Raw genomic sequence first — 57671 nt, forward strand, 5'->3', positions numbered from 1 at the left:
TTGTCGATGTTCGGCGTATAGACAGCTCCCTCCTCGGGGAGCGGCGGGTGCGGCACGTTGCTCGCGACGCCGACGATGTCCGCGATGCCCGTGCCCGAGAAGAACGAGCCGGTCAACGTCAGCGCGTTCCCGGCGTCGTCCAGCGCCTTGGCCGGGATGATCGGGATCATCGCGTCGACCGAGAGCCCGTAGCCGTTGGCCGAGCGCAGCTCGCGCGGGGTCGCGGAGTGCTCGTTGACCCTGAGATGGCGGAACACGCCCGAGACGCCGATCGACAGCGGGTCGTGCAACATCCCGCCGGCGCCGAGCGTGTGGATTCCCTTCCAGCCGTTGACGCCGATGCGCAACCCCGCCTGCATGTCCGGCACCTCGGAGTCGCGCTGCGGCGGCTTGAGGACGGCAGCGGCGATCTCCACGTTGGCGGCGTCCGACTTGAAGTTGTGGCCGACGCGCAGCTGCGGCATCCTCCCGAAGACCTGGTTCATCACGGGGAAGAAGGACGTCGTGGCCGGGAAGAAGAACGGCTGCCACCCGAACAGGTGATAGCCCTGTCCAATCAGCAGATCGACGTAGTCCGACTCGACCTTGATGTGGGCCTGACGCAGGCGGAAGGTGCCGCTGCTCACCAGCGAGGCCTCGGAGACGGTGGGCGGCTGATTGCCGAAGAAGTCGAGCTCCAGCACGGCCGTGGTCTTGATCCCGGACACCTCGGGCGCGTTCACCCTGACGCCGAACCTGGAGTTCCGCGCCGTGAAGTGCGTGCGGCCGTGCGAGCCGGCGTAGGTGTCCTCGCGCTGGATGACCGTGGCCCCCACCGACTCCCCGAAGCTCTCGGTGGTGTCGTGCATGATGTCGAACTCCGCCATCCCGTAGATCGTGGCCTTCCACTTGGAGGTCACCGGAACAGGATCCTTGGAGGCCGGCTTGACGGCCTCCGCCGGCGGCGCCGCAGGCGCAGCCACGTCCGCAGGCGGCGTGGTCGGCGCCTGCGCGTCCGCAGGCGTGGCTGGCGCAGCGGCCTGCGGAGCGGCCGTGTCCGGCGCCGGCGGGGGAGCCTGGGCGTGCGCGACCGCCGCCACGAAGAAAATCGACGCACCGATTAGGTTCGCAACCTTCGATTGATTCATGTTCGAAGCCCCTGGGTTATCCATGGCGCCAGGAATCCCCTGCAAACGCCGCAGATGGTGAGTTCAACAAAGCTTCACGTCGCGCCGCGCAGATCGCGGCCCGGGCGCAGCAGCCGTCTCCCCGGCGGAGCGGCCGGGGTCGAGGCGTCAAACGGCGTTCGCGCCGCCTGCGCGATTCCTCAGGATGCGCGGCCCGCGTCGCAGAACGCGCGGGCGCGGGCGACGAGCTCGTCGCGCCGCCCGTCGCGCAGGAGCTTGAGATCCACGAGGTTGCCGCCGACGCCGACCGCCACCGCGCCCGCCGCGAAGAAGGCGCCCACGTTCTCCAGCGTCACGCCGCCCGTGGGCATGAGCGGGATATGGGGCAGAGGCGCCTTGAGCGCCTTGAGGTACGAGGCGCCGCCGAGGGCGTCGCACGGGAACACCTTCACGACGTCTCCGCCCGCGCGGTGCGCCGCCACGACCTCGGTGGGCGTGAGCGCGCCGGGAGCGTGGACGACGTTCATCGCGACGCACGCCCTCACCGTCGCCTCGTCGAGCGCAGGGCTGACCACGAAGCGCGCCCCGGCCTCGACACAGGCCTCGGCGGTGCGGGCGTCGAGCACCGTGCCCGCGCCCACGAGCGCCCGATCGCCGTGGCGCGCGGCGACCTCGCGCACGACCTCGACCGCGCCGGGAACGGTCATCGTGATCTCGAGCACGTCGATCCCCCCCTCGAGGAGGGCCTCGACCGCCTGCAGCGCCTCGTCGGCCGAGCCGGCGCGCACCACAGGGACGATGCGCCCGCGCGCGATCCACTCGAGCACCGATTGCTTGTTCATCGGTCCACCCGGGCCGTGCCCAGCTTCATCGCCTTGAGCACCTCGTCGAGGGTCGCCATCGTCGTGTCGCCGGGCGTCGTCATCGCGAGCGCCCCGTGCGCCGCGCCGCAATCGACCGCCCACTGCGGCCCCTTGCCCATCAGGAAGCCGTAGATGAGCCCCGAGGCGAACGAGTCGCCGCCGCCCACGCGATCGAAGATCTCCAGGTCCCTGCGCTCGGGCGCCTTGTAGAGCTGGCCGCCGTGGTACAGCACCGCGCTCCAGTCGTTGCGCGTCGCCGAGGTCGCCACGCGGAGCGTCGTCGCCACCGCCCGGATGTTCGGAAACACCCCGATGACGTGCTCGATCATGCTCTCGAACGCGCCGACGCGCAGGTTGGCGTGCCCCTCGCCGACGCCCTCGACCTCGAAGCCCAGGGCAGCCGTGAAATCCTCCTCGTTGCCCAGCATCACATCGACGTACGGCGCGAGCGCTCGATTGACCTCCTGCGCGCGGGCCTGACCGCCGATCGACTTCCAGAGCGACGGACGGTAGTTGAGATCGTAGGAGACGACGACGCCGTGCCGCCTGGCCGCCTCCATCGCCTCCTTCGCCACGGCAGGCGTGGTCTCGGAGAGCGCGGCGAAGATACCGCCGGTGTGGAACCACCGCGCCCCCTGGGCGCCGAAGATCGTATCCCAGTCGATCTCGCCGGGCTTGAGCTGAGACGCGGCCGTGTGGCCACGGTCCGAGAGGCCGACCGCCCCGCGGATGCCGAAGCCCCGCTCGGTGAAGTTCAGTCCGTTGCGCACGAGGCGCCCCACGCCGTCGTGCGTCGCCCAGCGAACGTGCGTGAGATCCACGCCGCCCTGCAGCATCAGATCTTCGAGCAGGCGGCCGACGGGGTTGTCCGCGAGGGCGGTCACGATGGCCGACCTGAGCCGGAAACAGCGGCGCATGCCGCGGGCGACGTTGTACTCGCCGCCCCCCTCCCAGGCCTGGAAGCTGCGGGCGGTGGAGATCCGCCCGTCGCCGGGATCGAGGCGCAGCATGACCTCGCCGAGGGACACGAGATCCCAGCGGCAGGTGGAAGGATCACGGAGCGTGAAGGACATGGATACCTTGCAGTGGATCAGGCCGCGTGGCGGACGAGCGTTTGGACAAGCAGGGTTCAAGGGGCCGCCGCCATCGCGGAGAGGCGATGCGGCGGGCCGATGGCGGTGATTACCGATCGCCTCCTGGCGCGCGGGACGACTCGACCTCCGCGGCGGACGGGCCTGTGTAGCCCTTGGCGGCGGCGCCCTTCCCCTCGACGATGGGTCGCCCATCGCGGTCGAACTTGACGAGCTCCGCCTTGGTCCCCGCGGCCGTCGGCCAGAGGTACCAGCGCGCGTCCATCCAGCCCACGTGGGCGGCGGGGCCCTCGACCGGCGCGCCCGTCGCTTTCAGCTGGGCCGGCCGCGTCGCCCGGTACTGGTCGACCGAGGTGTACGCAGGACGGTTGAGGGCGAATTGCAGCCCCGCGATGCTGGCGAGCATCACCAGGCCGCCGGCGACGATCGCCGCGTTCGGCACGCGCCGCTTCGGCGCGACCGGCTCGACGCGCGGCAGGATGAGGTGCAGCGCGAGCAGGCCGACGAGGTACAGCGTCCCCGCGAGCAGGAACGGCAGGGCGTACGAGCCCGTGGCCGTGAGCGCCCAGCCGACGAAGATCTGGAAGAGCGCCCCGCCGACGACGCCGAACGCGGTCATGACGCCGACCACCGTGGCCATCGCGGGGCGCGGGAGGGCATCCGAGACGAGCGTGTAGAGGTTGCTGCTCCAGCCCTGGTGCGCTGCCGCGGCGAGCGACAGGATCGCGACCGCGACGTAGATCGTGGGGATGCCCGCGACGCTCGGGACATCGACGAGGAGCCCGACGGACATGACGGGCACCGCGGAGAGCGCACACGCGAGCATCGCGAGCTTCCGCGCCGTGCCGACCGAGCGGCCGCTCGCGATGAGCCTGGAGGACAGCCATCCGCCGCCGATCGCGCCGCCGTCCGCCACGAGGAACACGACCGGGATGGCGTAGGCCATGAAGGTCGGCTTCAGGTTGAACTCGCTGACAAGGAACTTCGGTAGCCAGGTGAGGTAGAACCACCACGGCGCGTCGGTGAAGAACTTCGCCGCCGCGACCGCGTAGACGGGCCGCATCCCGAACACCTCGCCGACGCCGAGGGACTCAGTCGCCTCCTTCGGGTCGGAGCGGATGTGCGCGAGCTCCTCGGGCGACACCTTCGGGTGCTCCTCGGGCCGCCGGTAGAGGCGCGTCCAGAAGAAGATCCACACGACGCCGACGCCGCCCAGGATGAGGAAGCAGGTCCGCCATCCGTACGCCTCCGCGATGCGCACCGCCAGGAGCGGGGCCAGGATGGCGCCGACGTTCGAGCCGCAGTTGAACAGCCCGGTCGCGAGCGCCCTCTCCTTCTTGGGGAACCACTCGGCCACGGTGCGGACGGCGGCCGGGAAGTTGCCGGCCTCGCCGACCCCGAGCAGGAAGCGGATCCCGGCGAAGCCGGCGAAGCTGCCGACGATGGCGTGGCCGGCCGAGGCGATGTTCCAGAGCAGGAACGTCGCGCTGAGCCCCTTGCGCGGCCCGACGCGGTCGATCCAGCGACCGACGAACACCATGCCGAAGCCGTAGGAGAGCAGGAAGCTCACGTTGATGAGCGCGAGGTCCGTCGGCCCGAGGCGCAGCTCGTTCTCGAAGAACGGGATCAGCAGGGAGAACAGCTGCCGATCGAGGTAGTTGATCGTCGTCGCGAAGAAGAGGAGCGCGCAGATGGTCCAGCGCGTGCGGGACATGACGCCGGCGGTCGCCGGGGCCACGGGAGACGCTGCGGTCATTGGTTCACCCCGGAGGCGAGGAATCCACCATCGACTGTGATGCTCGTACCGGTGATGAAGCTCACCGCGTCAGAGCAGAGAAAGAGGGCCGCTCCGACCAGCTCCTGCGTGTCGCCGAAGCGGCCGAGGGGCGTGCGAGCGAGCAGCTCCTGCCCGCGCGGCGTGCCGTTGAGCAGGGCGCGGTTGAGGTCCGTCACGAACACGCCCGGCACGAGCGCGTTCGTCCGGATACCGTGCTTCGCCCACTCGGCGCCGAGGCTCCGCGTGAGCGCCAGCACCGCCGCCTTCGACGCCCCGTAGGCCGCGACCTCGTGGAACGCGACGAAGCTCGACAGCGAGGCGATGTTGACGATGCGGCCCCGGCCGCTGTCCTTCAACGGGCCATGGAAGGCCTGGCAGGCGCGCAGCATGCCGGTGACGTTCGTGTCGAGCAGGCTGCCCCACTCGGCCTCTCCGACCTCGGCGGTGGGCTTCCGGAAGGTCCGACCGGCGCAGTTGACGAGGATGTCGACGCCGCCGAACGCCTCGAGCACGCGGTCGCGCAGGGCGTCGAGCGTCGCGCGATCGCCGACGTCGCACGCCGCCTCGATCGAGCGGACGCCCCGCTCGCGGATCTCGGCGGCGACCGCCTGCACGCGGTCCGCGCGGGTGCCCGTGGCGACGGTGTGGGCGCCCGCCTCGGCGAGGCCGAGGGCGATCGCGCGCCCGATACCGGAGGTGCCACCGACCACGACGGCCGTGCGGCCCGAGATGTCGAAACGATTCGTCATGCTCCCAGCCAGTCCTTCGCGATGCCCCCGAGGAGCGCCTGCGCGTCGCGCTCGATCTGCGCGTCGGTCGGTGGGACGGGCATCGCCCCGTAGCGCCGGGTCAGCGCTGAAGCGATCGACCGCCGCGAGTGGCGCCACTTGTAGATCAGCTGATCGAGGACGCGCGCGTCGGAGTGCTGCGGCACGAAGGTCGGCCCGAGCATCTCCAGGCGCATCATCGTCGTCTCCTCGATGAGGCTCGGGTTGTTCATGAACCACCAGCAGCCGAACGGCAGGACGTTGGCGAACTTGCGCGCCACGACGCAGAGAGGGTGCGTGTTCTCGCGCGCGAGCGTCGTGACGAGGAAGCGCACGTCGGGGTTCTCCGCGGCGAGCCGCTCGAGCGGGGTCAGGTCGACCGTGCTCACCCCGTCGCCGGCCACGCCGAGGCGGGGGTTCACCGCGCGCCGGACGCCGATCATCATGGCGAACGGCAGCCCGTGATCGCGGCACGCGTCCAGCACCGCCCGGGGCGGCGCCGAGACCTCGTTGACCGAGATCGCCAGGTAGCGCGGCCGCATGCGGGCGATCCACCGCTCGAGCTCGGGCGCGAGATCGCTTGTGTGGATGAGCCGATCGAGGCGCAGCGCCGTGTAGAACCGAGGATCGGGAGAGACGCCCGAGTCCCAGATCGCGCGCTCCACCGGGTCGGTCGGATCGTTCGTCATCGCGAGCGCGCTCACGCCCGAGAGCCGCAGCACGTCCTCGAGGTGATCCTCGACCCGGCGCTCGGCGAAGAAAGCGCGGGCCTCGCGAAGATCCGGCGCGGCGGGGTCGAGCCCGAACGCGGCGAGCACCGTCGCGACGCCCGCCGTGGCCTCGGACAGCGGCGATCGGCGGACGAAGAGCGACGCCCACACGAGATCGGCCTGCGCCTTCTTGTCGAGCGCGAAGAACGCCTCGGGCGTGACCTTCGGCTCGGCGCGCAGGGCCTCGGCGACGAGGTAATGGTACGTGAGGAGCTCGTCGACGCCCCAGAGGTTCAGCGCGGGGAACTGGGGCGCGAAGAGGTGGGTGTGAAGATCGATGATGGGCGCGGCGTCGACGGCCGCGGCCACGCGCTCGGCGAGGGTCATCTCGGCACCTCGGGGATTCGGTCGTCCTTCGGATCGGCCCAGCGGTCGTTCGGCACGGTCGCGCACCAGGCCGGCCGCAGCGGGTCCTTGTCGTATGGATAAGAGCCCAGCCGGCGGTACTCCTCGGCGTAGTGAGCGAGCTTCTCGCGATCGAGGCGGACGCCCAGGCCGGGACCGGCGGGGACGCGGATACGGCCATTCCGGTACGGGAGCGGGCCTCCCTGGATCACGTCGTCGCGCAGGTGGTGATAGTGCGCGTCAGCGGCGAACGAGAGGTTCGGGATGACGGCGCCGAGGTGCAGCATCGTCGCGAGCTGCACGCCGAGCTCGCCCGAGGAGTGGACGGCGACGCCGAGGCCGAACGTCTCGCAGATCCCCGCCGCCTTCACGCACGGCCGGATGCCGCCCCAGAACGTCGTGTCGAGAAGGATGACGTCCACCGCCGTGTCGAGGACGTTCGCGGCGAGCTGCTCGAAGCCCACGACCACGGTGTTCGTCGCGAGCGGCATCCGCACCTTCTCGCGGGTGCGCCGCATCGCGTGGAGGCCGAAGACGGGGTCCTCGAGGTAGTCGTTGTTCAGGTCCTCGATCGCCTGCCCGAAGCGGATTCCCTGCTCCGTCGACCAGACCGCGTTCGGATCGAAGCGGACGCGATCCTTGCCCACGGCGGCGGCGACCGCGCGGTAACACTCGAGCTCGTAGTCCGGGTGGAACACGCCGCCCTTGAGCTTGTGCGAGGTGAACCCGTGCGTCTTCTTCAGCGCCTTCGCCTGCTCGACGAGCTGCGTTGGCGTCCGCACCTCGCCTGACCCGTCGGCGTTCGCGTAGCGGAAGAAGAGGTAGGACGCGAACGGCACCTCGTCCTGCAGCTTGCCGCCGAGGAGATCGTGGACCGGCACGCCGAAGGCCTGTCCGAGCAGGTCGAGGCACGCGAACTCCAGCGCGGCGAGGACCTGGGTGCGGTTGTTATAAAGAGAGGCCGTCGGGTTCGCGATCTTGAACCGCATCTCCTCGAGGCGGGCGGGATCGTGGCCGACGAGGTAGCCCTTCATCGCCCGGAACACGGCCTCGGCAGACTCGCCGCCGCCGCCCATCTCACCGAGGCCGATCAGCCCGTTATCCGCCTCGATCTCGACGATCGTGCGCACGAAGCGGCCCCAGTGACAGCCGTTGGCGTGACGCAGGGGCGCTTCTAGCGGCACGGTGACGGTGGTGGCGCGGATGTCGACGATTTTCATGCGGGACGGGACTCCAGGGGCCCCCAGCGGTCCAATGTGCCTCGACAAGGCATCCCAGCGGGCAGCGACATCTGCCTCGGCGCGCCGGGCTCGATCTTCTTCATGCAGAATGCGGGGAATGAATCGGTGAGGGGGTGAGTTCTCTATGTGCAGGCCTTGCCTGCGGGGAGGCCTGCCGTACGGCCCCGATGAATTCCCGGACGGTGCCCGAGTGATCACGCCTCGCGGTCGAATCTGGACGGAGAGCTCGATCTCGTCGACGACGCCGCAGGGGACCCCCGGGAGGGCGCGCCGAGGTCGCTGCCGCGCCGCGCTGTCACGCCGGAGCCACGCCGGGGTTCTTTTCTCGGTTCTCGCCGGTGAAGCGCGGGAGGTGGGCGCGGAGGTCGCCGCCCCCTCCGGCTTGCTGCCGGCGAGGAGACCCGCGAGAGGACGCCGGCAGGGTCGCCCCTCGGCCGCGCGACGAGCGCAGAAGCAGACGAGGCAGACGAGGCAGACGAGGCAGACGAGGCAGACGAGGCAGACGAAGTAAAATCGAGTTCGCGCGCCTCCCGTCGAACCCTCGCTTCATCATGTAGCGGCAGTTAGCAAGGCGAGGCACACTCAGGCGCTCCCTGAAGCAGGGCGCACGTCTCCGGGTCTCCGCGGTGATCCGCCGCATTTCTGCCCTTGCATGGCCATCCACGATGGCTGATAAAGGGAGACTGGTCGGGGTCGGGGGAGATGGGATTGGCTGAATGGCGTTCACACTCCGCTGCATCGACGTCTCGGACTGGAAGACCTTCGGGCTGCTCCAGCTCGTGATCGACACCATCCCGGATCCCATCTTCGTCAAGGATCGGCAACATCGCTGGATCGCCTGCAACCCGGGCTTCTGCAGGTTGATCGGGCAGCGCTACGACGATCTGATCGGCCGCAGCGACCCGGACTACTGGCCGAAGGAGCAGGCCGAGGTCTTCTGGAGCTACGACGACGCCGTCTTCAACTCGGGTGAGCCGAGCGAGAACGAGGAGAGCGCCACGGGCTCGGACGGGGTGGCGCGCACGATCTGGACCCGCAAGTTCCCCATGAAGAACGCGCAGGGGGAGGTGGTCGGCCTGTGCGGGCTCATCACGGACATCACCGACCTGAAGCAGCGGCACATGGAGGCCGAGCGGATGGCGGCCGAGAACCGGGAGCAGCGCGCCATCATCCAGATGCAGGCCGAGCTGCTCGATCGGGTGGCCATGCCGGTCATCCAGGTCTGGGAGGGGATCCTGCTCATCCCGCTGGTCGGCGAGATGAGCGATCGGCGCGCGGCCCAGGCGCTGGAGAGCCTGCTCGCGGCCATCGGGCAGCGGCGCGCGGAGTTCGTGATCCTCGACATCACCGGCGTGCCGGTGATCGACTCCGCCGTGGCGCGCCACCTGGTGCGCGCCGTGCAGGCGGCAGAGCTGCTCGGCTGCCGGAGCGTGATGGTGGGCATCGGCCCGGAGATCGCCAGGACGCTCGTAGGGCTGGGCATCGACTTCGGCCGGATCACCACGCAAGGCACGCTCCAGAGCGGGCTCGCCTACGCGATGAGCCGCCTCAGCACGCAGCGCGCGGCCGCCCGCTGAGCCCGGGGGCACGCCCCGCCAGCGCAGGCGTCGCCGGCGCACCCAGGGCGAGGCCGCCGCCGCGCCGGCTCATGGCGCCGGAGCGTCGAGCGCCCGGATGCGACGGACCGAGTCGGCCAGCGTGATGCCATCGGCCTCGGCCGTCTCCCAGTGGGTGACGACATAGGTGGGCTCGAGCAGCTCGTTCGCGGCGTCGATCCCCGCGAGGTGGGCCGGGCTCATGACGAACTCGTACATCGCGTCGGTCGAGGCCCACACGGCCAGCGTGCGCCCGGAGCCGCAGGACGGCGACGTGCCCAGCTGGAGGGCCAGGAGGCCGGGCTGCGACGCGAGCTGCGCCTGGATCGCCCCGAAGATCGGCACGTATCGCTCCATCACGGCGTCGCCCGGCCGTGGGACCCCGTACGTCGCGCTGACCGTGTACGACGACCCCTCCGGAGGCGGCCGGAGCTTCCCGGTCTCCGGATCGACGCCGGGCCCGCTCAGCGGCTCTGCCTCCAGATCGGCTTCGAGCACGCCCCCCGTGCACTCGGCGAGGGGAACGTCGGTGGTCTTCCCGCCGGAATCGGAGCTGCACCCCGCCAGGATCGCGCCGAGCGCCGCGATGACGGCGGCGGCGAGCGCGCCCGAGGATCGCGCGATCGTCGCGCTCGGCATCTGGTCGAATCCACGAGTCGTCATGGTCATGGTCCTCTCTGCTCTGTCCGTTGCCGGAGGCTCTGTCCGTTGTCGGGGGCTCAGTCAGCGCGCGAGACGATCCCGAAGACGAGGTCCGGGAACGTCCGCGCGAGGCGGCGTGAGTGGAAATTCGCCTTGCGACCCATGCTCCGCACCTGCACCGGGGTGCCGGGCGGCGGCGCGTCGCCGACGGTGACAGCCCATGTGAGGCTCTCGCCGGTGCGCACGGCGACATAGGTGTACGAGCCGGCCGGGAGTCGCTCCTCGACAAGGCCGGCGATGGGCGCGCGGTCGGCGGCGTCGCGGGAGAGCTGGCCGAGCGGGTTCCCGGCCGCCGCGTCGAGCGGCCCGGCGGCCACAGAGGGCCTGTCGAGCCGCCACGCGAGCACGACGAAGAGCGCCGCGAAGACCGTGAGGCCGAGGAGCGGCTTCACGAGCCGGCGCCGGGCGGATCGCGGCGCGGACCTCCGCGCCGCGCGGGCCGAGGAGACGAGCGTCATCTGGGGCTCCTTGCGAGCACGCCTCGGGCCTCCCTCCGCGGGGGCGCCGCTGCGTGACTGGATGGACCTCAGTTCCCTGACGCTCGCGGAACGTTCAATCGACGCCGCTCTTTCGTCCGCGGCGGCCCGAGCCGCCGCGGCGTGCGGCGCGCGGCGCGCGGCGTCGACGCCCCCCGGGGTCGCCCTCCCCCGGAGCCCCGTCGCGCCCCGAGGTTGCGGGGGCGCCCGTGGCTGCCTAGCCTGCGCAGCCCCGATGACATCAACGTTCATCCGACCTGCCGTCGAGTCCGACCTGCCTCACCTGCCCGAGATCGAGCGCTCGGCGAGCGACGCGTTCCGGGGGACGGACCTCGACGTCGAGGCCCTGGCGAACGTGACGCCGGCGGAGGGCTGGCGCGGCGCGCTCCGGGCCGGGACGCTCTGGGTAATGGACGACGGCGCCGGCGAGCCGATCGCGTTCCTGGGCGCCGAGACGGCCGGCGAGGAGCTCCACATCCGCGAGATCGACGTCGTCCTCGACCGCCAGGGGCAAGGGCTGGGGCGACGCCTGCTCGCCCACGTCATCGCGTGGGCGCGGGCCGCGAGGCTGAAGGCGCTGACCCTGACCACCTTCCGGACCGTCCCCTGGAATGGGCCGTTCTACGCCTCCATGGGCTTCCGCGAGCTGTCGCCGGCCGAGGCGTCCCCGCGGCTCGCGCAGATCCTCGAGAACGAGGCGCGCCAGGGCCTCGATCCGGCGCAGCGCTGCGCCATGCGGCTCGACCTCGATCCCGGCGACAGCGCTTCGTAACGGCTCCTGTCCAACGCGGTCCACGCCGCGATCGGGCCTTCGAACGGACTGAGCGCCTCCGCGAACAGCCCTCTTGGGTGGAGCGAGCCGCCATGATAGGGCTCGATCCATGAGCACCGCGTGGGACTGGGTCGTTCCGATTCGACAGAAGCACTTCGGCGAGCCGCTCGCAGGCCTCTACCCGCTCGAGCGCCTCGCCGACGGCGAGGCCTACTGGGCGCTGCACAAAGCCGAGCTGCTCCGCCATTTCCCGCCCGAGGTCTTCTTCAACCTCCAGGCGCTGTCCGGCGAGGAGGGGGAGCGCGCCCGGGCCCGCCTCACGGCGTCCGAGGGAGCCGACCGCCTCGCAGACTTCTGGGCGGTACGCGACGGCGAGGCGGTCGTGGCCATGTTCTCGGGCCACCAGCGGGACGCGGAGACCTACCGGATGTGGCACTCGGTCATTCACCCCGACTACCGCCGGCGCGGCCTGTACCGGGAGTTCCTCCGCCGGGTCCTCGCGTACACGCGAGAGCTCGGCTTCGACTACGTGGTCAGCGAGCACGCCCCTGGCAACAACGCGGTGCTCATCGCCAAGCTGAAAGCAGGGTTCCGCATCGTCGCCATGGATATCGACGCCGCCACGGGCCCCGGCCTGAACCTCAGGTACTTCCACAACGAGGCGCACCTCAGGGTCTATGAGTACCGCTGCGGCCTGGCCACGCTCGACGAGCGCCTCCTCGCGGCCGGCACCGGCGCGATGCCGCTCCTGCTGGAGCAGCTCCGGCGCGGATCGGGCGCCGACCCGACAACCTAACGCATCGAGACAACCCAGCCTCCCGACAGACCGGCCGAGCCCGCCATCGCGCCCCGCGCAGGTGCCACGGCACATTCGCACCGTTCGTCCGCCTTGCCTCACGCTCCAATGAGAGTGCATCCTTCACGCGCATGCTGCCTGGCAGGCTGCTGGACGGCCGCTTCGAGCTGGCGGAGATCGCCGGATCCGGAGGCATGGGCACCGTTTACCGGGCCTTCGATCGCTCGAGCGGGACGGTGGTCGCCGTCAAGCTGCTGCGCAAGGCGGCGGACGCGCGCGCGCAGGCGCGCTTTCTCCGCGAGGCAGAGACGCTCTCCCGGCTGGAGCACCCCCACATCGTGCGCTACGCGACGCACGGCATGGCGCCGACGGGGGAGCTGTACCTCGCGATGGAGTGGCTCTCCGGCGAGAGCCTCTCGGATCGGCTGGCGCGGCAGGAGCTGCGCATCGACGAGTCGATCGCCCTCGTGAGGACGGTGGCAGACGCGCTCGGCGCGGCGCACGCGCGCGGGATCGTCCACCGCGACATCAAGCCCAGCAACCTCTTCCTGGTCGAAGGCGCGCTCGATCGGGTCAAGCTCCTCGACTTCGGCATCGCGCAGCTGGAGGACGCCTCGAAGCGGCTGACGCGGACGGAGGCGGTGCTGGGCACGCTGGGCTACATGGCGCCGGAGCAGGCGCGGGGCGAGCGGGACAGCCTGGACGCGCGCGCGGACATCTTCTCGCTCGGATGCGTGCTCTACGAGTGCCTCACCGGGAAGCCGGCGTTCCGCAAGCAACACCCGATGGCGCTCGTGTGGAAGCTGCTCCTGGAGGAGCCGCCGAGGGCGAGAGAGCTGCGGCCCGACGTGCCCCACGCGCTCGACGAGCTCGTCGCACAGATGCTGGCCAAGGATCCCTCGGCGCGGCCGGAGGACGGCGCGGCCGTGGCGCGCACCCTGGACACGCTCGGCGCCTGGACGAGGAGCAAGGTGTCCTCGGCCCCCCTTCCCGGCGCGGTCATCACCACGGGCGAGAAGCGCCTGGTCTCGATGGTGGCGGTCCGGCCGGCGCAAGCCTCGTTCTTCGAGTCGACAGAGTCGCTCGATCTGCACGCGTCACCGCCGAACACGCTCGCCGTGGTGCGCCGCGCGGCCATGCCGCTGAGCGCGCAGGTGGAGGAGCTCGGCGACGGGATGGTGGTGACGCTCGTGGTGAGCGCGGGCGGCGCGACCGACCAGGCGGCGCTCGTGGCGCGCTGCGCGCTCGAGATCTGCGCGCAGCTCCCCGGCGCGGCGGTCGTGCTGGTGACGGGGTGGGGCGAGCCGGCGGGTCGATCGCCGCTCAGCGAGGTGCTGGACAGGGCGGCCGCCCTGCTGGACGAGGCCGCCGCGCCCGGCCGCGCGGAGAGCCGGCGCGAGGGGGTCCACATCGACGCGGTGACGCGCGCCCTGCTCGACGTGCGCTTCGAGGTCGTGGAGCGGGGCGGGCTCTCCTGGCTCAAGGCCGAGCGCGAGATCGGCGAGGGGCCGCGCAAGCTCCTGGGCAAGCCGAGCCCCCACGTCGGGCGCGAGCGGGAGCTGCGCCACCTGCTCGACCTCGTCGACGAGAGCTTCGCCGAGCGGCGCGCCGCGGTGGCGCTGGTGACCGCCGCGGCGGGCATGGGCAAGTCGCGCCTGCGCCACGAGGCCGTCGAGGTGCTGCGCCAGCGCCACCCCGACGTGAGCCTGAGCGTCGCCCGCGGCGACTCCATCGGCACGGGCGCCGCGTTCGCGATGCTCGCCGGATCGCTGCGGGCCGCGCTCGGGATCGCCGCGGGCGAGGCCGTCGACGCGCGGCGACGGAAGCTCGCGCAGGCCCTCGCGCCGCTCTTCTCGGGCGAGGAAGGGCTCCGGGTGGGCGGGTTCCTTGGCGAGCTGCTCGGCGTCGCTGCCCTCCCCGACGAGGACCTGCCGGCGCTGCGGGCCGCGCGGCACAATCCGGCGCTGATGGCCGAGGGGATCCAGCGCGCGTACATCGACTACGCGCGCGCCGTGACGGCCGCGCGCCCCGTGCTCGTCGTGCTCGAGGATCTCCACTGGGGGGACGCGCCCTCGATGGGGATCTTCGACCGGGCGCTGCGGGAGCTCGGCGACCGGCCGTACGCGGTGCTCGCCTTCGCCCGGCCCGAGGTTCACGCGGTCTTCCCGAGGCTCTGGGCCGACCGGGGCCTCTCGGAGCTCCGGTTGCGCGAGCTGCCTGCCCGCGCGGCCGAGCAGCTCGTGCGGAGCGCGCTCGGCGGCGCGGGCAGGCAGCTCGCGCCCGGGGAGATCTCCGCGCTCGTCCAGCGGGCCGGGGGCAATGCCTTCTATCTCGAAGAGCTCATCCGCGCCCTTTCGGAAGGGCGCGGCGGCGCGCTGCCGGAGACGGTGCTGGGCATGGCGGAGGCGCGCCTCGCGGCGCTCGGGCCCGAGGCGCGGCGGCAGCTGCGGGCGGCGAGCGTCTTCGGGGAGGTCGCCTGGGTGGGCGGCGTGCGCGCGTTGCTCGGCGCCGGGACGTCGGGGACGAGCGAGCGCGACGCGTGGGACGAGCTGGTCGAGCGCGAGATCATCGAGCGCCGGCCGAGCTCCCGGTTCGCGGGCGAGGAGGAGATCGCCTTCTGCCACCCGCTCTTGCGGGAGGGGGCCTACGCGATGCTGACGGATCGCGACCGGGCGCTCGGCCACCGGCTCGCCGGCCAGTGGCTGCTCGAGGCCGGCGAGCAGGATCCGATGGTGCTGGCCGACCACTTCGCGCGGGGCGACGACCCCGCGCGCGCCGCGGAGCAGCACCTGCGCGCGGCCGAGCTGGCCAGCTGGCCGAGCGCTACCTGAGCCGACGCCGGCGCGACGTCGCCGTCATCCCTGCGCCGCGTCCCCGCGCGCGCGGGCGATCGTGTGGATGAGCTCGCGCGCGTCGAACGGCTTGTGCAGGCACGCGTACCCGCCCTTGGTCATGATCGCGCTGACCATCTCCGGGACCGCGTGGCCGGTCATGGCGATCACCGTGACGCGCTTCTTCAGCCCCCGCATCTGCGCGCACGTCGTCACGCCGTCCTGATCGGGCATGACGAGATCGAGCACGCAGACGTCGATGCCCCGCTCGACGACGTACTGGACGGCGGCCCGCCCATCGTGGACGGAGTGAGCCGACAGCCCCGCGGCCCGGAGCACCGCCACGATCGAGTCGGCGACCTTCGGGATGTCGTCCACCACGAGGACGGCGGGCGAGTCCACCGCGCGTGCGACGATGCGCGCAAGGTGGTCCATCGAGAACGGCTTGTGGATCACCGTGTACACCCCCTCGGCGATCGCCTCCTCGATGAGCCGCTCGATCGCGAACGCGGTCATCAGCACGACGGTGAGCTCCGGCTGGATCCTCTTGAGCTCCCGGAACGTCTCGACGCCGTTGAGCCCGGGCATGCGGATGTCGCTGATGACCAGCGTGAACGCCTGCTGCCGGACGAGCTCGAGCGCGTGGATGCCGTCTTTCGCCTCCACCACCTCGTAGCCCTCGAGCTCGAGGCTGGCGGCGAGCGTGATGCGCATGCCCTCCTCGTCGTCGATCACGAGCACCCGCTTGCCCCGCTGCGCGGCCTCCTGCACCTGCATGGCTTGCCCCCCCGTCATACGCCCTGAGTTCCGGTCGGCGTCAGCGCTGGCTCGGCGGCCTCGGGCTCCTCGCGCACCGGCAGCCGCACGACGAAGGTCGTGCCGTTGCCGAGCGAGCTCGTCGCCTCGATCGTGCCGCCGTGCCGCTCCACGATCCCGGCGCTGATCGCCAGGCCGAGGCCCGTCCCCTTCAGCTTGGTGCTGAACAGCGGCTCGAAGATCCGCGCGAGCGTCTCCTCGGAGATGCCCGTCCCGTCGTCGGCGACCGAGAGCGTCACCCCGTCGCCCGTCCGCTCCGCGGCGATGCGCACGCGCCCCTCGCGCTCGGCCGGGATCGCCTCGGCCGCGTTCTGGATCAGGTTCACGAGCACCTGCCGGAACTGGTCCTTGTCGATCTCCACGATGGGGAGCGTGTCCGGTACGTCGTTGTCGACGCGCACGCGCGGCGGGATCTCGACGACCGAGATGGCGTCGTCCACGAGGGGCCTCAGCGCGCACGCCGCGAAGCGCGGCCGCCGCTCGCGCGCGAAGTCGAGCAGGTTGCCGATGATCTTGGCGCACGCGGCGAGCTCCTTCTCGATGATCGAGAGGAACTGCGCCACGCGGGGCTCCGCGCCGAGCTCGGTCCCTGCGATGCGCTTCTTGAGGTAATGGTTCGCGTTCCGGACGGCGCCCAGCGGGTTCCTCAGGTCGTGCCCGACGCTCGCCGCGAGCTGCCCCACCGCCGCGAGCTTCTCCATGCGCATCCTGGCCTCCTGGGCGTCGCGGAGGCTGGAGGCCATCTCGTTGAACGCCGCGCTCATGCGGCCGAACTCGTGCTCATCGAGCACCGAGAGGCGCAGCCCGAGATCCCCCTGGGCGATCCGCCGGGAGCCGTCGAGCAGCGCGTTGAAGCCGCGGTCCACCGAGCGGAGGAGCCGCCCGAGCAGCACGACGAGGACGAGCAGCGCGCCGCCGGTCGCCACCGCGCCGAGCAACGCCACCCGCGCCCGGAGGTGGCGCTCGTCGTCGAGGATCCTGGCCACGTCGCGCTCCGCGTCGTACACGGCCGCGCCGAGGTGCGGGAGGAACCCCGCCTTGTACTCGCGGTCGGAGAGCCGCACGAACATCTCGTGTCGCTCGTTCGTGCGCTCGCGCTCGACGTGGGTCGTGGCCGCCACGCCCTCGACGATCCGCGCAAAGCTCTCTCGCATGAAGCCGATGTGCCCGAGCTCCTCCGTCGATTCCTCGTCGCTCTCCCTGATCTCCTCGTCGGCGATCATCGCCCTCTTGCGCGCCTCGATGGCGTCGAGATCGCGCGCCGTGGCCTCGGCCGCGCTCGTGAGCTCCTCGCTGACGCTGCCGTGGAGCACCGACTTGACCGCCTCGTTCATGTAGCGGCTGGCGTGGCTGGCGAGGGTGACGTGCAGCTTCAGGTCCTCGTAGGACGTCTCGGCGCGCCGCTGAAAGACGAGCATCTCCGCGATGGCGAAGTAGAAGGCGCCGCCGGCGACGAGGACCGCCGCGAGCGCGACGCCGAAGATGGCGGCCAGTGTGGCTCGAATGCTCATGGGGAGCGGCTCCTGCTTGCGTGCTTCACGTGGTCGTCGCCGTCGCCCGCGAGCTCGAACTCCCTCGTGACGAGGAGCATGAGCCCGGCGTCGGGCGCCTCCCCCGCGAGGCCGAGCTCGAGCGCGGCGCCGAGCTCCAGGCCGGGCGCCGGGTGCCAGAGCACGCCGGGCGCGAGGAGCAGCGACGTCGTGTCTTCGATCTCGGCGGCAAGCTCGATGGTCGGCACCACGTCGCCGAGCGGCAGGATCAAGCCCAGCGAGGCGCCGGGGCTGAGCTCCGCGGCGTCGCTCCCGGCGGCCGGGAGCCGGATCTCGGCCGACGCGGAGATGCCCACGTGCACGCGCCCGATCGCCTTGTCGAGGCTCACGAACGGCTCCAGCGCGTAACCCGGCGCGCCGAGCTCGCGCGCGCCGGCGGGGAGCCCGGCCCCGAGCCCCGCGGACAGCACGAGCCCGAGCCCCCGCTCGTTGACGAGGTTGTACAGGGCCTCCAGCTCGACAGAGCCGAGCCCGGCCACGACGCCGCTGTCCTGGCGCGCGAGCTCCAGGGGAAGCTCTCCCCCGAGCTGCAGGCGATCGGTGATCCCGAGCTCCAGCAGCAGCGGGATGCGGAAGCCGACCTGGCGCCCGTCGCGTTCCCACCTCGGCGCGCTCGTGATCTGCAGCTCGAGCGCCTCCTGCGGAAAGGCCGTCTCGCCAAGGAACAGCTCCTCGATCGGCGGCCGCGCCGTTTCGTCCTCTGCCTCCGTCCGCTCCAGCTCCGCGGGCGCGGCCGCCGTCGACGCGACAAGGAGCGAGACCAGCGAGGCCCGGGGGCGCGCCCGCCGCGCGGAGGGCCCGGCCGCTGGCTCCCGGGCCGCCGGCGCGCGCCCTGCGGGCGGACCGCCCACGCTCACGGCGCCGGCTCCGATCCGGCGTCGCGGAGCACCGGCGCGGCGGCGAGCGGCAGCGCGATGACGACCGACGAGCCGTGCGCCCGAGGCTCGACGGCGAGCGACCCGCTGTAGCGACGGGCGACCCGCCTCGCGATGTTCAGCCCCAGGCCGGAGTGCCCCGGCTTGGTCGTGTAGAACGGCCGCAGGATCGCCTCGCTGTTCGCCTCGCCGGGGACAGCCGCCGCGTCCGTGACCTCGATGCAGTACCGCGCGGCGCTCGAGGTGCCCCGAACCGTGACCACGCCGTCCCCCGGCGTCGACTCCACGGCGCTCTCGATCAGGCACCGCACCGCGACGGCGAGCTCGATCGGGTCCGCCTCGACGTCGCCGTCCTGAGCCGAGAGGACGATGCGGGCCCCGGACGCGCCGATGCGCGCGCACGCCGCCGCGCGGCGCACGCAGCCCGCCGCGCTCACGCACACGCTCCTGCGGGTGAAGAGCCTCGCGGCGTCGACCGACTCCTCGAGCCGCGCGCTCGCCGCGACCACCTCCTCGTCGATGATCCCGAAGAACTCCTCGATCCTCGGATCCGCCGTGTAGGCCGCGTCGCGCGCGACCTTCCGCTTGATGTAGAACGACGCATTCCGGACGATCGCAAAGCGGTTGCGCAGGTCGTGACGCAGCACGGACAGGATCTCGTCCGCGACCGCGGCCTGCTCCGCCGCACCCAGGGGATCCCAGCTGTTCATGCCGATCCTCGCTCCTCGCCCCTCGCGCGCGGCGCGGCTCTCCCGTCGCCGCGAGCGAGGAGCACTCGAACCCTTCTCTGCACCATCGCGCCGACGCCGCCGTCGTCTCGACCGTGGGAGAGCCTGGAATGAGCTCTTAAAGACACTGACACAAGCGCCGTCCCCCTGGGGCCATCGCGCGCCCGAGCCTCGCGCCGCTGCCTCGCGGGCGCACAGGAACACGCCTGGCTGATCCGTGCCATTGGTCACGTCTGCACGTCTGCACGTCTGCACGTCTGGTGCGACGCCACCCCTCAATCAGCGTCACCCTTGATAAACATACGTGACAAAGTTTGTGTCAGTCAACGGCATAATAATGCCCTTCACAGCACATCTCCGTTCAACGGATTTCCGTCCACCTTCCGCCCTCATGCTCCTTGCACTGCCCTGCCCTGCCCTGCATCACCGTGATTGCCTCGGTCGCCAAGCCAGCTGGCCAATCCGTCGCCGGACATCGCCGTGTGTCGTGAACGAACCGCCGCGCGTCTCCTCTCCACGAGCGTGGCGTCGGTGCGCTAGGCGGACAGGCGGGCGCGCTCGCGCCGGCGCTCGCGTCGACCTCGATTCTGCCACCGCTTCAGATTTGCGATGGGTGTGCACCGGAGCGCGCCCCGGCACGCAGATCCGAAAAAAAACGCCTGTCCGTGATTGGTTGGGAGCCGTTCCCGACACAGTGACGCGAGCCGTGCTCGCCCCCCGTCATCCCCGCCGCTCGCCTCGCCGGCGTTGCCTTGCCGCTCGCGGCGTGCCCCGCGCCCGCAGCGGCGCGCGCCCGTCGTGCCGCCGGCCTGGCACCTCGACGAGCGTGCCCTGGCGGCCTGCGGGACCGGGAGGCGAAGGGCCAGCGCCATCCGGCGTGGATCGGCTGATGCTCGTGTCGTGACTGGAGGAAAGGCATGTTCATGGACTGGAACGTTCGATCGGCCGTGCGCGCGCGCGGCCGGATGCTTGCCCGGGTGTGCTGTCTCGCGCTGCTCACCGCCGCCTGCTCCCCTGATCCGGAGGCGGCCCCGGGCGGCGCCGGCGGAGGCGGGGGGACGGGCGGCGCCGGCGGGAGCTCGCAACCGGAAGGGAGCAGCTCGAGCGCGAGCGCGGGCAGCACCGCGATCTCGGCCGGCTCCACGGGCGGCGCGGGGGCCGGGGGCGACGCGCCCGCCGGCTCGGGAGGCTCGGCGGGATCTGCAGGTGGGCCGAGCGGCAGCGGCGGCGCGGGCGACGGCGGCGCGGGCGGCGCGGGCGGCGCGGGGCCGCTGCAGGACATCACGATCTGGATCGCGGGGGACTCCACGGTCGCCAACGGACAGACCCCCTGCCCGGCGGGCTGGGGCGGCCAGCTCGCGGCGCTCTTCGACGACCGGGTCACCGTGGTGAACAGCGCCGTCGGCGGCCGCAGCGTGCGCACGTGGCTCTACAACGTGCAGACCACCATGGATAGCGCGGGCGAGTGCGAGCTCGCGCGCGACGCGAGCGGCGAGCCCGTGCTGCAGGCCAGGTGGGTCCAGATGCTCGACGGCATGAAGCGGGGCGATTATCTGTTCATCCAGTTCGGCATCAACGACGGCTCGCGCACGTGCGATCGGCACGTGGGGCTCGACGCCTTCAAGTCGAGCTACGGGATGATGGCCCGCGCCGCGGAGGAGCGAGGCGCCCAGCCCGTGTTCGTGACCCCCGTGAGCGCGATCTCCTGCAACGGGAGCACGGCCCGGGGGACGCGCGGCGGCTACGTGACCGCGACCCACGAGGCGGGCAAGGAGTACGGCGTGCCGGTCATCGACCTGCACGAGCTCAGCATTGCGCTCTACAACTCCCTGGGCTTCTGCCCGGTCCCCGGGGGCGACGTGAGCGCGACGACAAGCGGCCCCGTCGGCGAGTTCTTCTGCGATGATCACACGCACTTCTCGCGCTCCGGCGCGGAGCAGATGGCGAAGGTCATGGCCGGCGCCGTCCGCGATCAGAAGCTCGGCCTGGCCGCGTACCTCGAGTGATCCGCGCCGGCGCGCGCCGGCCAGAGCCGCGCCGCCCTCGCGGCGCGGGCCCTCGGAACCTGACAGATCCCCTCATCTTGTTGGCACTTCAGCGAAAAAGAAATTGAACAGGGAGGCGGGGAGACGGGGAGATTGGTGGGATTCTACTCCCCGCCTCCTCGCCTCCCTGTGAATTTTCCCGAAGTATTCGACGGGATGGTTCAGCCTGTGTACCGCCGGAAGTAAAGGCTGCTACGGGCGTTTGGAGCCCTGCGGGAGCTTGGCGCCGCTCGCTCAGGTCGTGAAGTCGTTTGCCGGTACGCGCGTCGAAGACGCTGGCGACGGAGTCTACGCCGTAGGTCGCGACGATCGCACCGTCGGCGCTCACGGTCGCGAAGGAGAACTTCCTCGTCGCCTTCTCTCCGAGCTTCCACGAGAGGCGCCGAAGACCTGTCGGATCATCGAACCGAATCCTATTCGGCTCCGTTGCCTTTCAGCGCTCCATCGGTCGTCATTCTCGGACGTGCGAGCCGGCCCGCGCACATGGGGTGACCATCGGGTCTCGACAGGCGTCGATGTCGCGGCCGAGCCCACCGCGATCGAGGACCAAGCGGCATTCGGGCGACCTGCTACCGGTCCGGCCGCGGATCGAGTACTTGATCTCGGTGACGCGCCATCTGCTCGGCCTCTCCGCGTTGATCTCCGGTCTTGTCCTCGCCGGATGCAATGCGATCTCGGGTATCGGCAGCCTGACCTTCGACGGCGTGGGCGCGAGCGGAGGAGGCGGCGGCGCGCCTGGCGACGGGGGTGGCGGCTCGGGCGGCGACGGCGGTGAGGCCGGCGGCGGGGGTGAGGCCGGCGGCGGCGGTGAGGCCGGCGGCACGGGCGGCGGCGGCGAGTGCGACGGGGAGCCGTGCCCGGCGCCGACAGGCGTCGACCTCGTGGAGCAGACCTTCACCGAGCTGCGCGGCAGCCCCGGTACGGCCACCCCTGCCATGGACCGGTGCCCGGAGAGCCAGGTGCTCCTCGGGTTTCGAGGGTCCCTGGGACCGCTGGGGGATTCGCTCATCCATGCCAAGATCCAGGCCCAGTGCGGCCACCTGGAGCTCACGGGAGACGGCCCGTACACCATCACCATGATGCCCGGCGACGTGACCCCTTTCCAGGGCAGCGAGGGCACCGAGCCCTGGGAGATGGTGTGCCCGGAGAACGAGGTGGTGGTGGGCTTCAGCGGTTCGTCTGGCAGGTACCTCGATCTCCTCTTCATTGCTTGTGCGCCGCTCCTCGTGACGGGACCTCCCGGCGATCTCCGCGTCGAGCTCGGCGCCGTCACGTGGCCGGACGGCGTGGGCGGCGACGGCGGCGGCGAGTTCCCGGACACCTTCTGCGGTGCAGACCAGGTCGCGAACCTCGTTCAGACCGTCGTCGAGGGCGGAGCCATCGGCGCCTTCGGCCTGGGCTGCACGACGCCCTCGCTCACGTACTGACCCGCCCGCGCTTGCGCCGGGGGCGCCCTCGCTGCGGTGCGTGCTCGCCCGCCGCGCGCTCGCCCGGCGATGCCTCACCTATGACGGGCTGCAGGTGGACGCGGCGCGATGCGGTCGCGTCCCGCGCGCGCCCTCAGCGACCAGGACGCTGTGCTAACCTCGGGCCCCCTCGTCCGGCCCGCCGCGATGACGAGATTCAGGCCCTCGCGAGACTTGTGATACCCATGAAAAGGCTTCTTCTCATCGAGGACGACGCCGCGCTCGTCGACGTGCTCTCGCTCGCGTTCGAGGACGCCGGGCACGCGGTCCTCCGGGCGCACGACGGTGTCGACGGGCTCCGCCGCGTCGAGCGCGACGTGCCGGATCTCGTGATCAGCGACGTGAACATGCCACGCCTCGACGGCTTCAGCCTCTGCCGTCGCCTGCGCGAGGCCAAGAACCTCGTTCCGATCGTCCTGCTCACGTCGCGCGACGCCGAGATCGACCAGGCGCTCGGCCTGGAACTCGGAGCAGACGACTACGTGGTCAAGCCCTTCAGCACCCGGGTGCTCCTCGCGCGCGTCAACGCTCTCCTCCGGCGGCAGGAGATCCGCGCGGGCTCGCCGAACGCACGCCGCGTCGTGGCAGTCGGAGCGCTCGATCTCGACCCGGAGCGGCTAGAAGCGCGTTACCGCGGCGCGCCGATCACCGTCACGCTCACCGAGTTTCGGCTCCTCGAGGCACTTGCGGCACGGCCAGGCGTGGTCTTCTCGCGTGATCGGCTTCTCGATCTTGCGCGCGGCGACGACTCCACCGTCGACGTACGCCTCGTCGACACCTACGTCCGGCGCCTGCGCCGCAAGCTCGAGGCGATAGACCCGGCGTTCGAGCGCATCGAGACCGTGATCGGCGCGGGCTATCGCTGGAGGGACCCTGGTGCTTAGCAGGGGTTCGCTACGCCGTCAGGCTTACGCCGGGATCCTGACGGTGTTGGCGCTGCCCGTCGCCGCGCTCTTCGTCGCTTCAAGAATCCTCGACGGTACGGATGAGACGATCCGCCGGAACCAGGAGCGCGCCCAGCGTGGCGCCGAGACTGCCCGGGCCGTCGTGGAAACGGATGACCGGGACTGGAGCGCGCTTCGCGCCGCGGTCGACGCGGCATCCCTTCACAACCAGGTGCGCGTTCGGGTGATCGACGCTGACGGCCGCGTGATCGTGGACTGCGATCATGAGCCCGCCACCTCGCTCCGGGACCGGATCGGCGAGCTCTTCTGGGGCCCCGAAGGTCCGCCGACCCTGCGCACCTACGAAGAGGCAGCGCTGCCGCTTCCAGAGCGTCCCGAGATCCGTCGTGCGCTCGCGGATGGCCGCGACGATGGCTGCGTTCGCACGATCAACGGCACGTTGCTCGTCTGCCATACGGCGATCCGGACGGCTGGGCCAGGAGGCTCGCGGGTAGTGGTCTCGCAAAAAAGCGCGCGATTGGCCTTCCTCGCGCTCTACGACGTGCGCTATCCGGTGCTCAAGTATACTTTATACATGCTGCTGGTCGGCCTCCTCGTTGCGACTTGGCTCGTCCGGCGCATGGTCGCGCCGCTCCACGAGCTGCGGCACCAGGTGCTCTCACGCGCCCGCACGCCGCTGTCGGGCGAGGTCATCGATCTGCGCGGGCCGGTGGAGATCGCTGATGTCGCCGGTGCTTTCAACACGCTCCTCGCTGCCATCGCCGAACGAAATCGCCGCAATCACGACTTCATGACAGACCTCGTGCACGAGCTCAAGAGCCCGGTCGCCGTCGTGCTCACGGCCGCGGACGCGATGCGCGAGGGGCCGCTCGCCGCGTCGCGAGCGGAGCGCCTGGGCCGTGCGCTGCTCGAGAGTGGCCGCAGACTGGACGCGCTCGTGACTCAGTTCCTTGATCTCGCGCGCGCCGAGGCGGGCCTGCCCAACGAGGAGCGTGCCGAGATCGACGTCGCGGAGCTCCTCCGTGGGATGGTCGATGCCATGCGCATCGACGAGCGGCACTCCGGTCTCCGCTTCGAGGTTGACGCTGCCCCCGCCAGGGTCCTGGGTATTGCTGGGCGGATCGAGGTCGCGCTCCGCAATCTGCTCGACAACGCGGTATCCTTCGCCGGCGAGGGGGGCGCCGTGGTGACCCGGGTGCGCGCCGTCGAGGGCGCGTGCGAGATCAAGGTGAGCGACACGGGGCCGGGGATCGCGCCCGAGAACGTGCACCGGATCTTCGACCGGTTCTTCACCGACCGGCCTGGCGGCCGGGGTACCGGCCTCGGCCTCGCGCTCACGAAGGCCATCGTCGAGGCGCACGGGGGATCCATCGCCGTCGTCTCGCCACCGGGGCAGGGAGCGATGTTCACCATCCGCCTCCCGCTGGTTTCACACGGCGTACACACCCAGCTCGTCGACGTTTCACGCCGCGTCTAGGGTACGTTCAACTCGGTCGCGCAACCTCTCCTGCGTCGAAGAGGTCGCGACATAGCTTGATCGCTCACCGAGGGCGAGGCTCCCCCCGGCCACGCCACGCCAGGGGATGGCTGTCACGCGCGCACGCGCGGCCATCGATATCGGACGGATAACTTCGTGGTCTGTGCTCCTGACCGGTACGCGTCGGCCAGGGCGCTGGTCCAGTCGTCGCGGGCGTGCCTCGTGCGCACCTCGAGCGGCAAGATCGACGTCATGCGTATGCCGGACGCGCGAGACAGATGAATCACATCTGATCGCTTGAAATCAAACATCGAAAGAGGAAGTCATGCTCAAGATCAACCAAACAGCAGCCGTGTACGGGGCGCTCGCCTTGGCCGCGGGCTGCGCAGGCGGCGACGGTGACAGGACGATGGACGAGCCGCTCGGCAGCGCCCAGCAGTCCATCGCCAGCTCCACGCATCAGTTCGCCGGTGATTACCTCAAGAACGTCCCGACGACCGACGGACGGACGCAGTGGTCCAGCGTCGTCATCAACAACCCGAATCCCACCCCGGCCACGGTCACGCTCACCATCCACCGCAACGACGGGACCGGAGCGCTCGCCGTGCTCTCGAAGACGATTCCCGCGCGCGGCTGGTACAACTCGTACGGCCAGCCAGACTGGCTCGGCGCAACGGAGACAGATCCGGTGAACCATCGCTCGACCGGCTGGATCGAGCTCACCGCCGATGTGCCCGTGGTGGCGAACAACCGGCTGGACGTGCGGACGGGCACGACGTTCAACTCCCCAGTCGCGCTCTTCAATGATGCTCCGTTCCTGAAGTCCCCGTCGCTGCGGCTCTTCTCTCCCTATTTCCTGCGAAAGTGGCCCACGGGGACGAGCGGCGTCACCCAGTGGACGGACGTCACTGTGAACAACCCGAACGCCGCGCCGGCGCACGTCACGGTGCGGGTGCACAAGATTGACGGGAGCGGGGTGCACGCGACCCGGAACGTCACCGTGCCCGCGAAGGGCTCCTGGTCATCCTACGGCAAGCCCGAGTGGCTGAACATCCCGCCCACCGACCCCGGCAACGGCGGCGCTATCGGCTGGATCGAGGTGCTCTCGGACGCGCCGGTCGTCGCCTCCAGCCGGCTCGCGATGCGGAGCGGCGCCACGTACGACGCGTCGCCCATCCTCCTCGATGACTCCGGTTTCCAGGCCGGAGCCGCCCATACCCTGCGCGCCCCCCTCTTCCTCAAAGGCTCGACGGCGGGCGGGACGAGCACCCAGTGGTCACACCCTGTCGTCGTCAATCCCAACCCGACGCCCGCGACCATCAACGTCGTCGTGCGGCGGCCGGACGGCAGCCTCCCGGACCTCGCCTCGTTCTCGAGGACGATCCCGGCCATGGGCTGGTGGAACGCCTTCGGCGACGCGAGCTGGTCCAGCGCCGCCGGCCCCATCGGCTGGACCGAGATCACCGCGAGCCACCCTGTGTTCGGTCTCAACCGGGTGATGTTCCGCGACGGAAACACGGCCAGCTCGCCCTTCAAGCTGTTCGACGACGAGCCGCTCGACCAGACCACCGCCAGCCAGAGCTTCGCGACGTTTTACCTGAAGAAATGGCCGAGCACGGCGGGATACAGGCAGTGGACCGATCTCGTCGTCAACAACCCAAGCAGCTACCCGGCGACCATCACCGTCCGGATTCACAAGGTGGACGGCTCGGGCGATCTGACGTTCTTCACCCGGCAGATCGCCGGGCGTGGCATGTGGCGCTCGGGCGCCGATCCCGAGTGGCTCTCGCTGCCGGCCTCGGATTCCGCCAACGGACGCTCGGTCGGGTGGGTCGAGATCACCTCCTCGTCACCGGTCATCGGGCTGAACCGGGTCAACCTCCGGAGCGGCGATACCCCGAGCTCGCCGGTCGTGCTGTTCGAGGACACGGTGCTCCAGGGGGACATCGGCGCCGCCTGCGATCCCATCGGCCCCGGCGTGTTCTGCGCCCGGACCACGGAGGAGACTGCCAGCTCGCAGGCTCATGGGGCCACCTGACGGCGTTTTTCGCAGGGTCATGGGGCCACCCCAATCGCAGGAGGATGGGGCCACCCGCGCGGGGGCGTGACCTAGTTTTTCGCAGGGTCATGGGGCCAGCTTCCGAGGTTTTTCGCAGGGTCATGGGGCCAGCTCGGGACGCCGCGGTCGGGATCTGAGACGGGCTCCTTCCGACGACGGCGCGGGTCGCCGTCGGAAGGAGCCCGATGCCCTACCGAGAGCTGATCATGGTTGACATCAAGGAAATGCTCCGCCGTCGTGCGGCGGGGCAAAGCGCGCGTCAGGTGGCGCGCGAGACGGGGTTCGATCGCAAGACGGTCGGCAGGTACTTCGAGGCCGCAGCGACGTTGCCACTGCCGCGCGACCGCGAGCCGACGGACGAGGAGATTCATGCGATCGCCCAGCGCGTGCAGGCGCGCCCGGTGCCCGACGCGAGCGACGAGAGGAAGCAGATCGACGCGCATCGCGTGCGTATCGAGGCCTGGCTCGCCCAATCTCGCCCGCTGAAGCTGCGGAAAATCCACACGCTGCTCCAGCGCGACCACGGCGTCACGGCGAGCTACGACACGCTCTGGCGCTTCGCCAAGGAGGAGCTCGCGTGGCGCAAGAAGACGCCGACGGTTCGTGTCGCTGATACCGAGCCCGGCGAGGTCGCGCAGGTCGACTTCGGCCTCATGGGCAGGCTGTTCGATCCTGCGACGCAGCGAGTTCGCAATCTGTGGGTGCTCGTAGTGACGCTCGTGTACAGCCGCTACCAGTTCGTGTGGCCCTCGTTCGAGCAGACCACCGTGGCGGTGTGCGCGGGCCTGGATGCGGCGTGGCGGTTCTTCGACGCGATGGCGCGCGTGATCATCCCGGACAACATGAAAGCCATCGTGCTGCGCGCCGACGAGCTCACCCCCGTGCTCGTGCCGGCCTTCCTCGACTACGCTCAGACGCGCGGGCTGTTCGTGGATGCCGCGCGTGTCAGGTCGCCGAGAGACAAGGCACGTGTCGAGAATCAGGTCGCCTACGTGCGGGAGAGCTGGTTCGACGGCGAGTCGTTCACGAGCCTCGACGACGCGCGCGTGTCGGCTGAGCGGTGGTGCCGCGACGTCGCCGGCGCGCGCGTCCACGGCACGACGCGCGAGGTGCCGCGCGAGGTGTTCGAGGCGCGCGAGAGGAGCGCCATGAAGCCGGCGCCGGCCGCGCCGTTCGACGTGCCGTACTGGACCGACGCGAAGGTGCACCCTGATCATCACGTGCAGGTGCTCCGGTCGCTCTACAGCGTGCCCTCCCGCTACGTCGGCAGCACAGTGCGCGTCCGCGCCGACGGCGCGTCGGTGAGGATCTACGCCGGCACGGAGCTCGTGAAAGTGCACGCGCGCGTCGCGCCGGGCAAGCGTTCCACCGATCCGAGCGACTACCCCATGGGCAAGGACGTCGCGGCGGTGCGCGACGTCGCCTCGCTCATCGCGAGCGCGAAGAAGTGCGGAGTGCATGTCGGGGTCTACGCTGAGCGGCTGCTCGCGGTGCCATTGCCCTGGACGCGCATGCGGCTGGTCTACGCGCTGCTGCGTCTGTGCAAGAAGTTCGGTAACGGGCGTGTCGAGGCGATCTGCCAGAGCGCGCTCGCGTTTGATGTCGTCGACGTGCAGCGCGTGGCGCGCATGCTCGAGACGGCGAAGACACCGGCGTCACCGTCCACGGGGCAGCGCACGGTCGTTGCGCTGCCCGCGCCGCGGTTCGCGCGCAGCACGGAGCACTTCGCGACGCGCATGCCGGCGGCTGCCGCGACCAAGGAGGACTCGTGATCAGCTCGAGCGATGTCGACCCCGCGCTCATCACGGCGCTCAAGCGTCTTCGTCTCGGCCGCATCGCGGCGACGCTGCGCGAGCGTCTCCTGGTCGCCGAGAAGCAGTCGATGGGACACGAGGAGCTGTTGCTCATGCTGCTCACCGACGAGATCGCGCGTCGCGAGGCCAGCGCGACGGAGAGTCGCGTACGCGACGCCGGGCTCGACCCGGCCATGCGCCTGGAGCTCTGGGACAAGACCGCGAAGGTCAGCTTCGACAAGCGTCTGCTCGGCGGGTTCACGAGCCTACGCTTCCTCGAAGAGCACAAGCACATCGTCATCCTCGGCTCTGTCGGCGTGGGCAAGACCTACCTCGCGAACGCGCTCGGACACCTCGCGTGCCAGCACGGCTACAGCGTGCGCTTCTTGCGCGCCGACGCGATGCTGCGCAGGCTGCGCCAGAGCAGGCTCGACAACTCACGCGACGCCGAGATGATCACGCTCACGACCGTCGACCTGCTCATCCTTGACGACTTCGCGCTCGAGGCGATGAACAAGGAAGAGAGCCGCGACGTGTACCAGCTCTTCCTCGAACGCACAGGCAACGCTTCGATGATCGTCACGAGCAATCGCGACACGGCCGAGTGGCTCGCGATGTTCGACGACGTGCTGCTCGCGCAGAGCGCCGTCGATCGGTTCAAGAACGCGGCGTTCGACTTCATCATCGAGGGGGAGTCGTACAGACCGCGGCTCAAGCCGAAGCTCGACGAGAGCACCACGGCCGCGCCGGTGCCCGCGCGCAGCAAGCCGCCCACCCACCCACGCAGCAGGCGGCGATGACCGCTGCGGCCCCGGCGAGGACGTCGAGCCCGGGGCCGCGCCTCTGACCCCTCGCTCCGATCGGCGTGCCTCGCCCCCCTCGTCGACGGGAGCGCGGGTGTCGCCGGGGGCGGGGTGTACCTGCCTGCTCCTGGGCGTCGCGGACCCTGCCGGGATCTACACGGGGGCCTGGGTGGCCCCATGACCCTGCGAAAAGAGAGACGTCGCCGGTCGCTGCGCGCCCGGCTCCGGGGACCTCGACACGCTTCGCGGTCTCGGGCATGGTCGAGACCGATCACGGCGTCTCCCCCTGGCCCCATGACCCTGCGACGGGGTGGCCCCATGACCCTGCGACGTGGCAGAGACCGTCTCGCGGTTCAAGGAGCTGATGATCGTGGATCCCTCGGTGGTGAACGATCCGGTGCGCGCCTCCAGCGCGCAGAACGGGCACTGGAGCTTCCGCTGGCTCATGGAGCAGATGGTGACCCCGGGCGCGGACCCGTCGGAGTTCGTCGCGAGCTGGCTGAGCAAGGGGTTCGCGGCGGGGACCGTCAATGGATACCCCGTCCAGGATCGGGTGAACGTGATGGCGCTGATCGATTCATGGCCGAAGATCCCGGGGACGAACAAGATCGACCTCAGCCAATCCCCGTTCAAGCTGCTCGCCATCGTGAACCGGATCGATCTCGCCTCGGGGGGCGCGGGTGAAGGTCGCTTCGTCTTCGGCCTGAACCAGGGCGGATCCGCGCAGGCGATGACCGTCATTTTCGAGTACAAGCTGCCCGCGAGCGCGTCGAGGGAGGTGTGGACGCAGCGGTTCCACGCGCTCGGCACGCTGCCCTTCGGAGAGAACTACAATGCGCGGCTGCAGATGATCACCGACCAGTACGCAGCGCGCGGCGCGAACCTGGCCGGCGTGAACGGAAGCGCGCTCGGCCAGCTGCGCACCAACGAGTTGCTCGATCCGTTCTTCTCCTCCTGGCAGCTGCGGGAGTTCAACCTGGTCGCGGACAGCCCGGCGCGCCTACGAATCACCACCACCAAGCAGACGCCTGCCAAGTCGTTCGCGTTCGAACGCTCCGCGGAGCTTGGGAGCTACGTCTCCCGCAACGCGTCGGCGATCCTTGCTGGCACCGCGATCGTCCCTGGGTGGATGCTCAGCGGTGAGTCGGACGCGAACTTCGAATGGACGGTCCTGGGGGTCAGCGAGCAGGTGCGCCACGCCTTCGCCCAGCAGACGTGCAACGGTTGTCACGCAGCGGAGGCGCCGGTGATCGACAACTTCTACCACGTATCGCCGCTGCGCACGGGGGGCTCGGACGGCACGGGCCGGCTCTCGCCGTTCCTGCTCACCGACCTGCAGCTCCGCGAAGACTTCCTGCAGGCGACGCTCTGCGCCGGCAACTGCCGTGGCGTCACCCCGGCGCGCGCGACGTCCAGCCGCGCTCACTGAGGCCTCGCCCTGGAATCGGCAGAGCCCGCGGGCGCGAAGCCGGCGCTGGGGTTCGGGGCGGAGGCCCGAGGAAACAAAGCCAGTGCCGCCCGCCCGAAGCCGCCGCGAAGCGGCGCAGAAGTCCGGCCAGAGATGGCCGGACTTCGGGCGGGCGGAACTGGGCTCTGTCCGACGACCCCGGTACGTTCATGCGTCAGGCGCGAGAGCTCTTGCGATCCGACGGATCGCAACGGTTCGCCCCCGCGGAATCGCTCCGTCAGAACCCGATGTCCTCGCGGATGGCGACCACGATCTTGCAGTGGTTCACGAGATCGTCCGTCGTCTTGACCTCGGTCGTGTAGTTGAGACCGTACGGCCAGAAGTGCTGCGTGTCCGCGTGCACGACGTCGCTCTCGTTGCCCGTGATGGCCCTGAGCTGGCGTGTCGCCGCCTCGCCCGTGAAGACGCCGTCCACCACCAGCGCGCCGAACTCACGGCTGCCGACCCCCAGGGTGTGACCGATCTCGTGCATCGCGGTGATGTAGTTCATGGAGCTCGTCGCGCCGAACCGGATGGACCCATTGACGTTGCCGTCCGCCGTCGCGACCGACGGCACGTAGGACACCGACAGGCGCTTCTCGATGCTCGTTTGACAGTTGTAGTGCGACAGCGCCTCATCCATCGCGCTCGTGATCTTGTCGTATGCAGACTGCTGCTCCGCCGTCGGCGAGGCGACCTTCGCGAGCGTGTAGGTGATCCCCCCCGTCCCCGGGCAGCCCGTGTCCGCGCCGCCCGCGCCGCCCGTGTCTGCGCCACCCGCGCCGCCGTCGCCCGCGCCGCCCGTGCCCGCTTCGCCCGCGCCCGCGCCGCCGTCACCCGCGCCGCCCGTGCCGGCGCCGCCGGTGCCCGCTTCGCCCGCGCCCGCGCCGCCGCTCCCCGAGGCGCTGCCGCCCGTTCCACCGTCTCCGCCTCCGCCGGTCGCACCGCTCCCCGAGGTCTGTCCGCCGGAAGCCGCCGCGCCGCCGCTCCCGCTGGCGACGCTGCCGGCGTCCGCGGGGCTGTCACCCGAGCCCCCGCACGCGACCGGACCTGCCGCCGCGAGCGCGAGCAAAACGATGTGGGTCGCCAGTTGCCTCAGCATGTTTCGTGCTCCTTCCACAAAGGATTGAAAAGCATTGAATCGTCGCTCACCGCACAAGGAACGCTCCCGGCTCCCGCGCGCGTCGAGCGCCGACGAAGTCCGCGTCACCGCCCTCTCACCGGCCGTGCCAGAGGTCAACTCGCCGCTGTTCACCACGACTCGCTCGGTCGCCGCGACAGCAGCCACGATAAAAGATTGTAGCTGGATCGAACACGCAGGCGGAGCTCGGCCGCCGCCCCGCGAGAGTCGAGCCCGCGCACGCCTGCCCGGCTCCCTGAAGCCGATCCCCACGGAGCCGGCACGGAGCCGACCGGGCGCGAGCGTCTTCCGGGGTTTCTTCGCCGAATCCGCCGGAACCCGCTCGGCATCGACGGACGTCGAACGAGGTCCACCCTATATGAACCAACGTGAGCAGCGAGGTCGGCCGTGGACAAGGTGTGCTGACGAGATCGACAGCCGCTCTGTCCAGACGCTTCATCGATGAGGCGGGACGACCGGCGCAGCGCGCCGCCCTTTCCGGATCACGCCCGCTCCCCCGGTCGCGCCGGGCCGCCCGGCGGAGGGAGATGGGATGAGCCACAGCGCCATCGCCACGGGCGCCGTGTTCCAGGAGCGCTACGAGATCGTCTCCGCGCTGCGCGAGAGCGGCTTCGCCGACGTCTACAAGGGGCGTCAGCTCGCCACCGGACAGGCCGTGGCCATCAAGGTCATGCACCCGATCCGGGGCAGCAAGTCCGCCGACGTCGCGCGGCGCTGCGCCCGCTTCCACCAGGAGGCGCGGTTCTGCGCGCAGCTCCACCACCCCAACATCGTCCGGCTCATCGACGCCGGACAGACGGACGACGGCACCCTCTACACCATCTTCGAGTTCGTGCCCGGCCAGAACCTGGCGGAGGTGCTGGCCAAGGAGATCGCCCTCGATCCGCGCGAGGCGCGGTACCTGATGCTCCAGGTCCTCGACGCCCTCGGCTGCGCCCACGGGCAGAACGTCGTCCACCGCGACCTCAAGCCCAGCAACATCATGATCGTCTCGACCGGCGCGCGGCGAAACGCGCTGGTGCTCGACTTCGGCATCGGCGCGGTCATCGCCGGGGCCATGGAGGGCGTGGATCCCAAGCTCACCCCGAGCAACGAGATCCTCTGCACGCCGGCCTACGCGGCGCCGGAGCAGCTCCTCGGACAGCCGGTGAGCGTGCGTTCGGACCTGTACGCCTGGGGGCTCGTCTTCCTCGAGTGCCTCACCGGCAAGCCGTCGATCACCGGCAGATCGCTGCAAGAGGTGCTCTTCCGGCAGGCCAGCCCCGAGCCGATCCCGATCCCGCCGGCGCTCCTCGGGCACCCGCTCGGCGCCCTGCTCCGGCGCGCGACCCTCAAGGACATGGCCGCGCGCGTCGTCACGGCCTCGAGCCTGCTGCGCGAGCTCGAGGCCTGCGACGTGGAGACGCTGAGCCGCGAGGACCTCGTCGAGGCCGCGCGAGCGCCGCGCTCGCCGCCTGCCCCGACCCAAGGCGCGGAGGACGCGAGCCCGTGGCGCCGCGTCGCGAGCGAGACGGCGCCGCTCGACGCGCCCTCGGGGGAGCCCCGGGCGCTGCCGAGCGACCACGCGGCGGCCGAGACGATGCCGTCTCCGGCCACGCCCCGACGCGTGGACGCGCCGGCCCCGCCGGGGCCAGAGGGACCGGCGCTGGAGCGACCCGACGGCGAGCGGCGGCCCCTCACCGTCGTCTGCTGCACCTTCACGGCCTCGGGCCCGGGACTGAAGACCACCGACGTCGAGGAGATCGACGATGTGCTCGACGAGCAACAGGACGCCTGCGCCGAGATCGCCCGCCGCCACCGGGGGCGCTTCGCGGGCGCGCTGGGGGATCAGGTCCTCTTGCACTTCGGTTATCCCTCCGCGCAGGAGGACGACGCCCGGCGCGCCGCCCGCGCGGCGCTGGAGGTCGTGGCGGACGTGAAGGCGCGCAGCGCGCAGCTCACGGCGGCGCGGGGCGTGGCGCTCGAGGTCCGGATCGGGCTCCACACCGGCCTCGTGGTCGCCGGTCAGCTCCATCGGTACACACAGCACCTCGGGACGACACCGCAGATCGCGGCCCGGCTGAGCGCGGCCGCGGCGCCGGGCACGGTCGTGGTCAGCGGCGAGACCTTCAGGCTCCTCCGGAGCCGGTTCGCGCTCGAGCCGATGGCGCCGCCCGATCTCTCGTCCGTCGCGCGCCCGCTCGCGATCTACCGCATGGGGCAGGAGATCCCTCCCCCGGCCCAGGACCAGGACATCGCCGGCCGAGACACCGAGCCGCTGATCGGGAGGAGCCAGGAGCTCGATCTCTTGCTCCAGCGCTGGAGCCAGGTCCGGCAGGGCATCGGGCAGAGCATCCTCGTCACCGGCGGCCCCGGGATCGGCAAGTCGCGCCTCACCGGGGAGCTCGCCCGGCGCCTCCGCGGCGAGCGGCACAGCTGCCTGGAGTGCCGCTGCGTGCCCGATCAGCGGAGCAGCGCGCTCTATCCGTTGATCGAGCTCCTGGAGCGGTTGATCGAGACGGGCCGGGACGACGCGCCGGGACGCCGGCTCGCCCGGCTCGAGGCGCTCCTCTCGCGCCGCGGCTTCGACCTTTCGGAGATGGTGCCGCTGCTGGCGGCGCTGCTGTCGATCCCCCTCGAAGGACGTTACGCCGCCCCGCTGGACCCGCCGCCGCGGCAGAAGGAGCGGACGCTCAACGTGCTCGTGACGATGCTCTTCGACATGGCCGAGGAGCAGCCCGTCCTGTTCATGGTCGAGGACCTGCAGTGGGCCGATCCGACGACCCTCGAGTGGCTGGCCGTGATGATCGCCGACGTGCCCTCGGCGCGGCTGATGGCGGTCTTCACAGCGCGGCCCGAGTTCTCGCCGCCCTGGTCGATGTCGAGCATGCTCCAGATCCAGCTGAGCCGCCTGGATCGGTCGGACGTCGAGCACCTGGTGGCGCGCCTCGCCGGCGGCCGCGCGCTGCCTGGGCCCGTGCTGGCGCAGGTGGTCGACCGGACCGACGGCGTCCCGCTCTACGTCGAGGAGCTGACGCGGATGGTGCTCGAGTCCGGGGCGCTCGTGGAGGAGGGGGACCACTACCGCCTCGCCGAGCCGCTCTCGGCGCTCGCGATCCCCACGACGCTGCGGGGCCTCCTTATGACGCGCCTCGACAGGCTCGGCAGGGCCAAGGAGACGGCCCGCATCGCCGCGGCGCTCGGCCGGGAGTTCTGCCAGGACGTGCTCTGCGCCGTGTCCGCGCTCGACGGGGAGCAGGTCCAGGAGGACCTCGAGCGGCTGATGGCCGCGGATCTCATCCACAGGAAGCGGCGGCTGAACAACCCGACGTACCAGTTCAAGCACGTGCTCATCCGGGACGCGGCCTACGAGTCGCTCTCGAAGCGGAGCCGGCGGAAGGTGCACGCGATCATCGCCCGGACGCTCGAGGCGCGCTTCCCCGAGATCGTCGCGGCGCGGCCCAACCTGCTCGCGCACCACCACGCGGCGGCCGAGCAGCTGGAGCGGGCGATCGCGTACGCGGAGATCGCGGCGGAGCGCGCGCTGAAGCGGCCCGCGAACGCCGACGACACCGAGGCGATCGTCCATGTGACGCAGGCGCTCGGCTGGCTGTCGGCCATCGCGGACGCGCGGGAGCGCGCGCTGGCGGAGCTGCGCCTGAACAGCCTGCTGATCCTGGCGCTCGTGGGCCGGCGCGGGGACATGCCGAGGGAGCTCGAGGCGGCGGTCCACCGCTGCGAGGAGCTGAGCGACGAGCTCGGGGAGAGCGAGATCACCGCGCCAACGCTGCGGGCGATATTCTGGTACCACCACATGCGGAGCCATCGCGGTGAGGCGCGGGCGATGGTGGAGCGGCTCCTCGGCATGGCCAGGCGATCGCACGACACCGGCGAGCTGGTCTCGTCGATGGTCCTGCTCGGACAATGCTTGTATATCGAAGGAAAGCTCGCAGAGGCTCGCCAGCATCTCGACCGAGGCATCGCGCTCTACGACGCTCCGGCACATCGAGAGCACGCTTTCCTCTATAGCGTCGATGTCAAGGTCTGGGGGCTGTACACGCTCTCGATGGCGCTTTATCTGATGGGCTTTCCGGCGCAAGCGCTGGCCCACGGGCAGGCCGCGGTGGCTTGGGCGCGCGAGCTCGACCACCCGAACAGCCTCGGGATGGCGCTGGTCCACCTGGCCGGCGTCTACCACTACGGCCGAGAACGGGAGCAGGTCGCCGCGATGATCGACGCCCTCCTCCAGCTGACAGAGCATCATCAGCTCTGGGTCACGGCCCACTGCTGGGCTCTGCGCTCCTGGACGCAGCGCGACCTCGCGCAACTGAGGCAGCACGTCGAGACGATCCGGGACACCGGCCAGCAGGTCGGCCTACCGTACTGGCTCTCTCTCGTGGCGGAGCTCGAGGCCGAGCGCGGGCAGCACGACGCCGCGGTGGAGCAGCTCGCGGGCTGCTTGCTGCTCGCCGAGGAATCGGGGGACGCGTATTACGTCGCGGAGCTCTACCGCTTGAAGGCGCTGTCTCTCCGCGCCCTGGGCGCCAACGCGGAGCAGGAGAGCGAGCAGTGCTTGCGGCGATCGATCGCTGTCGCGCGTGAGCAGGGTGCAAGAACGTTCGAGCTGCGCTCGACGCTGGCGCTCTGCCAGATGCTCGTGCAGCAAGCCCGGCGCGACGAGGCGCGTCCCCTGCTCAGGCAGATCACCGACTGGCCTGTGGAGTGCGCCGATCTTCCCGAATTTGCCGAGGCGCGATCGCTGCTCCAGGAGGTGACCGATTGATCTTCGGCGGCGGCACCTCCGTCACCTTCATCGCGTTTGCGTTGAGTTGCATTGGATGCGCGAAGGGCTCGACGGCGCGCGGCGCCGGTTCAATGAGTTCCATATCCCATGCCAGTGCCTGCGGCACCGGCCATTGGAGGTGATCATGTTTTCCCATCATTCATCCAAGTACATGTCCAGGATCGCGGAAACCCACGGCGCTCCCGCGCATCTCGACGAGGAGGCGCGCCCCCCGCACGAGCGAGGAGCGATGGAGGAAGGGCTCTTGGAGCTGGAAGGAGCCTGGTTGCGCGCCGTCGCGCTCTGCTGGGAAGACGCGACGCAGCTCGATCGGCTGAAGAGCGATCCGCGGGGGTACTTGATGGCTTGCTGCGGCTATGCGGTCCCGCCGGGGATCGAGCTCACCATCCGCGAGGCCCGGGAGGCAGGGTCGCCGGACGGCGACGCGTTGCGCTTCTGCGAGCAGCGCAGGGGCTGGGACCCGTCCGCGGGCGCCATCACGCTCTATATTCCACCGCCGCCGGAGCTGGAGGATCAGCCCGTCGCGCTGGCCGAGCTCGCCAGCGACCCCGGGTCGTCCGCCATTGTCTGCTGAGTCAACCTTCGACGCCGTAGAAGCTGGCGGCGTTGTCCCAGAGGATCTTGCGGAGGCTCTCTCCGGGGAGCTTGCGGCGGAGCGCGAGCGCCCGCTCCACCATGCCTGCGTCGTGATCGATGTGGGGGAAGTCCGTCCCGAAGATCGCCCTGTCCTCGCCGAGCCATGGGATCGCCTGCTCCAGGCACGGCTCGTCCGGCTCGATCTCGATGAAGCACTGGCGGCGGAAGTACGCGGACGGCTCGCGGCGGACGTGCGGCGCGACCTCCTCGGCCAGGCCCCGATACTCGATCTCGTCGAGGCGCCAGAGCCAGTAAGGCAGCCACCCGCAGCCGGCCTCGAGGAAGGCCACCCGCAGGCCGGGGTGGCGATCGAGCACGCCGCCCTCGATCAGCGCGAGTAAGGCCATCATCTGCTCCATCGGGTGCGAGCAGGCGTGCAGGGCGAAGCGGCTACGGAAGCGATCGGCGCCGGCCGCGGGCAAGGAGGCGTGCGTGCCCTCGTGGATGGCGACCGCGATCGAGCGCCGCTCGCACTCGGCCCAGAACGCCTCATAAGCAGGGTCGCCCAGCGTCCGCCCCGCGACGGGGTTGGGCCGGAGCACGACGGCGCGGAAGCCGAGCGCGGCCGCGCGCGCGAGCTCGGGTACCATCTGCGCCGGATCGTGCGGGCTCATCAGGGCCACGCCACGGAGGCGCGAGGGGTCGTGATCGCAGAAGCCCCGTAGCCAGGTATTGTACGCGCTGGCGAGCGCGCTCGCCAGCGCGGGATCCAGCGGGGTCATGCCGAGGAGCGCCAGCGCGAGCGTCGGGTAGAGGAACGCCACGTCGATGCCCTCGCGATCCATGTCGTCGAGCTGCGCTCGCGGTTGTTCGAGCGGCCCGAGTGACGCGAGCGCCCCGAGCCGCCGGCGCCCGGCAGCGGCGATCGCGCGCCAGGTCCGCGCGCTCATCCGGTGATGGACCGGCCGGCCATCCACCATCGGCTGCGGGGGGAGCCGGAGCAACCCCTCCGGCCCGAGGTGCGCCACGCGGTCGGCCAGCGGCTCGCCGTCGCCGGCGTACGCGAGGTACGGGGCGTGAGCGCGGAGCTCCGGCTCGAGGTGGGCCTTCCACAGATCGAGCGGTTCGAGCACGTGACGATCCGCGTCGAGGATGCGATAGCCGTCGCGCACGGGACATCTCCTCTGGTCTGGTGCCGCATGTCAGACATCCGGCCAGGATTCCGGAGAGAGAGTTCAACGCAAAGACGCAAAGACGCAAAGACGCAAAAATACAAATTCTTTTTTGCGTCTTTGCGCCTTTGCGCCTTTGCGTTAATTTCTCCCTCTCGTCGAGCGCGGCGACGAGCTCGTCCGCCGTCCGCGGGCCGTCGAGCAGCGGCCCCACGAGGTGAACGACACGGCCGCGGAGCATGGTGCGCTCGCGCTCGCCGATCAGGAACACCGTCTCCTTGTCACCAGCGAGCTCGACACCCAGGTGGTGCTTGAATTGCAAGGTGCGCCGGGTGCGTTGGAGGCGCGGAGTGCGTGGGATGCGCTTCATGAACACCGGACCCTGATGGACAAGCTGGTGCGTCGCCGCCCGCCGGAGACGCCCGTGCTGGTGCGCAATTCAGCGTCAGCGAGCGCCTGCCTGGAGCGCGGGCGAGCGGGCTCGCCGGCGCAGGCCGCGGGAGCGCGCGCGACGCGCCGCCCGCGAGCCCGGGGGCGAGGTCGTGTGAGAAGGGGGTGAGCAGCGTGGCAGGCATTCGCGAGACGGACATCGGCCCGGAGACAACGCCGCTGTCCAGCAGCTTCATCGATGCGATCCAGGGTGTCAGGCAGGACGATCGACGCGTCGCCCTGCTCGTCTACCACCGCGACGGCGCCGAGCGCGCCGTGCTGAGCCCGGGCGTGCCGGTCGTGATCGGCCGGGCGCCGCCGTCGCAGGTCCAGATCGGCGACGTCAGCCTCTCGCGCGAGCACGCCCGCTTCACCCAGTCCGGCGACAAGGTCGTCATCGAGGATCTGCGCTCGACCAACGGCACCTGGCTCGGCGGCGAGCGCATCACGCGAGGCGAGGTGAAGCCGGGCGAGGAGGTGATCCTCGGCAAGGTGGTTGTCGCCGTCCGCTCGATCACGGCGGCCGAGGACGAGCTGCCAGGGCTGATGAGCCACGAGCAGCTCCGCGTCGCCCTTGAGGAGGAGGTGAAGCGCGCGCGGTACTTCGGGCGGAGCTTCGCCGTCGTGATGGCCCGGGTCGCCCGCCAGCCCGGCGCCCACGTGAGCCACCTGTTCCCGCGCGTGCGGGCGCTGCTGCGCCCCGTGGACCGGATCGCGCTCTACAGCTCGGACGTGGTGGCGGCGCTGCTGCTCGAGGCCGGGGCCGAGGTGGCGCTCGACGTGGCGCGCGCGCTCGCCGCGCCGCCCGGGGGCGGGTCGCCCGTCGTGCTCGCGGGGTTCGCGACGTTCCCCGACGCGGGGACCGTGGCGGAGGAGCTGCTCGATCGGTGCTGGAGCGCCGTGCGCAGCGCGACGGTGGAGCAGCCGGTGCGCTCGGCGCCGGGCGGGACCTGGAAGAGCAGCCCGGGCGCCTGCAATTTCGAGCCGGTCGTCGTGAGCTCCGCGATGCGCCGCGTCTTCGAGATCGTCAAGCGGGTCTCGCGCTCGTCGATCCCGGTCCTCTTGCTGGGCGAGACGGGGACGGGCAAGGAGGTCGTGGCGCGGGCGATCCACGACAGCGGCCCGCGGAGCGGCAAGCCGATGGTGTGCGTCAACTGCGGGGCGATCCCGCAGCAGCTCGTCGAGAGCACGCTCTTCGGCCACGAGCGCGGCGCGTTCACCGGGGCGTGGCAGCAGCAGCGAGGGGTGTTCGAAGCGGCGGACGGCGGGACGGTCTTCCTCGACGAGATCGGCGAGCTGCCGGCCGCGGTGCAGGCCGCGCTCCTGCGCGTCCTCGAGACGCGGCAGGTGACGCGCGTCGGCTCGAACAAGCCGATCGACGTCGACGCGCGCGTCGTCGCGGCGACCCACCGCGACGTCGAGGCGATGTGCGCGTCCGGCGCGTTCCGCAGCGATCTATTCTACCGCCTGAACACGATGACGATGACGATCCCGCCGCTCCGGGCGCGCCCGGAGGACATCGAGCCGCTCGCGCTGCGCTTCCTCGACCAGGCGAACCAGGCGAACGGCCGGTCGATCCGCGGCTTCGACGCCGAGTCGCTCGCGCGGCTCCGGGCGTACTCCTGGCCTGGGAACGCGCGGGAGCTGCGGAACGCGATCGAGCGGGCCGTGGTCATCGCCGAGGGCGAGTGGATCGCCGAGGAGGATCTGCCTGAGCGCGCCCGGGCGGCGCCCTCCTCCGAGCCGGCGGCGGAGGCGGAGAAGGAGCCGCCGTACCAGGTCGGAGAGCTCACCGCCGCGCCCCCGGGCGGGGACTACCTGAAGACGCGGCTCCAGCGCTGCGAGGCCGAGCTGATCGTCGAGGCGCTCCGCAAGGCGAGCGGGAACCAGACGGAGGCGGCGCGCGCGCTGGGCATGCCGCTGCGCACGCTCGTGTACAAGCTCAAGGCGCTCGGCATCAAGCGGCTCGGGTACGCGCCCCCCCGGGAGCCGTAGCGCGCGCCGCATCGACGATCAGGGCACGGTCTGGAGCGCGCTCTCGGCCGAGCGGAGCGCGCCCTCGATCCCTTGATAATCGCAGTAGGCCTCGCCACAGACATGGACGCGGCCGACAGGCGCGTTGCTGCCGGGGAGGTCGAACGCCCTCAGCCTCTCGAGGACCTCCCACGACCTGACGCCTGGCCGCCAGGTATGGGCCCCCGCCCCGTAGGGCTCCCGGCTCCAGTCCCGGATGGCCCAGGTCGTCACGGCGCCGGCAGCGCGCTGCCGCCCGGCCGGGTCCTGGAGATCCACGCCGAGGTATTTCAGGAGCTGCCGCTTCAGCGCCTCGCTGCCGTCGATCTCCGCGCGATCGTGGGCCTCGCCCTGGACATAGACCTTCCAGAACTCCGTGGCCGGTCGATCGGTGTAGAGCATGATCATGCCCTTGCCGTCGCTCTCGCGGTAGGTGGTGTGGACCTCCCTGGCGGGCATCAGCGACGCGTTCCTGTGGGGCGGCGTGCGCCCCGTCCACCACGGCGCGTCCGTGACCAGGAAACACTTGAGGAGCGGAAACCCGAAGACCGCGTCGAGATCCCGCTGGATCTCCCGGGAGAAGCAGCCGGCGAGCCGCATCAGGGGGCTGCGGGGCAAGGCGAGGATCACGTGCTTCGCGACGGCCTCCACCGTCTCCTCGCCGCGGGCGAACTGCAGGCGGATCTTCCCTCCTTCCGCTGCCGCGAGCGACGTGAGCGCGTGGCGAAGGTGGATGGCGACCTGCTCGGGGCGCCGCTCGAGCTCCCGCACCAGGGCGAGGGGTAGCGCCCGGGAGCCGCCTTCGATGCTGACGAGCGAGGCGTCCCCCTCCCCCTCGCTGGACAGCGCGCGAAGCCAGAAGACGATCCAGTCCATGGCGTTGGGGTTCTCCGGGATCAGGTGGAAGAACGTGCCCTGATCCCGGATCGCGAGCACGGCCCCGTGGCTGAGGACGTCGCTCAGCGCGTTCCAGAACCCCTGTTCGTAGAGGAAGTCGCCTCCCAGCCTGGCGCCGCGGCGCATGCTGGCATAGTCGTCCTCCGCGAGGCGCCTCAGCCACTCCCGGTGCTCCTCGTCCCTGGGGTCGTCCGGGTTGCCGGGGCTCGCCCACGGGGTGTCCTTCAAGATCCTCAGGATACCGAGCTTCATCAGCTCGAGCGTCGTGTGGGGGCGATGAGCGGGTCCGGCCTCGTCGGGGGCGAGGGAGAACCGCTGCCCCTGGACAGGCTCGGCCGCATACGGGGTGAACGGCCTGGTCTTCAGGCCGAGCTCGTCGAGCAGCCCCATCAGCAGGCGCTGCCGGCGCTTCTCGAAGCGCATGGGGCCGCACTCGGCGAGGAAACCATCGAGGTCGACCGTCTCGATCCGGCCCCCGAACCGCTCCGAGGCTTCGAAGAGCCCGACGGTGCGGCCGGGGTCCCGCTGGGCGAGGCGAAAGCTGCAGTAGAGGCCGGTGATGCCGGCGCCGACCACGATCGTATCGAACTCTTGCACGCGGGTCCTCCTCGGTTCCTGGACAGGGGGTGAGGCCGGCGTCCCCGCCGGCCTCCGCGGCGCCGTCACGCGGCTGCCCGCTCGGCACAGGCGCCGTCCATCTCCACGCCTTCCTGCGTCGTTTCATAGAACAGGAAGCGCCCGGTGGTCGCCTCGCAGACGGCCTGCCAGCCGCGCATCCGCCCGACGACATCGAACGAGAGCCCCCAGCGAGGCGTCTCGTCGATCACGCGCACGCCGAGGGCGTGCATCGGCAAGAGGGCGACCGGCGCCAGGGCATGGAAGACGCTGAGGGCGGGCCGCGGACAGCCGGGCTTGGCGTGGACGCTCGCGCGGAGGTAACTCGCGCTCGAGAAGCCGAGCCCGTCGACAACCCGCTCGATCAGGCCGAGGCCCCGGATGCCATGATGGTTGATGGCCATGTAGAGGGGCGTCACCTCGTCCGTCGCCGCCTGGAAGGCCCTGGCCTGGGCGGCGAGCGCGGTGGGGATCCCGTCCGGGTGCCCGGCCACGGCGGCATAGAACAGCACCGCTTCGTCCTCGTCGGAGAGGCCGCAGTCCTTGATGAACATCAGCGATCGCGACTGGGCGGCGGCCGCCTCCCTCACCGCTTCATCCTCCGCGATCGAGGCGACCACCTCCGCGGCGCTGCGCTCGACGACGCTGGCCCACTCCGCGGGCAGGTACGCGAGGGTATCGGCGACGATCACCTCGTCACGGACGCCGAGGCGGGGTAGATCGCGCCAGAGCTGCTCGAGGTGGCTCCGGACCTCGTCCGCGCAGAAGCCCATGTCGCGGGTGTGAAGGCACGTGTCCGGCACGACCACCACGTGGGCGCCGCCAGGGTGGAACTCGCGCAGGACGCGCGCCAGCGCCGCTCGCATCTTGATGCCGAGGAACTCGGCGAAATCGGGCCCCCGGCCGAACCTGCCTGTCTTGAGCGGCACTGGCACCTTGCCGCCGCCCTCCGGCATGGCCAGCACGATGGGCTCACCCGTCCGCACGATCCGCTCGAGCCTCGCGTCGAACTCGGCCATGTCCCGGGGGCACTCGAACCGGGTCTTGCTGGTCTGGATCGAGGCCTTCTTGATGATGGCCTTGAGCTGGGCGGCCCTGTCGCCGTGTCGGGCCCCTGCCCTTCGCAAGCAGTCCTCGAAAGGACGGATCGCCTGATCGAGCTCGCCGAGGAAGACGTCGATCTCGGCAGGGCCGGCGAAGCGGACCGAGGCCGCAGGTAGCCTGCTGCCGGACAGCACGCGCTGCTTCGCGGCGAGGAGCTCCGGCGCCTTCGCGAGGCCGGCGGCCGGCTGGGTCACGGCGCTCTGGTAGCGAGGGGCGGCGGTGCGGCCGGAAGGCGCCCTCTCCCCGTCGAGCTCCGCGAGGCCGGCGGGTCGCGCGCTCATGGGATGACGCGCGCCGTGAGCCTCGGTGTTCTTCGCAGCCTCCGAGACGATGGTGGGGTGACCTTTGCCGAGCACAATGCTGATGAGGTCGCTGGTCGCTTCGATCTTCATGGTTCTCCCCTGCGACGCGGGCGCCACGACGACGCCCCATCGATCGATCGGCTCCGCTTCGATCGAGCATTCGTCGAACGCGGATTGCCTATCTGGCCCTAGCTCTCACGTGAGCCAGAGCACACCTCGTGCCGGCGGAGCTCACGCAGATTCACGGGGATATCGGCGCGCTGGCCGCGCGATCGGGGAGGAGCGCACGGACCGCTACACGATCGAGCAATGGATTGCGCGCCAGGGAGGGCGCGCCCCGTAGTCGACGGGTGTTGGCGTCCTCTGCGAGGCGGGAGATCTCGAGATCTCGCCGCGAGCGGACAGGTCGCGCGGGCGCGTGCCTGCGCTGCGGATCGCACGAGGCGGCGGGCGTCGGGCGCGCCGCGCGCGACCGGTGAGCTCACGTGGATGGCGGGGGTGCGGGACGCCTCGCGGTGTGGGCGGGCGCTCGACGAGGGGATGGGGAGGGTGACGGCGTGTGGACGGGCGTCGCAGGGAGCGACGGTGTCAGGGAGCGAGCGAGATGGCGGCCCGACTGGCGGGCTCGGGCTCGAGGGGGAGCTCGACCAGGAACGTCGAGCCGCAGCCCGGCGAGCTCTCCACGCCGATGGTTCCGCCGTGAGCGCGCACGATCTCGCGCGCGATGTAGAGCCCGAGCCCGAGGCCGCCGAAGTGCACAACGCCGCCCGCGCGCTCGAAGCACCTGAAGATGCGGGCCTGGTCCTCCTCCGCGATGCCCGCGCCTCGATCGCGGACGAGGAGCTCCGCTCCGCCGGGACAGGCCTTCACCTCGATGGATATCGGCCGGCCCGCGCCGAACTGGATGGCGTTCTTGACGAGATGGAACACGAGGCGTCCCATCTGCTCGCGGTCCCAGCGGCCGACGACGCCCTCCGGCGCGTCGATGGAGATCGTGGAGGACGGGGAGCGGAGCTCCACCGGGAGCCCGGCGATCACCTCCTGGACGAGCGCGCCGAGATCGACGGTCTCGCGCTCGGGATCGAGCGGGCCCGATCGGAGCCGGATCGCCTGGAGCATGTCATCGCAGAGGCGGGTGAGCCGGTTGACCTGCCGGCCGACGACCTCGAGCGAGGCGACCCACGTTGACCCGTCCTCCGCCCGCTGCTCGCTCAGCCGCTTCATCCGCTGCACCTGCAAGTTGAGCGAGGTCAGCGGCGTCAGGAGCTCGTGCGACGCGAGCGTGAGGAACTCGTCCCGAACACTGGCGCCTGCGTCGGGCTCGCAGCCGCGGGCGGGCCGGCGAGCTTCGGGGGTTCCAGTGAGAGGGGCGTTCGAGACGGACATGGTTCAACTCCCGTTGGAGAGTGGATGGACTTTCGCGATCGCGTCCGAAGCATCGGCGATGCCACGCGTCATCGCCCTGGGAGAAGCGCGATTTCCGCGGCACCTCGCGCTGGCTCCGGGCCGCCGAGGGCGGGGGTGCCGTGGCGCCCGGCGAACGGTTGCTCAGGTACGCAAGAAGCAGAACCGGCAGCGACCCGACCCGGGTTCGGGGGGCGGGGCGACCCGGGGCGACCCGACCCAGGTTGGAGCGACCCGACCCAGGTTCGGCGATCCGACCCGGACGACCGTGATCCGACCCAGGTTCGGCGATCCGACCCGGACGACCGTGACCCGACCCAGGTTGGGCGATCCGGCAGGCAACCCGACCCAGGTTGGGCGATCCGACCCAGGTTGGGCGATCCGACCCAGGTTGGGCGATCCGACTCAGGTTGGGCGATCCGACTCAGGTTGGGCGATCCGTCACGCGAGGCAGGGCCACTCACGCGCGCCGACCAGGCTGCCGCAGGCGGATCGACGCCCGGGTAAAGGGCTGAGGCGCCGTAGCGGACCGGTCGACGGCAGCGAAACCGCGGAGGGGCTTCCGCGTAGCAGCGGATGAACCCGCCCGACGGAGCGCGCAGAGCCGCGCCCGCGAGCTCGGGGCGCGCCGTGCCCGTCGTCACGACGGAGATGCGCCTCGACGATCGACGCACCGACAAGCCCGCGCCGCTGGGTTCGCGGCGCCATTCCCCAGGAGCTTCCTCATGTTTCGCAGCACGATGAGCATCACGGCCCTGAGCTTCGCTCTCTTCGCGGCGGGCGCGCCCGGCGACGCCATGGCGCACGGCAGCGGCGTCCACCGGCACGGCCAGATCTTCGTCATGACCAACGCCGGAGAAGGCAACTCCGTGATGGCGTATGACCGGGCGGCGGACGGCTCGCTCTCGTACGCCGGCACGTACGCGACCGGAGGGCTCGGCGCGCCGACCCGGCCGATCAACGCGCTCGGATCCCAGGGGTCGCTCGTCCTCAGCGAGGACGGGAAGCTCCTCTTCGCCGTGAACGCGGGCAGCAGCGAGGTGTCGATGTTCCGCGTCGGCCCGCACGGCCTGACGCTGCTCGACGTTGTCGACTCGGGCGGCGACTTCCCGGTGAGCGTCGCCTCGCACGGCGACCTTCTCTATGTCCTCAACGTGGGTGGCGAAGGCAACATCGCCGGCTTTGAAGTGAACCCGTGCGGCGAGCTCGTCCCGCTCGACGGATCGAACCGCGGCCTCGGCCTCGGAGGCACGACGCCGCCGTCGCTCGCCGCGACGCCGGGTCAGATCGGCTTCTCTCCGGACGGAGAGGCGCTGGTCGTGGCAGGCAAGGGGTCCAATCAGCTCCACGTGTTCCCCATGAGCGGCCGCGGGCTGCCCAGCGACGCGCCGGTCACGACGATCTCCAGGGGCCTTGTCCCGTTCGATTTCGCCTTCGATCGTCGCGGCCATCTCATCGTTGCGGAGGTCGGCGGCGACGGCGTGCCCGCGACCGGCGACACCAGCGTGGTGTCCTCGTACAAAATCGGGCCCGATGGCAGCCTCGCTGTCATCAGCGACACGGTCGACACCTTCCAGCGAGCGACCTGCTGGATCGCCGGCGCCCCTGGGAGCCGCTATGTCTTCACGGCCAACACGGGCAGCAACACGCTCTCCGGGCTCCAGGTCGACGCCCGGGGCGCGCTGACGCTGCTCGACGACGGCGTGTCCGCCTCGTTCCCCGCCGGAACGGCGCCGATCGACCTCACGATGACGCGCGACGGCCGGTTTCTGTACACCCTCAACGCCGGCACCGGGTCGATCGCCGCATTCCAGGTGAGCCGCGACGGCGGCCTGATCCCACGCGGGGAGGCGGGTGGATTGACGCCCGGCGGCGGCGCCCAGGGCATCGCCGTGCGGTGACGGTCGTTCCTCGGCGTCCAGGGTTCGCCGGCCTCGGTCAGCACGCCAGCCGGGGCGCGGCGCTCACGCGGTGCGGATCACCTCCTCCGCGGCGCGGCGCGGGCCGCACACGCCCTCTCGCTCCGGAAAGCCCAGCCGGAACGCGAAGGTGAGCTGCCGGTCGCCTAGACCCAGCGCCTCGGTGAACGAGCGCTCCATCGCCGGCGCTCGTCCGAGCATGCGCTCCCGGTCGATGACCTCCGGCACCTGGTTCAGCGGGTGCATCGCGATGCCGCGCGCGGTCGCCCAGAGATGCATGCGTTGCCACAGGCGCCCGGCGCGGAGCGTCGCGCCCAGGTCGTGGCGGTCGCGGACCGCGATGAGGCCGACGGCGGGATCGCCGGCGAGGTGGACCTCGCGGGTGACGCGGAGCCAGTCGTCGTGCATCTGCTCCGCAGACGGACGCGGCAGCAGCTTGACCGCCGCGGTGAGCAGCGGGCCGAGCCCCATCACATCGAAGGTCAGCCCGTCCCGATGGCTCGGTACCGCCTCCGGCGCCAGCCGGAACCACGCGTCGCTGTCCCGCACCATCGCCGCGTCTCGGACGATGGTCTCGGTGGCGCGCAGCGTGTGAGCGGCGAAGCCCTCGCGCTGATCGGGGTGCTCCAGCCAGACGACCTCACCATCGGAGCCCGCTTCGCTCAGGCGCGAGAGCTCCTGGAGCGCCGAACCAGGCACGCGCTGCGCCTGGTACGGGCCGCGGTTCGTGTGTCGCCGTGCGATGACCTCCGCGAGCGGGGACGCCGCTGCGCCTGGCTCGACCCAGACGCGCGCCACCCGGATCGCCCGCGGCGCCGCGCGCTCGAGAGCGCGAGATCCCTCCGGGTCGGAGCCCGGCAGAGGGCCGGCTTCGAGCTCGACGCGGGGCGCCCATCCCATCGAACCCGCCGCGAGCGCCAGGTTCTCTATCGCGCAACCGAGCCCGATGTGCATCTCGCGCAGGAACGGATCCATGGTGCCGAGCGATCGAGACCTGTCCGAGAACACGTCGATGTGATCCGGGTGGACCTCGAACAGCCAGGGTTGCGTGTTGTGCGGGCTCGCGGCGAGCACCGCCGCGCGCACGAGCTCGGCGAGCTCGCCGCCGCGCTGCCCGCGGAACGCCGTCCAAGGGGCGAACGGCTCGCCCGTCCGATCGTCGAACACACCTCGGCCGGCAGCGTACCAGCCCGCTCCCGCCGCCACGGCGAGCGTCGCGACGCCTTCCAGCAGGCGCCGCCGCGAGACCTTGAGTTTCCTCTCCATGATGCGCTCCATCCTCCAGAGGACGTCTGACCGGGCTCCGCGAGCGACGGCCATGCGCAAAGATTGAGGCGGTTCTGACGATTAGTACAGGACATTGCTCTAATACTATATATTAGTACGGCTAATGATCGAGGCTCTCCCCGACGACTTGAATCTCCTGCTCGCGCTTGACGTGCTGCTGCGCGAGCGGCACGTGACGCGCGCGGCGAAGCGGCTCGGCATCACGCAGTCGGCTGCGAGCCAGCGGCTCGGGCGGCTGCGCGAGTTCTTCGGCGATGCGCTGCTCGCTCCGGGGCGGCCGCTGCTCGCCCTCACGCCGCGCGCCGAGGCGCTCGCCGATCCGCTGGCTCAGGCGCTCGCGAGCTTGCGAGCGGCGGTCCAGGCCGGCGCGCCGTTTGACCCAGCGACGTCCGAGCGCCGCTTCGTGCTGCTCGGCAACGACCTGCTGGAGGCGATCGCCCTGCCGCGGCTCTTGCCCCTGCTGGCGCGCGAGGCGCCGCACATCACGGTGCAGGTCGACCGCGCCGAAGCGGACTTCGTGAGGCGGCTCGAGCGGGGAACGGCGGATCTCGCGTTCGTCCCGGAGTTCCTCGTGCCCCCGTCGTCACGACAGCTGCGCTTGCCGGAGGAGGGATTCGTGACGCTGATGCGCAGGGACCACCCCGCAGCGTCGCGGCGGCTGACCCTGGAGCGCTACCTGGAGCTCGGGCACGTGCTGATCGCTCCGCACGGCATGCCGGGCAGCCTGGTCGATCGCGCGCTGGAAGCTCGTGGGCGGCGGCGGCGGATCGTCGCGCAGGTCCAGCACTTCGTGACGGTGCCGTTCCTGATCGCGGCCTCGGACCTCGTGGTGACGTGTCCCGCGACGGTCGCGGCGGTGTCGAGGCCCTTCGGCCTACGCGCGGTCCGGCCCCCCGTCGAGCTCGGCGTGGACCGATCTTCGGCGGTCTGGCACGAGCGCGTGCACGACGATCCAGGCCATCGCTGGCTGCGCTCCTGGCTCAGCAAGGCGATCCGCACGGGCGCGAGGACCCGACCCAACCAGGTTGACCCCACCCAGGTTGACCGGAAGGGCAAACCCGAAACGACCCACCCAGGTTGACCCGACCCGCCGCCGGGTGACGGAGCACGGTCCGCCATGGCGCCGCCACCGGCAGGCATGGGTAGGTACTTGGTAAGTACCTGAGATCGTTCATCACGATCGCCGGCACGGCTCTTGGAATTCTGCCCGACCATGAGCCAGCCCCGCCAGATCGCGCCCGGCGCAACCTACCTGATCACCCGTCGCGTCCTGCGCCGGCATCTCCTCTTCCGCCCCGACGCAGCCATCACTCAGCTCTTGGTCTACGCCCTCGCGGTCTCGACCCGCCGCTACGGCATTGACGTCCATGCGCATTGCGCGATGTCGACGCACCTGCACCTCGTCGTGACCGACGTGAACGGCGTTCTGCCGCGCTTCCTGCAGTTCTTCCATCGCATCGTCGCGCTCGGCACGAAGGTGCTCCGTGCGTGGGAAGGGCCGGTATGGGATCATGAGGCCACGAGCGTGGTGCGGCTGCTGACACGCGCGGCGGTCGTGGAGAAGATCGCCTATGTCCTCGCAAACCCTGTGGCCGCTGGACTCGTCCCGCATGCGCATGAGTGGCCGGGCGCCAAGGTGAAGGTGGGCGAGATCGGCCTGGGCGTGTTGTGCGCGGCGCGTCCCGCCGCATACTTCGACCCCAAAAATCCACAGTGGCCGGAGGAAGCAACGCTGTCACTCACGCTGCCGCCGACCATCGAGCATGACAGCGCCGAGGACTTTCGCCATGCCATCGCCGCCGAGCTCGAGAGGCAAGAATTGCAGGCGCAAGCGGAGGTGAAGCAGCGAGGGCGCCGCTTCCTCGGCGCCGAACAAGCCGGCAAGGTCTCGCCCCATGAGCGCATCACGAGCCTCGAGGCGCCGCGCGCTGGCAATCCGACGTTTGCTGTCGGCCGCAAGCAGGGTGACGCTTGGCGCTCGGCTCGTGCCGCTGTACGCGGGTTTCGCGCCTTGTACCGGGCGGCGCTCGAGCGGTGGCGTGCCGGCGTGCGCAGCGTGGTATTCCCGGCAGGGACGTGGTGGATGTGCACGTTTCACGGCGCCAACATGGCCGATGTTGTGCTCACGATGTAGGTATTTAGAGGGTAAAAGGGCAGGGACAACCTGGGTGAGGTGGCGCGCGCGGCTCCCGGGTCAACCTGGGTGGCACGGGTTGTTCGTGACGACGAATCCCAGTGCCTCCACGCTCGCGCGAGCGTCGCCGTCCCAGCCGAGCTGCGGATCTAGGCGAAGCTCGCCCGGCGCGAGCATGGCGGGCAGCGCCATCAGACCAACGAGCTCGACCGCATCGAGCTCCGCGCCAGTGTCGCCCGCGAACGGCGGACACAGCACGCGCCCTGCCGGCGCGAACGCCAGCGCTGCGCGCAGCGGCCCGCCCAGCGTCGCGCGCAGCACGACTAAATCGTTGCCGATGGTGGCTGGCGTGGCAGCCGCCGGCCAGATCCACACAGTGAGGCCGGGCAGGTCGGCCACGCAGACCGCCATCGCGCGCTCGGGGGGGAGCGCGCGGCCACGGCCACCGAGGGGCGATGCCGCGATCGCGGCGACGATGAGCCCCGGCCGGGCGAGCGTCAACGCCGCGAGCCGACCGAGGTTGCGCTGAGCCGCCGTCCGGCGAGCGGCGATCGCGGCAAGGTGGTCGGGACGATCGTAAACGAGCTCGACCTCGCGCTGCATCGCCACATGAGGCGAGGTCTGCGCCGCCGCGGCAAGCGCCCGCTCGCGGGCCTCGCCGTCCGACGTTGGCCCTCCCTTCTCCGGGAGCGGCACGGCTTCCTCGATTTCCAGACGCTCCCGGAGGAGCTGCGCCACGCGCGAGGACAGACCCAGGGAGCCGAGCGACCAGGCGGCGGAGAACCAGTCCGCCGGCTCCGCGAGCGCCTCGGTCGAGGCGCGATCCCAGGCGGCGAGCGCCTCTCCGAGCGGAAGGCCGAGCGCGCGGAAGAGCGCGCCCGCCTCATCCAGCGCCGCCGCCGCGCCCGGATCGCCGAGATCCCGCCGCGCGCGCCCGATCGCCCTCGAAGCGTAAGCGACCCAGGTTCGGAGTGGCGGCGCGGCGTGCTCGGCAATCTCGCGGGCGGAAGTCGCGAGCGCCAAGGCGTCGTCGGCGCGGCCGAGCTCGAGCGCAAGCTCGGAGAGGAACGTGAGGGCGCGCGCGCGGCCGAACGCGTCGCCGAGGCGCGCGCACAGCCACTCCTGTCGCTGGAGCGGCGCTCGGGCGCGCTCCAGGGCGCCGAGGCCGAGCGCCGCCGCGCCGAGCTGGCCGCAGGCGATCGCCTCGCCCACGGAGTCGCCCCGGCGGCGGTGGAGCTCGGCCGCGTGCTCGAGCAGCGCCTCGGCCGCCCCGTGCGCGCCGAGGGTCACGTAGAGCGTGCCGAGCGAGTTCAGGATCTGCGCGCGCTCGCCGAGGAACGGCTCCGAGCGGCGCAGCGCCGACAGCAGCGTGCGCTGCGCAGCCGCCGCGTCGCCGAGGAGCCGCTCGGCCGTACCACGGTAATGGAGGGCGACGACCGCGGCGCGGCGCCCGGGATCGCCTGCGGCCGCGATGGCGTCGAGCTCCTCGATGGCGGACGCGCAGGCCGATCGGACGTCGCGGCGCAAGCGCGCGAGCGCCGCCTCGCACCGCGCGAGGTCCCGGGCCTCGGCGGCCCCTCCTCGATCGAATGCGGCGACAGCGCCCTCGAGGTGCAGGACGGCCGCGTCCAGCGCCCCCTCACGCAACGCGAGCGCGCCGCGCCCGAAGCCGAGCGCCGCCGCGACGAGCGGCCCGCCCTCGAGCACCGCCGCCGCAGGATCGCGGCCGACACCGAGGAGCACCTCGACGCGGTCGAGCTCGGCGCGGACCTCTGCGCCCGGCGCGCTCCGCAGCAGCCGCGACAGCGACGACACGCCGTCGATCGGATCAAGCGGGAGCACCGCGCTCCTCCACCCCCTCGCCGCGCGCCCCGCGCGCGAGCCCGTGCAGCGCCGCCTTCACCGCCTCGATCGAGAGCTCCGGCCACGCGGCGCGGATGCGCGCGACGTGCGCGGTCACGTGGGGCGCCGCGAACGACGTACCGGTCCAGCGCCGCTCGCCGCCGCCTGGCGCGGGCGCGAGCACGTCGTCGCCGGGCGCGAGGATCTCGTGGTCGAGCGTGAGCTCGCTCCGGAGCGCCTCCGGGTCCTGAAAGGCCCCTCTGCCGACGCCGATCAGCGACTTGAAGCGCCCTGGATAGGTGCGGAACGCCGCCGCGTTCGGGCCGGCGGCCACGAGCACGACCTCCGCCGTGTAGGCGGCATCCGCGACCTCGTAGAGCTCGACCAGCGAGCGGTAGTCGCCCGGGCGGAGCGGCGCGTTCTTCGGGATGTCGATGCCGAGGCTCAGGTTGACCACGGAGAATCGCTCGCGGACGCAGAAGCGCAGCGCGGCGACGAGCCCGTCACGCGAGCACCGCCCGTCATCGCCGAGCGCGCGGACGCTCGTGATCTCGGCCGCGGGCGCCATGCGGTGGACGATGCCCGCGCACGCCGTCCCGTGCCCGCTGAGATCTCCCGGAGCGCACGGCGCGATCCCGTGCGCGCCACCGCCAGCGCCGCGCTGGACGAGGGCGACGTGCCGCAGCGCCGCTGCGCGCAGCGCGGGGTGCGAGGCATCGACGCCGGAGTCGATCAGCGCGACGCGCACGCCGGCGCCGCTCCGCGCGCCCGGGCGTGGCGCGCCGTGGAGCTCGCCGCCCGGTCCTGCCGGAGATGCCGTGGTCACGCGGAGCTCCCCTCCCCCGCGGAGGCCGGCTCCCCTGAATCGCCCGCGCCGATCGCGTAGGCGTCGATCCGCGCGAGGAGGTCGAGGGCCAGGCGGGCCTCCGCCTCGCCGCGCTCCGCGAGCCTGCCCACCACCGCGGCGAGCTCCAGGCGGCGGCGGTACTCGGGCGTGAGGCGCAGCGCGTGGATGTGCCGCTCCAGCGCGGCGCGGAGCGAGGTCGGCGGCGGGGCCGCCCCTTCCGGGATGGGCGGTTCCGCGCCCGAGGCTGCGCGCCCGCCTGGCCCCGCCGGCTGGCCTGGCGCCTGCGCGAGCAGGTCCGGCATCGCGCGCGCGAAGAGCTCGAAGACGACGCGCTCGGTGCGGAACGACTCCACGGTGAGCGCGAGGACCTCGGCCAGCCGCTCGGCCAGGTCGAGCTCCCGCCCGCCGAGGGGCGCGTCGTGCGAGAACAGCGCGGCGCCGCCCACGGTCGCTGCGCCGACGCGGATGGGTACGAAGATCGCGGACGCCGGCGCGGCGGCCAGGAGCGGCCGGAGCGGCGCGATCATCGGATCGCCGTCGGACAGCTCCACCGCGTGCCCGCCGCCGCCACCGAGCAGGTACGCGAACGGGGTGCCGCTCGGCGGCAGCTCCGCGCACGGCGCGCGGAAGCCGACCGCGTCAGCGACGACGGGGACCGTGAGCCGCCCGAGCGTTTCCATCTCGAGCGCGACGAGCGCCTCCGCGCACGGCATCGCGAGGCACGCGAAGCGCAGGTGCTCCCCGAGCCCGCGCACCCGCGCCTCCACCGCGCCGAGGAGCGCCGCCGACTCGACGGTCGAGAGCAGGTCGCGCAGGCGCGCCGTGAAGGGCGCGAGCGGCGAGCGCAGCGCGTGCGGGTGGGGCGGGAGGGCCCGCGCCGGGGCGGGCGGGACACCCGGCGCGGAGCGGTCGGCGAGCGGCATGGGCCGCCGATGCTACCGCCGGACCGCGCCGGAGCGAACCGCCATCACACCCGTGGGATCCGGTTGACGTGCCCAGCTCCTCTCCTAGCATGCAGCGACATGCGGCGATTCGGCTGTCCGGCGCACCGTCCGAAGCGTCCGTCCGCGCGCGCGGCCGCTCGAGCGCGATCCACGGCCACGAGGCCCCTCGAGCCGGCGCGGGCGCGATGAGCCCGCCCGTCCGCGAGGGACGGCGTCGCCTCGCCGTCGTCCTGTGGGGTGTCCTTGGTGTCGTGGCCGTCCTGGTCGAGGCCATCGTTCGTCTCGGCGCGACGGCGGCGCGCATCCTGACGGGGCACACGCTCACGACGGGTCAGCTGGTCCTGCTCGCGGCCTGGACGGTCACGATCGCCTACTTCGAGGGGTACCGCGGCTTTCAGCAGCGCTTCTCGCCGCGGGTCGTCGCGCGCGCGCTCCACCTCGCCGAGCACGGGCGGCCCCTCCACGTGGCGCTGGCGCCGCTCTACTGCATGGCGCTCCTCCACGCGACGCGCCGCCGGCTGATCGCGACGTGGGCGCTCGTCGCAGGCATCGTGGCGCTCATCCTGCTCGTGCGGCAGATGCCCCCGCCCTACCGCGCGATCGTCGACGCAGGCGTCGCCTTCGCGCTCGCCTGGGGGGCCGTATCCATCCTCGTCTGGCTCGCGCGGGGGCTCGCAGGCCGCCCGCTGGGGATCTCGGCGGACGTGCCCGAGGAGGCGCGCGGCGCTGCCGTCGACGCCGAGCACCTCGCCCGTCAGGCCGCGGGGGCAGGCGGTCCCTGCGATTCGTGACCTCCGCGCGAGCGGGGCGGCCGCGCGCGCGTCTTCGTCAGCCCGCCGCCGACCTCGCGGATCGCTGCAGCGCCTCGGCCAGAAGCGACCGATAGAGCGGCGAGCTCTCGCGGAGGGAGTCATGCGTGCCCACCGCCGCGACCCGACCGCCGTCGAGCAGCACGTTGAACGTCGACCTGAGGAGGTGCGGCGCGTGGGTCACGACGAGGGTCGTGCGCCCGGCGGCGACCTCGCACGCCGTGCGGAGAACCGCCTCGGCGGTGGCGCCCGGCAGGCCCGCCTCCGGCTCGTCCAGCACGAAGACCCGCGGCTCGCGCAGCAGCACCCGCGCGAGCAGCAGCCGCCGCGCCTCACCGCCCGACAGGCTCGGCGGTGAGGCGCGCACCTCCGTCGCGAGGCCGCGCGCGGGCCGCGCCTCGCCCTCCGCCGGCGGCGCGCCTGCGAGCTCGTCGAGCTCCACCCGGAGGAGCGCCTCGCGCATGCGCTCCTCCGTGGGCGCGGGCTCGAGGCCGAGCGCCAGGTTGTCCGCGATGCTCCGCTCGAACAGCCGCGCCGATTGCCCCACCACGCCGAACAGCCGCGGGAGCTCCTCGGGCGGGATCTGCCGCAGATCCACGCCGCCCACGGCGATCGCGCCCGACGACGGCTCGTCGAGGCGCAGGAGCAGGCGCAGGAGCATCGACTTGCCGCTGCCGGAGCGACCGCAGACGCCGACCACCGCTCCGGCGGGGATCGAGAGCGACACGCCATCGAGGACGGGGCGGCTCGCGCCCGGCGGCGTGAACGTGACCCCCTCGAAGGCGATCGACAGGGGGCGCCTCGCCTCGCCGTCCAGCTGCACGGCGAGGCCGCCGGAGGGGCGCGGCGGGTGCTCGGGCAGGCGCAGCAGCGCGAGCGTCGCGCGCAGCAGGGGGGCGCGCTCGATGAAGCCGGCGCGGAGGGCGTCGAGCGCCTCGAGGCGCGCCATCAGCAGCGGCACCACGAGCAGGAGCTCTCCGACCTCGCCCGCGCCGGCGACCCCGCGAGAGGCCGCGAGCGCGGCGACGATGACGAGCGGCGAGAGCGCGGCGAGCGTGCCCTTGATCTGGCCTGAGACGGCGAGCGCCTGGCCGAAGCGGCGGCGCGCGTCCGCGACCCGGCGCGCGGCCCCAGCGAGCTCTCCTTCGGCCTGGGCGCGCGCGCCGAGCAGGCGGAGGTCCTCCGCTCCCGAAAGCGCCTCGCCCACCGCGCCGAAGACGGCCGTGTCGGCGTGCTGCATCTCCCGCATCGCGCGCGCCACGCGGCCCGAGGCCCGGTCCGCCGCGAGGCGCGAGGCCGCGAACAGCGCCGCGCCGCCCGCGAGGACGAGCGCCATGCCGCTCGAGACCAGCGACCCGGCCAGGACCGCGAGCGTCGCGAGCGCCTGGGGCAAGCCGGTCGCGACGGCGATCGCGAAATCGGCGACGAGGCCGGCGTCCCGCGCGATCGCGAGCCGCACGACCTCCGCGCCCCGGACGGGCGGCGCGGGCCCGGCGCTCGGCGGCCGCGGCGCGGGCCCCGCCGCCTGCGCCGCGATGAGCGCGCGCCCGGCGGCGTCCACGTCGCGGGGCGAGGCGGAGAGCGCCGCCCGGAAGAGCGCGACGCGGAGCGCGGCGGTGAGGTCGCCGCCGAGCTCCGAGCTCTTCCGGCCCGAGAGCACCGCCAGGGAGGCGGACACGAGCGTGGCGCCGAACGCTGCGAGGACCACGGCCGCGGGCGGTGAGCCGGCGAGCAGCCGGGCGAGCGCGCCGCCGATGCCGCCCGAGGGCGGCGCCTCGCGCCCGGAGACGGCGCCGATGGCCACGCCGGCGATCGCCGGGAGCAGGCCGGACAGCGCGCCCGCGAGCGACGACAGCGCCACGACGAGGGCGAGGCGCGCGGCGGCGCTGGAAGAGCCGCCTCGCAGGCCTCCCGATGACGACGACACGGGGGGCACGCTCCCCTCGCGCAGCGAGCGAAGACCGATCCGCAGGATCGCGAGGAGCGCGCGCATCGACGTGCGATGCCACGGTACACTGCCGACGCCGTTGCGCGCGACGCGCATTCGATCGACCCTTTCACCGTGCGCACCGCGTTCGTGGCCCTGCTCCCGCTGCTCGCGGCCTGCGAGCGCCCGCCGCCTTCGCCGCCGGCGGGGGCCGACGCCGGGGCGCTCACCCCCTGGGCGCGCGGCGCCGCCGCGTCGCTGGACGACCGCGGCGCCCGCCTCCGGATGGACAGCGCGCCGGCGGTGGGGTCCGTCGAGCCGGATGCGCTCGAGGAGATCCTCGCCGCCGCGCGGGAGGCCGCCTCCAGGCCGGCCGACGGCGTGAGCGTCGCGAAGATCGGCACGAGCACCGGCCTCCCGGCGCCTTCCG

43 protein-coding genes (2 of these 43 running past the window's edge) are annotated in these 57671 nt (G+C 71.6%); 20 read left to right on the plus strand and 23 right to left on the minus strand.

What is annotated here, in order from left to right:
* The 7 genes from WME97_RS27995 to WME97_RS28025 all read right to left on the minus strand — a co-directional run.
* Window positions 1–1079, minus strand: the 5' portion of a protein-coding gene (locus WME97_RS27995; RefSeq protein WP_437541756.1) for a hypothetical protein. The gene continues 334 nt to the left of window position 1, outside the view; 1079 of the gene's 1413 nt are visible here — the first part of the coding sequence; its start codon is at window positions 1077–1079; its stop codon lies beyond the left edge, outside the window.
* A gap of 227 nt (window positions 1080–1306) precedes the next feature.
* Window positions 1307–1948 carry a bifunctional 4-hydroxy-2-oxoglutarate aldolase/2-dehydro-3-deoxy-phosphogluconate aldolase gene (locus WME97_RS28000; protein WP_437541758.1) on the minus strand — a complete coding sequence of 214 codons (642 nt, stop codon included), beginning with the start codon at window positions 1946–1948 and terminating at the stop codon, window positions 1307–1309.
* Entirely contained in the window at window positions 1945–3042 is a 1098-nt protein-coding gene (locus WME97_RS28005; RefSeq protein WP_437541760.1) for a PfkB family carbohydrate kinase, read from the minus strand. The genes WME97_RS28000 and WME97_RS28005 overlap by 4 nt, the downstream gene beginning before the upstream one ends.
* Window positions 3043–3151: 109 nt before the next feature.
* Window positions 3152–4816 (minus strand): MFS transporter, encoded by a 1665-nt coding sequence (locus WME97_RS28010; protein WP_437541762.1) that lies wholly within the window; start codon window positions 4814–4816, stop codon window positions 3152–3154.
* On the minus strand, window positions 4813–5586 hold the full coding sequence (locus tag WME97_RS28015; protein WP_437541764.1) for an SDR family NAD(P)-dependent oxidoreductase: 774 nt from the start codon (window positions 5584–5586) through the stop codon (window positions 4813–4815). Before WME97_RS28015 ends, WME97_RS28010 begins: the two co-directional genes overlap by 4 nt.
* Window positions 5583–6701, minus strand: a complete 1119-nt coding sequence (locus WME97_RS28020; RefSeq protein ID WP_437541766.1) for a hypothetical protein — start codon at window positions 6699–6701, stop codon at window positions 5583–5585. The genes WME97_RS28015 and WME97_RS28020 overlap by 4 nt, the downstream gene beginning before the upstream one ends.
* On the minus strand, window positions 6698–7939 hold the full coding sequence (locus WME97_RS28025) for an enolase C-terminal domain-like protein (protein WP_437541768.1): 1242 nt from the start codon (window positions 7937–7939) through the stop codon (window positions 6698–6700). Before WME97_RS28025 ends, WME97_RS28020 begins: the two co-directional genes overlap by 4 nt.
* A gap of 737 nt (window positions 7940–8676) precedes the next feature.
* Between WME97_RS28025 and WME97_RS28030 the strand changes: the two genes are divergently transcribed.
* Window positions 8677–9537 carry a PAS domain-containing protein gene (locus tag WME97_RS28030; protein ID WP_437541770.1) on the plus strand — a complete coding sequence of 287 codons (861 nt, stop codon included), beginning with the start codon at window positions 8677–8679 and terminating at the stop codon, window positions 9535–9537.
* A 69-nt stretch (window positions 9538–9606) separates the two neighbouring features.
* On the opposite strand, the gene WME97_RS28035 is transcribed toward WME97_RS28030, so the two are convergent.
* Both WME97_RS28035 and WME97_RS28040 read right to left on the minus strand, forming a co-directional pair.
* Window positions 9607–10218, minus strand: coding sequence for an antibiotic biosynthesis monooxygenase family protein (locus WME97_RS28035; RefSeq protein ID WP_437541771.1), 612 nt, complete (start codon window positions 10216–10218; stop codon window positions 9607–9609).
* Between the two features lie 56 nt (window positions 10219–10274).
* Complete coding sequence (locus WME97_RS28040) at window positions 10275–10715, minus strand: hypothetical protein (protein WP_437541773.1); 441 nt, start codon at window positions 10713–10715, stop codon at window positions 10275–10277.
* A gap of 253 nt (window positions 10716–10968) precedes the next feature.
* On the opposite strand from WME97_RS28040, the gene WME97_RS28045 reads away from it, so the two are divergent.
* The 3 genes from WME97_RS28045 to WME97_RS28055 all read left to right on the plus strand — a co-directional run bounded on the left by WME97_RS28045 (window position 10969) and on the right by WME97_RS28055 (window position 15132).
* Window positions 10969–11505, plus strand: a complete 537-nt coding sequence (locus WME97_RS28045) for a GNAT family N-acetyltransferase (RefSeq protein WP_437541775.1) — start codon at window positions 10969–10971, stop codon at window positions 11503–11505.
* Between the two features lie 109 nt (window positions 11506–11614).
* The gene (locus tag WME97_RS28050; protein ID WP_437541777.1) at window positions 11615–12301 is read left to right on the plus strand and encodes a GNAT family N-acetyltransferase; all 687 of its coding nucleotides are present in this window, start codon (window positions 11615–11617) and stop codon (window positions 12299–12301) included.
* Between the two features lie 131 nt (window positions 12302–12432).
* Window positions 12433–15132: a protein kinase domain-containing protein gene (locus WME97_RS28055; protein ID WP_437541779.1), complete on the plus strand. Its 2700-nt coding sequence runs from the start codon at window positions 12433–12435 to the stop codon at window positions 15130–15132.
* Window positions 15133–15156: 24 nt separating this feature from the next.
* On the opposite strand, the gene WME97_RS28060 is transcribed toward WME97_RS28055, so the two are convergent.
* The 4 genes from WME97_RS28060 to WME97_RS28075 are packed head-to-tail and all read right to left on the minus strand — an operon-like array spanning window position 15157 to window position 19083.
* Entirely contained in the window at window positions 15157–15909 is a 753-nt protein-coding gene (locus tag WME97_RS28060; protein ID WP_437541782.1) for a response regulator, read from the minus strand.
* A 14-nt stretch (window positions 15910–15923) separates the two neighbouring features.
* Entirely contained in the window at window positions 15924–17459 is a 1536-nt protein-coding gene (locus WME97_RS28065) for a sensor histidine kinase (protein ID WP_437541784.1), read from the minus strand.
* Window positions 17456–18355, minus strand: a complete 900-nt coding sequence (locus tag WME97_RS28070; RefSeq protein ID WP_437541787.1) for a hypothetical protein — start codon at window positions 18353–18355, stop codon at window positions 17456–17458. The genes WME97_RS28065 and WME97_RS28070 overlap by 4 nt, the downstream gene beginning before the upstream one ends.
* Window positions 18352–19083: a sensor histidine kinase gene (locus tag WME97_RS28075; RefSeq protein WP_437541789.1), complete on the minus strand. Its 732-nt coding sequence runs from the start codon at window positions 19081–19083 to the stop codon at window positions 18352–18354. The genes WME97_RS28070 and WME97_RS28075 overlap by 4 nt, the downstream gene beginning before the upstream one ends.
* 941 nt (window positions 19084–20024) lie before the next feature.
* Between WME97_RS28075 and WME97_RS28080 the strand changes: the two genes are divergently transcribed.
* From WME97_RS28080 to WME97_RS28115, 8 genes are all read left to right on the plus strand, one after another.
* Window positions 20025–21107 (plus strand): GDSL-type esterase/lipase family protein, encoded by a 1083-nt coding sequence (locus tag WME97_RS28080; RefSeq protein WP_437541791.1) that lies wholly within the window; start codon window positions 20025–20027, stop codon window positions 21105–21107.
* Window positions 21108–21751: 644 nt separating this feature from the next.
* Window positions 21752–22573, plus strand: coding sequence for a hypothetical protein (locus tag WME97_RS28085; protein ID WP_437541792.1), 822 nt, complete (start codon window positions 21752–21754; stop codon window positions 22571–22573).
* Between the two features lie 224 nt (window positions 22574–22797).
* Complete coding sequence (locus WME97_RS28090) at window positions 22798–23496, plus strand: response regulator transcription factor (RefSeq protein ID WP_437541795.1); 699 nt, start codon at window positions 22798–22800, stop codon at window positions 23494–23496.
* A 43-nt stretch (window positions 23497–23539) separates the two neighbouring features.
* Window positions 23540–24994: a HAMP domain-containing sensor histidine kinase gene (locus tag WME97_RS28095; protein WP_437541797.1), complete on the plus strand. Its 1455-nt coding sequence runs from the start codon at window positions 23540–23542 to the stop codon at window positions 24992–24994.
* A gap of 325 nt (window positions 24995–25319) precedes the next feature.
* The gene (locus WME97_RS28100) at window positions 25320–27032 is read left to right on the plus strand and encodes a hypothetical protein (protein ID WP_437541799.1); all 1713 of its coding nucleotides are present in this window, start codon (window positions 25320–25322) and stop codon (window positions 27030–27032) included.
* Window positions 27033–27259: 227 nt separating this feature from the next.
* A complete protein-coding gene (istA, locus tag WME97_RS28105; RefSeq protein ID WP_437541801.1) occupies window positions 27260–28825 on the plus strand; it encodes an IS21 family transposase in 1566 nt (521 codons plus the stop codon).
* On the plus strand, window positions 28822–29646 hold the full coding sequence (locus WME97_RS28110) for an ATP-binding protein (RefSeq protein ID WP_437541803.1): 825 nt from the start codon (window positions 28822–28824) through the stop codon (window positions 29644–29646). Before istA ends, WME97_RS28110 begins: the two co-directional genes overlap by 4 nt.
* Before the next feature lie 334 nt (window positions 29647–29980).
* On the plus strand, window positions 29981–31078 hold the full coding sequence (locus WME97_RS28115; RefSeq protein WP_437541805.1) for a hypothetical protein: 1098 nt from the start codon (window positions 29981–29983) through the stop codon (window positions 31076–31078).
* A 256-nt stretch (window positions 31079–31334) separates the two neighbouring features.
* Here the strand turns inward: WME97_RS28115 and WME97_RS28120 are convergent, their stop codons facing one another.
* On the minus strand, window positions 31335–32198 hold the full coding sequence (locus tag WME97_RS28120) for a hypothetical protein (RefSeq protein WP_437541807.1): 864 nt from the start codon (window positions 32196–32198) through the stop codon (window positions 31335–31337).
* Window positions 32199–32769: 571 nt separating this feature from the next.
* On the opposite strand from WME97_RS28120, the gene WME97_RS28125 reads away from it, so the two are divergent.
* Window positions 32770–36999, plus strand: a complete 4230-nt coding sequence (locus tag WME97_RS28125; protein WP_437541809.1) for a TOMM system kinase/cyclase fusion protein — start codon at window positions 32770–32772, stop codon at window positions 36997–36999.
* Window positions 37000–37144: 145 nt separating this feature from the next.
* The gene (locus tag WME97_RS28130; protein ID WP_437541811.1) at window positions 37145–37594 is read left to right on the plus strand and encodes a BMA_0021/BMA_0022 family TOMM bacteriocin; all 450 of its coding nucleotides are present in this window, start codon (window positions 37145–37147) and stop codon (window positions 37592–37594) included.
* Window position 37595: 1 nt separating this feature from the next.
* Here WME97_RS28130 and WME97_RS28135 read toward each other — a convergent pair whose 3' ends face one another.
* Window positions 37596–38768 carry an amidohydrolase family protein gene (locus WME97_RS28135; protein WP_437541814.1) on the minus strand — a complete coding sequence of 391 codons (1173 nt, stop codon included), beginning with the start codon at window positions 38766–38768 and terminating at the stop codon, window positions 37596–37598.
* A gap of 564 nt (window positions 38769–39332) precedes the next feature.
* On the opposite strand from WME97_RS28135, the gene WME97_RS28140 reads away from it, so the two are divergent.
* Window positions 39333–41192 (plus strand): sigma 54-interacting transcriptional regulator, encoded by a 1860-nt coding sequence (locus WME97_RS28140; protein WP_437541817.1) that lies wholly within the window; start codon window positions 39333–39335, stop codon window positions 41190–41192.
* An 18-nt stretch (window positions 41193–41210) separates the two neighbouring features.
* On the opposite strand, the gene WME97_RS28145 is transcribed toward WME97_RS28140, so the two are convergent.
* The 3 genes from WME97_RS28145 to WME97_RS28155 form a co-directional block, all read right to left on the minus strand.
* On the minus strand, window positions 41211–42704 hold the full coding sequence (locus WME97_RS28145) for a flavin monoamine oxidase family protein (protein ID WP_437541819.1): 1494 nt from the start codon (window positions 42702–42704) through the stop codon (window positions 41211–41213).
* Between the two features lie 65 nt (window positions 42705–42769).
* Window positions 42770–44218: a hypothetical protein gene (locus WME97_RS28150; protein WP_437541821.1), complete on the minus strand. Its 1449-nt coding sequence runs from the start codon at window positions 44216–44218 to the stop codon at window positions 42770–42772.
* Window positions 44219–44716: 498 nt separating this feature from the next.
* Window positions 44717–45514, minus strand: a complete 798-nt coding sequence (locus WME97_RS28155; protein ID WP_437541823.1) for a sensor histidine kinase — start codon at window positions 45512–45514, stop codon at window positions 44717–44719.
* Between the two features lie 743 nt (window positions 45515–46257).
* Here WME97_RS28155 and WME97_RS28160 point away from each other — a divergent pair.
* Window positions 46258–47433: a lactonase family protein gene (locus WME97_RS28160; RefSeq protein WP_437541826.1), complete on the plus strand. Its 1176-nt coding sequence runs from the start codon at window positions 46258–46260 to the stop codon at window positions 47431–47433.
* Between the two features lie 63 nt (window positions 47434–47496).
* On the opposite strand, the gene WME97_RS28165 is transcribed toward WME97_RS28160, so the two are convergent.
* Window positions 47497–48717, minus strand: coding sequence for an Acg family FMN-binding oxidoreductase (locus WME97_RS28165; protein ID WP_437541828.1), 1221 nt, complete (start codon window positions 48715–48717; stop codon window positions 47497–47499).
* Window positions 48718–48841: 124 nt separating this feature from the next.
* Here WME97_RS28165 and WME97_RS28170 point away from each other — a divergent pair, with 124 nt between their 5' ends.
* Window positions 48842–49819: a LysR family transcriptional regulator gene (locus WME97_RS28170; protein ID WP_437541830.1), complete on the plus strand. Its 978-nt coding sequence runs from the start codon at window positions 48842–48844 to the stop codon at window positions 49817–49819.
* A 132-nt stretch (window positions 49820–49951) separates the two neighbouring features.
* Window positions 49952–50872, plus strand: a complete 921-nt coding sequence (locus tag WME97_RS28175; RefSeq protein ID WP_437541832.1) for a transposase — start codon at window positions 49952–49954, stop codon at window positions 50870–50872.
* Between the two features lie 60 nt (window positions 50873–50932).
* Here WME97_RS28175 and WME97_RS28180 read toward each other — a convergent pair whose 3' ends face one another.
* The 3 genes from WME97_RS28180 to WME97_RS28190 are packed head-to-tail and all read right to left on the minus strand — an operon-like array spanning window position 50933 to window position 54484.
* Window positions 50933–52714 (minus strand): hypothetical protein, encoded by a 1782-nt coding sequence (locus WME97_RS28180; RefSeq protein ID WP_437541834.1) that lies wholly within the window; start codon window positions 52712–52714, stop codon window positions 50933–50935.
* Window positions 52701–53540, minus strand: coding sequence for a S8 family peptidase (locus WME97_RS28185; RefSeq protein ID WP_437541836.1), 840 nt, complete (start codon window positions 53538–53540; stop codon window positions 52701–52703). The genes WME97_RS28180 and WME97_RS28185 overlap by 14 nt, the downstream gene beginning before the upstream one ends.
* On the minus strand, window positions 53537–54484 hold the full coding sequence (locus tag WME97_RS28190) for a hypothetical protein (protein ID WP_437541839.1): 948 nt from the start codon (window positions 54482–54484) through the stop codon (window positions 53537–53539). Before WME97_RS28190 ends, WME97_RS28185 begins: the two co-directional genes overlap by 4 nt.
* Window positions 54485–54690: 206 nt before the next feature.
* On the opposite strand from WME97_RS28190, the gene WME97_RS28195 reads away from it, so the two are divergent.
* Entirely contained in the window at window positions 54691–55296 is a 606-nt protein-coding gene (locus WME97_RS28195) for a hypothetical protein (protein ID WP_437541841.1), read from the plus strand.
* A 37-nt stretch (window positions 55297–55333) separates the two neighbouring features.
* On the opposite strand, the gene WME97_RS28200 is transcribed toward WME97_RS28195, so the two are convergent.
* Window positions 55334–57358: an ATP-binding cassette domain-containing protein gene (locus tag WME97_RS28200; RefSeq protein ID WP_437541843.1), complete on the minus strand. Its 2025-nt coding sequence runs from the start codon at window positions 57356–57358 to the stop codon at window positions 55334–55336.
* A gap of 18 nt (window positions 57359–57376) precedes the next feature.
* On the opposite strand from WME97_RS28200, the gene WME97_RS28205 reads away from it, so the two are divergent.
* On the plus strand, window positions 57377–57671 hold the start of the coding sequence (locus WME97_RS28205; protein WP_437541845.1) for a hypothetical protein. The gene runs 380 nt beyond the window's last position; the window shows 295 of its 675 coding nt (coding positions 1–295); the start codon lies at window positions 57377–57379; its stop codon lies beyond the right edge, outside the window.

The organism is Sorangium sp. So ce367, from assembly GCF_051520455.1.
In the GTDB taxonomy this organism is placed as follows: domain Bacteria; phylum Myxococcota_A; class Polyangia; order Polyangiales; family Polyangiaceae; genus Sorangium; species Sorangium cellulosum_B.

Coding starts and splice junctions, on each gene's coding strand:
- WME97_RS28000 (WP_437541758.1), bottom strand. CDS start 1,948: ATGAACAAGCAATCGGTGCTCGAGTGGATCGCGCGCGGGCGCATCGTC.
- WME97_RS28015 (WP_437541764.1), bottom strand. CDS start 5,586: ATGACGAATCGTTTCGACATCTCGGGCCGCACGGCCGTCGTGGTCGGT.
- WME97_RS28065 (WP_437541784.1), bottom strand. CDS start 17,459: ATGAGCATTCGAGCCACACTGGCCGCCATCTTCGGCGTCGCGCTCGCG.
- WME97_RS28170 (WP_437541830.1), top strand. CDS start 48,842: ATGATCGAGGCTCTCCCCGACGACTTGAATCTCCTGCTCGCGCTTGAC.
- istA (WP_437541801.1), top strand. CDS start 27,260: ATGGTTGACATCAAGGAAATGCTCCGCCGTCGTGCGGCGGGGCAAAGC.
- WME97_RS28080 (WP_437541791.1), top strand. CDS start 20,025: ATGGACTGGAACGTTCGATCGGCCGTGCGCGCGCGCGGCCGGATGCTT.
- WME97_RS28155 (WP_437541823.1), bottom strand. CDS start 45,514: ATGTCCGTCTCGAACGCCCCTCTCACTGGAACCCCCGAAGCTCGCCGG.
- WME97_RS28060 (WP_437541782.1), bottom strand. CDS start 15,909: ATGCAGGTGCAGGAGGCCGCGCAGCGGGGCAAGCGGGTGCTCGTGATC.
- WME97_RS28030 (WP_437541770.1), top strand. CDS start 8,677: ATGGCGTTCACACTCCGCTGCATCGACGTCTCGGACTGGAAGACCTTC.
- WME97_RS28190 (WP_437541839.1), bottom strand. CDS start 54,484: ATGCCGCTCGCCGACCGCTCCGCGCCGGGTGTCCCGCCCGCCCCGGCG.
- WME97_RS28200 (WP_437541843.1), bottom strand. CDS start 57,358: ATGCGCGTCGCGCGCAACGGCGTCGGCAGTGTACCGTGGCATCGCACG.
- WME97_RS28020 (WP_437541766.1), bottom strand. CDS start 6,701: ATGACCCTCGCCGAGCGCGTGGCCGCGGCCGTCGACGCCGCGCCCATC.
- WME97_RS28150 (WP_437541821.1), bottom strand. CDS start 44,218: ATGAAGATCGAAGCGACCAGCGACCTCATCAGCATTGTGCTCGGCAAA.
- WME97_RS28120 (WP_437541807.1), bottom strand. CDS start 32,198: ATGCTGAGGCAACTGGCGACCCACATCGTTTTGCTCGCGCTCGCGGCG.
- WME97_RS28035 (WP_437541771.1), bottom strand. CDS start 10,218: ATGACGACTCGTGGATTCGACCAGATGCCGAGCGCGACGATCGCGCGA.
- WME97_RS28005 (WP_437541760.1), bottom strand. CDS start 3,042: ATGTCCTTCACGCTCCGTGATCCTTCCACCTGCCGCTGGGATCTCGTG.
- WME97_RS28045 (WP_437541775.1), top strand. CDS start 10,969: ATGACATCAACGTTCATCCGACCTGCCGTCGAGTCCGACCTGCCTCAC.
- WME97_RS28010 (WP_437541762.1), bottom strand. CDS start 4,816: ATGACCGCAGCGTCTCCCGTGGCCCCGGCGACCGCCGGCGTCATGTCC.
- WME97_RS28175 (WP_437541832.1), top strand. CDS start 49,952: ATGAGCCAGCCCCGCCAGATCGCGCCCGGCGCAACCTACCTGATCACC.
- WME97_RS28160 (WP_437541826.1), top strand. CDS start 46,258: ATGTTTCGCAGCACGATGAGCATCACGGCCCTGAGCTTCGCTCTCTTC.
- WME97_RS28075 (WP_437541789.1), bottom strand. CDS start 19,083: ATGAACAGCTGGGATCCCCTGGGTGCGGCGGAGCAGGCCGCGGTCGCG.
- WME97_RS28130 (WP_437541811.1), top strand. CDS start 37,145: ATGTTTTCCCATCATTCATCCAAGTACATGTCCAGGATCGCGGAAACC.
- WME97_RS28025 (WP_437541768.1), bottom strand. CDS start 7,939: ATGAAAATCGTCGACATCCGCGCCACCACCGTCACCGTGCCGCTAGAA.
- WME97_RS28100 (WP_437541799.1), top strand. CDS start 25,320: ATGCTCAAGATCAACCAAACAGCAGCCGTGTACGGGGCGCTCGCCTTG.
- WME97_RS28040 (WP_437541773.1), bottom strand. CDS start 10,715: ATGACGCTCGTCTCCTCGGCCCGCGCGGCGCGGAGGTCCGCGCCGCGA.
- WME97_RS28165 (WP_437541828.1), bottom strand. CDS start 48,717: ATGGAGAGGAAACTCAAGGTCTCGCGGCGGCGCCTGCTGGAAGGCGTC.
- WME97_RS28125 (WP_437541809.1), top strand. CDS start 32,770: ATGAGCCACAGCGCCATCGCCACGGGCGCCGTGTTCCAGGAGCGCTAC.
- WME97_RS28055 (WP_437541779.1), top strand. CDS start 12,433: ATGCTGCCTGGCAGGCTGCTGGACGGCCGCTTCGAGCTGGCGGAGATC.
- WME97_RS28090 (WP_437541795.1), top strand. CDS start 22,798: ATGAAAAGGCTTCTTCTCATCGAGGACGACGCCGCGCTCGTCGACGTG.
- WME97_RS28195 (WP_437541841.1), top strand. CDS start 54,691: ATGAGCCCGCCCGTCCGCGAGGGACGGCGTCGCCTCGCCGTCGTCCTG.
- WME97_RS28050 (WP_437541777.1), top strand. CDS start 11,615: ATGAGCACCGCGTGGGACTGGGTCGTTCCGATTCGACAGAAGCACTTC.